Origin of the sequence: Chryseobacterium sp. 22458, assembly GCF_052044975.1 — a bacterium.
Classification (GTDB): Bacteria; Bacteroidota; Bacteroidia; order Flavobacteriales; family Weeksellaceae; genus Chryseobacterium.
Window position 1 is genome coordinate 57,672 of record NZ_JBQEOA010000009.1, and the last position, 57,671, is coordinate 115,342.

The window sequence follows — 57,671 nt, forward strand, 5'->3', positions numbered from 1 at the left end:
ACGAATATATGAGGAATTTCAATACGATATATTTAATTAATCACGTTTTATTTTATGTTAGATTTAACTTGTTTGTATTTAGAATGAAATATTTACATTGTTGATGTTGTTTTTCAATAAATATGCTATTGATTGGATTTTTTAATAAGAATATTTTTCCTAAAAATTTGAAATTATATGGAATTTATTATTTATTGAAAATAAATTGCTTAAAAAGATGATGATATAAAAAAATAAGTGCCGCAGATTTCTCTACAGCACTCATCTACAAAAATTAATGTATATGAAAAAAAACTATTTATTGTTCGGTAGGTCTGAATACCAGGCCTGTTTCTACAAAGTAATCCAGTGTGATTCTGTCTCCGTCATTCACTTTTCCTGCAAGGATTTCTTTAGAAAGCTTGTTCAGTACTTCCTGCTGGATCACTCTTTTTAGAGGTCTTGCCCCGAAAGCCGGATCATAACCTTTATCCATCAGATAATCTACTGCATCCTGAGTAAATGTCATAATGATATTTCGTTTTGCTAACATATCATTGAATCCTCTCAACTGATACTGAACGATTTTTCCGATTTCTTTTTTTCTTAAAGGCTGGAACAGTACGATCTCATCAATTCTGTTCAGGAATTCCGGACGTAAAGTCTGTTTCAGTAAATCAAAAACCTCATCTTTGGTTTTTTCCACAACTTCATTCTGGTTTTCCTCAGTAAGGTTTTCAAAATTCTCCTGAATCAGATGGGATCCTAAATTCGAAGTCATGATGATGATTGAATTTTTGAAATTCACCACACGCCCCTTGTTATCAGTCAGACGTCCGTCATCAAGAACCTGAAGCAAAGTGTTGAAAACATCCGGGTGTGCTTTTTCAATCTCATCCAGAAGTACTACAGAATAAGGTCTTCTTCTCACTGCTTCAGTAAGCTGCCCGCCTTCATCATATCCTACATATCCCGGAGGCGCACCTACCAGTCTGGAAACACTGTGACGTTCCTGATATTCACTCATATCAATCCTTGTCATATTATTTTCATCATCAAACAGGAATTCTGCCAACGCTTTGGCAAGCTCAGTTTTTCCGACCCCAGTTGTCCCAAGGAATAAGAAAGATCCGATAGGTTTTTTATCATCACTCAGTCCGGCTCTGTTTCTTCGGATAGCATCCGCTACGGCCTCAATGGCTTCATCCTGTCCTACCACTCTGTGATGGAGCTCAGACTCCAGATTCAACAGTTTATCTCTTTCTGATTGCAATAACTTGGTAACAGGAATGCCTGTCCATTTAGCAATAACTTCGGATATATTTTCTGCGGTTACTTCTTCCTTGATCAGCTCATTCTGGTGGTTCTGCATTTCCAGTTCCACTTTGGCAAGCTCGTCTTCTTTTTCACGGAGTTTTCCATATTGGATCTCGGCTACTTTTGCATAATCTCCGGCTCTGGAAGCTCTTTCTGCCTCTAATTTCAGAGATTCAATATCTTTTTTGATCTGGGTAAGATCTTCACTTTTTTGTTTTTCTTTCAGCCATTTGGCATTGATTTCATTTCTCTGTTCAGAAATTTTAGCAATATCTTCTTTTAAATGGTCGATTTTCGTTTGGTTGCCTTCTCTTGAGATGGCGGCCAGTTCAATTTCCAGCTGCATCAGTCTTCTGTCTAAAACATCCAGTTCTTCCGGTTTGGAGTTGATCTCCATTCTCAGTTTGGCAGAAGCTTCATCAATAAGGTCAATCGCTTTATCCGGTAAAAAACGGTCGGAAATATATCTCTGAGACATTTCCACGGCAGCAATGATCGCTTCATCTTTGATCCTTACCTTATGGTGAGCTTCATATTTGTCTTTAATTCCACGAAGAATGGAAATAGCGGATTCAGTATCCGGTTCTTCCACCATTACTTTCTGGAAACGTCTTTCTAATGCTTTATCCTTTTCAAAATACTTCTGATACTCGTTCAGTGTTGTTGCTCCTATGGCTCTCAGTTCTCCTCTTGCCAAAGCTGGTTTCAGGATATTGGCAGCGTCCATCGCACCTTCGCCACCGCCGGCACCTACCAGTGTATGGATCTCATCAATAAACAGGATGATCTGTCCGTCTGATTTAATCACTTCGTTCACTACAGATTTCAGACGCTCTTCAAACTCACCTTTATATTTGGCACCGGCGATCAGTGCTCCCATATCCAGTGAATATAAGGTCTTGTCCATCAGGTTTTCAGGAACGTCACCACTGATGATTCTGTGGGCAATTCCCTCAGCAATGGCTGTTTTACCTACACCTGGTTCTCCAATAAGAATCGGGTTGTTTTTTGTTCTTCGGGAAAGGATCTGCAGTACCCTTCTGATCTCTTCATCACGTCCGATCACAGGATCCAGTTTTCCCTCCGCTGCTAATTCATTGAAGTTTTTAGCATATTTATTCAGGGATTGGTAAGTTTCTTCCGAACTTGCAGAAGTAGCTTTGCTTCCTTTTCTTAGTTCTTTAATTGCTCCTTCCAGTAAGCTTTTGGTTACGCCCATATCTTTCAGCATTTTGGAAACTTCAGAACCTGTCTCCAAAAGGGATAGCCATAAATGTTCTATCGTTACGTATTCATCGCCCATTTTTTTAGCGATATTGGGAGCGTCCAGCAAAACTTTGTTGGCGGATTGTGAAAGATAAATGTTACCTCCCTGTACTTTAGGAAGTTTTTCCAGACTTTCACGGTTGCGCTCTCTTACCAGGTTGGCATCAGCTTCAGATTTTTTCAGTAAGAAAGGCGATATGTTTTCATCTACCTGAAAGATTCCTTCAAGTATATGTTGAGGTTCAATACTTTGGTTGCCGAGTTCCATAGCAACCTGTTGTGCTGCCTGGATGGCTTCCTGTGATTTTACAGTATATTGGTTTAAGTTCATATTTTTATATTTTTTGTAATGATATGTTCCGGTTTAATTTTCCTAAAAACATCAAGAAACTAAATTTTCAGGCTCAGTTTCTTAATGCCATCAATTATTTAATCATTTAATCGATTAGCTTATCGCAAAAACTGTTCAATTATTAAATTTACAAAAAAATAGGACAAAATTTCCGGATTTGCTATTTTTAACGTAAAATTAACTTGACAAAATTTCCGGTTCTGCAAATATTTATTTATATCTGCGAACAAATAGTCATATCGTTATGATTACTAATCTAAAGGGTAGCAAAAACAACGGAATTAAATTGGCCTGAAATGATTTATTCTTTTTATGATCAAAAAACAAGGAGTTTAATTCAGAATAATTATTTTTGCAATTTACCAGATGGAACTAAAAGAAAAACAGAGAAAAATATTAGACGTAGCAGTAGAACTTTTCAAAGAGAAAGGCTACATGGGAAGTTCTGTAAGAGACTTAGCTACGAAACTCAATATCAAGGCAGCATCATTATATGCACATATCCGTTCAAAGGAAGAAATTCTGGAATGGATCTGCTTTGGCATTGCCCAGGAATTTTTCGATGAGCTTCAGGAGGTAAAAAATACTGAAATTGAGCCCAAAGAAAAACTGAATCTGTTTCTGGATAAACATTTATCGGTTGTTCTTAAAAACAGGGATGTTACCCATATCTATTCCAACGAGTGGAGGCATCTTGAGGAAAGGCTTCCTGAATTTATAGAACTCAGGAAAAATTATCAGCAGGAAGTGGAAGCACTGATCTCTGAAATTTATCAGTCCGAAAATTGGGAACTGAAATCCCCGTCATTTACTACAAGATTCATTCTTCACACTCTAAACAACTCCTATTTCTGGTTTAAGAGAAACAGTGATTCTACCGATGAGATTACTGAAGAAATAAGGGATAAGATCCTTTATGGGCTTCTGGGAAATCAAAATAGATAATGTACTCTGTCATTCTTATGAAGGAAGAATCTTCATTAAGTTTCTGTGAATTTCTAATTTTAACAGCTCACAATTTCATGTTGATTATTTAGAATCAATCAAAATATGACGAAAATCATAAAAATTTTGTCAGCTTCCAAAATCTTTTTAAATTTACACCTAACAAATGTTAGTTAGTTTTATGGAATTTTCAATTGAATATCTGGAGCTGGGTCAGTTGAGACAGCTTCAATCCGACCGGTTGATCAGTCTGATCAATTATCTGGGAGAGAAGTCGGAATTTTATAAAAAGAAATTTGATGAATTGCAGATCTCTCCACAGGAAATAAGGTCGATAGAAGATATTACGAAACTTCCGATTACTTACAAGCAGGATTTAAGAGATAATTATCCTTTCGGGCTGTTTACGGTTCCTAAAAGTGAGCTTCAGAGAATTCACTGTTCAAGCGGAACAACCGGAAAACCTACCGTAGTGGGATATACAAAAGAAGATGTAGACCTTTTCAGCGAGGTGGTGGCCAGATCTTTATATGCTGCCGGAGCCAGACCAGGGATGCAGCTTCACAATGCTTATGGCTATGGAATTTTTACAGGCGGATTGGGGCTTCATTACGGTGCTGAAAAACTGGGGATGAGTGTTCTTCCTATTTCTGGAGGAATGACAGCCAGGCAGGTGGATCTGATTATGGATTTTAAACCTGAAGTGATCTGCTGTTCGCCGTCGTATGCATTGACCATTGCAGACGAGTTTGCCAGCAGAGGAATCTCGGCACAAGATATCAGCCTTAAATATGCGGTATTAGGATCAGAACCCTGGACGGAAATTATCAGGTGTCACATTGAGGAGAGATTAGGAGTTCATGCAACGAATATCTATGGTTTGAGTGAAATTATCGGGCCAGGAGTTTCCATGGAGGATTTTGAAGAGAAAGGCGGTGCTTACATCTGGGAAGACCATTTTTATCCTGAGATTTTAGATCCGGTAACGAAACAACCGGTACCTTTAGGGGAAGAAGGTGTTTTGGTGATCACTACCTTAACGAAAAAGGCGATGCCGCTTTTACGTTATTGGACGAATGATATCACAAGTCTTTATTACGACAAAAATGCTGGAAGAACCATGGTGAAAATGAAACCGATTATTGGCAGGGCAGATGATATGCTGATCGTAAGAGGGGTAAATGTTTATCCAAGCCAGATTGAAGATGCTTTTTCATATGTAAAAGGAGTGGTTCCCAATTACTATCTTACTCCCGTTGAAAAAGAACAAATGTGTGTAGCCTTAGATATTGACGTTGAAATTGATGATGAACTGGTAAAGGCCCAAAAAGTAGAAGCAGATACCGATGATTATTTTAATTTTGTCGGAAACTTCGGAAAAAATATAGAAAACGAAATCAAAAAAAGGGTGGGCATCACTACAAAAGTGAAAGTTCATGCCCAGGACAGCCTGCCGAAGTGCGAAGGTGGAAAAATTAATAGAATACTAAAAAAATAATGAATTCATTTTATAAACTTAAAACAGTCAGAGTTCAGAAAGATACTTCAGACGCTGTGAATGTAGCGGTGGAAATTCCTGAAGAGCTTAAAGACAAGTTCAGGTTCAAGCAAGGACAGTACCTTAATTTCCGCATGATGATCAACGGAAACGAGGAGAGACGTTCTTACTCCATCTGCAATGCGCCAAGCGAAAAGGGGAATACCCTGGAAGTATTGGTGAAGTTATTGGAAGGTGGAAAGGTTTCAGGGTACTTCAATGAGCATCTTCATATGGATGAAATGCTGGAAGTAATGCCTCCGATGGGTGGTTTTAATACATCTTATCATCCTACCAATGTAAAAACTTATATTGGTTTGGCGGCAGGAAGCGGAATTACTCCGGTATTGTCCAATATCAAAGAAAGCCTTTATCAGGAGCCTAAAAGCAATGCTTATCTGTTCTACAGCAACAGAAGTATGAACCATGTTTTGAGAAAAGCTGAAATTGATAAGCTGGTAGAGCAGTTCAACGGAAGGCTTAAAGTGATTTATCTGGTAAGCCGTGAGAAGCATGAAGATCCTGTTTTTGAGGGAAGAATTTCTGCTGAGAAATTAGACCAGCTGTTTGAAAGATATCCGGAGATTGATGTAAAAGAAGCAACTTATTTCATTTGTGGTCCTTCAGAAATGATCAAAGGAATTGCAGATTATTTAAAGAAAGATAAAAAAGTACCTGCTATCCAGGTTTTATTTGAATATTTCACAGCTCCTGACGAAGAAAATACGGAGGAGATGAGTGATGAGTTCAAGGCCATTGCCAATATTGAAAGTATGGTGACGGTAATCATTGATGATGATGAATATTCGTTCCATCTTAATTCCAAAAAAGAGAGTATCTTAGATAAAGCATTGAAAGACAATCTTCCTGTGCCTTTTGCATGTAAAGGAGGAGTATGTTGTACGTGTAAGGCGGAAGTTCTGGAAGGAGAAGTTTTTATGGAGAAAAACTACGCACTTACCGAAGACGAAGTAGCAAGAGGCTACGTTCTGACCTGCCAATGTCACCCTACAACCAATGTGGTGATGCTTAATTATGATGTTTAGGATAATTTGAAAACGAGTCAATGTGTAAATTTGAAAATATCATTATTGTATTTTAATTTTCAAATTGCCAGATTCTCAAATTTTCAAATTAATTAATTTTCAAATTCAAAAAAGATGGACTTAGAAAAATTTGTTCAATACGTTCACGAAGAAAATAAAGTAGAACCAAAAGATGTAATGCCGGATGATTACAGAAAATTATTGGTTCGTCAGATCTCACAGCATGCCCATTCTGAGATTGTAGGAATGCTGCCGGAAGCCAACTGGATTTCCAGAGCACCTTCATTGAGAAGAAAAATGGCACTTCTGGCTAAAGTTCAGGATGAGGCAGGACATGGTTTATACCTTTACTCAGCTACTGAAACCTTAGGAGACGGAAGCATCAGAGCAGACAGAGACGCTACTTATGATGATATGCTGGAAGGAAAAGCCAAGTATTCAAGTATCTTCAATTATCCAACATTAAGCTGGGCAGATATTGGTGCTATCGGCTGGCTGGTAGATGGAGCGGCTATTATGAATCAGGTAATGCTGATGGGGAACTCCTACGGCCCTTATTCAAGAGCGATGGTGAAGATCTGTAAAGAAGAATCTTTCCACCAAAGACAGGGATATGAGATTCTGATGGCATTGTGTCGTGGTACCAAACAACAGAAAGAAATGGCTCAGGCTTCGTTAAACCGTTTCTGGTGGCCGGCTCTGATGATGTTCGGTCCTAATGATGACAGCTCGCCAAACTCTAAAATCTCTATGAATTATAGGGTGAAAAGAGAAAGTAATGACAGTCTTCGTCAAAGGTTTATTGACGTTACCGTTTCTCAGGCTGAATTTCTAGGATTAACCATTCCGGATAAAGATCTGAAATGGAATGAGGAAAGGCAACATTACGATTTCGGAGAACTTCCCTGGGATGAGTTCATGGAAATCTTAAAAGGAAACGGACCTTGTAATAAAAAGCGTATCGAAACGAAGAGAAAAGCGCAAAGAGAAAATTCATGGGTGAAGGAAGCGGCAATAGCTTTTGCAGAAAAACAACAAAAAGAAGTAATATAATTTAATGCATTCATTTGGAAATGTGCTAATTTGAAAATGTAACTACTGCAGATTAATCTTCAAATTACCTAATTCTCCAATTTTCAAATTCTCAATTAAAATATGGCAAATTTAGATATGTGGGAAGTGTTTATTCAGACTAAACCGGGATTATCTCACAAACACGTTGGAATTGTACAGGCGCCAACAGCAGAAATGGCTTTACAAAACGCAAGAGACGTGTATACAAGAAGAAAAGAAGGAACTTCTGTATGGGTAGTACCAAGTAAATATATCGTCACTTCAGAAGGAGTAGACAAAGAAGCATTCTTCGATCCGGCTGATGACAAACTATACCGTCACCCGACTTTCTACGAGATTCCAAACGATGTAAAAAATATGTAATTAATAAAGACTTCAAGAGCTGAGATCTCAGATACTAGACTTTTCTGTCAATCTGAAATCCGAAATCTGAAACCTGAAATCTACAAAACAATGAACCCATTATATAATTATTTATTAAAACTAGCAGACGACAGTTTCATCATGGGACAGCGTTTGTCTGCATGGTGCGGTGAAGGACCTTATCTGGAGGAGGATATTGCATTGACGAATATTGCGTTGGATGAACTTGGTCAGGCTAATAACTTTTATGTATACGCTTCAAGAGTTATTGACAACGGCAAAAGTGAAGATGATATCGCATTCTTAAGATACGAACACGAATATGTAAATGCCCACTGGACAGAGCTTCCCAATGAAGACTATGCACAGACAATTCTTAAAGTATACGTGTTTTCCGTATATCAGAAACTGATATATGAAGCATTGTCAAACTCTTCTAATGAAGAACTTTCTGCCATTGCCCAGAAATCACTGAAAGAAGTAAGATATCACTATACCCACGCTTCTTCCTGGATGAAAATCTTTGCCCAGGGAACAGAAGAAAGCCGTCAGCGTGTAGAAAATGCCATCGAAAATATCTGGGAATATACTAAAGGTCTTTTTGCCAAATCAGAAGGTGAAGATGATCTTGTTGCTTTAAACATTGTTCCTAATGCTGATGAACTATACAAAGAGTTTATCGCCATTACAGAAAAAGATTTCCAAAGCTTCGGGTTGGAATATCCAACGAATCCGTTTATGCAGCCGAAATCAAGAACAGGTTATCATACGGAATACTTCGGATTTATACTTTGTGAGCTGCAGTATATGCAGAGGGCGTATCCTGGGTGTACGTGGTAAATTAAGTTCCTTTTATTCACACTAATAACCAAATGAATATGAAATACTTTTGCAGCCTATTACTTTTTTCTGTTACTTTGGGAGCACAGGTGCAGCCGGTTATCTATGATACTATAGCTCTAAATCTTGGGAACGATACTATTAAGGCAAATAATACTACAATACAAAATGTAATTACACTTAGTAAAACATTTAAGGGGCTTCCTAAGCTAATAAAGATTGATACTGCTAATAATTATCAACCGGTTTTTAGCAGTGAAACGTGGCCCCCGGGAGCTTGGTCAAGAGGTTATTTTAGTGGATATATAGGGAACTACAAAAAATTTTATGAATCTGATCCGAATGCAAAGCATTCTGGTTTCTGGAGTAGCCATCCCCAACCAAGAGATACAAGTAAGCAGATACGTGCTATGATTCACTATGATAATTATTATTCAAACTCCCAGAATTCTTCTACGATTATTCAAGGGTTGGAATACTTAATATGTCAACAGGTTAAAAATCAAAATAACAGTCTGTCAGATGGAGGGTATATTTACTGGTGGTCAAGAGAAGGTCAAGATATATTTGAACAAAATGATATTCCAGGAAATATATCTCAGAATAGTGTACATGTATTTGAAACAGGCAGTGCTATAGCAGGACTTTGTGAAGGGTATCTGTATTTGAAAAAAAATAATATTCAACTTCCGGCAGGTTTATATGACGCTATTGTTAATGCAGCAGATAATTTAAATGCGGTAGACCTAATTGGATATAATTCTGAAAACTACACAGCTTTTGGATTATGGGGGCTTACAAAGGCTTATAAAATAACACAGAACTGTAAGTATTTAGAAAAAATTATCTACCTGACTAATTGGTTACTAGAGCAACAATCAAATGAAACAGGAATATGTAATGGCACCTGGAAGAATGGTGTAGAAACACTTGTGAATGGTCAACAAGTATATCATGAATCAAAAATTAATTACCATGCAATTATTTTAAGGGGGCTAATTGAGTCGCTAGACGGAATTCCAAAGTCAAATGTTGTATTACGAGAGAAATTGATTGCAGGTATTAAAAAGGGTATTAATCATATTATTAAATACAGGGTGAGTTATGAAAATGACTCTTATCTTGGTACTTTAAACATTTTTTACAGTACTATAAACTGCGAAAAAATAACTGGCTTAAACCATGATTATTATTCTTTTCTTTATTATGATGATATTGTTGAGATGTTTGCGCTTTTGGCATACTATGCAAATTTTAATAAAAATGACTTTAGTCAAATAGAAAACGATAGATTAAAGAAACTTTTAAATATAATAAGTATTCATGCGCAAACACGAATAGATCCGGATAATAATGATGTGCCTCCAGAATTGACTCCTGATGAAAAAAAAGAAGACCAGAAAAGAAGAGCTGTCAGTCAGATGGCTTCATTAGCTTATTATTTAGACTATACAAAAGCCATTAAGAACAACACAAAAGTCTTTGAAGTAGACAATACCAATTTCTTTGATTCAGAAAAAACATCAAAACCTGTTTCTTTAGATTTTGACCATGACGGGATAAAAGATGAGGTTGCCTATTTCAGTACCAACGGGGACAGAACATTTTTAAAGGTGGCTAAAATGGCTGCTGATGGATCTATAATATCCGTGAAAAACGGTTGGGATTCAACAGGATATCCGCTTGAACTATTTTCAGACAGAATTGTTTCCGGAGATTTTAACAGGGATGGATATTTTGATGATATAGCTGTAATGTGTGATTATGGAGGGGGAGAAACAAGGATCCATGTGTTTGAAGGAACCGGATCTGGTTTTGTATATAGTAATGAAGCCCAGGGATGGTGGAAAGAGACAGGTTATTATGCTAATCTAGTTGGTGACAGAATTGTATCAGGAGATTTCGATGGCAATGGAAAGCACAATGATATTGCCGTTTTTTATAGATATGGTGATAATGAAACAAAAATACACGTATTCCAAGGGCAGGAAAATAAATCTTTTAAACACTTAACAGCAGATGGATGGTGGCAAAGTAATAACTATTCAACAGATAATATCATAAGTAATATTGTATCCGGGAATTTTGACAACAATGGTATACATGATGATATTGCAGTTTTCTATAAAAATAGTAATGACGCTACTGATGTACATGTGTTCGAAAGAGCGGGGTCAAGTTTTGTTTTCAAGAAATGGTGGGAGGATACCGGTTATCCTTTCAATCAATATGTTAAAAGGATTGTTTCCGGTAATTTTTATGATGGAAACAAGAAAGATGATATTGTAGTGCTTTATGAATCTGACCCAGGGCATACAAATCTGCATCTTTTCCAGGGAAAAGGCACCTATTTTAATTATTTAGGATCTACAGGCTATTGGGCATCCACAAACTACGATTCTAAAAAGATAAAAGGAAAAATTGTTGATTTCAATATTGAAAACGATGATAAATCTCAGATTTTTGCCATGTATAATGTTTCAGGTAAAGATTCAAAATTACAAGTGTTTAGAAATAATATGTATAGTACTCCTCCCAATTTTGCCCTCTATGAGGTAAAAGATTGGTGGAAGAATGCATGCTATGAAGATACCAATTTACAGAATCAGTATGTGCCGTCAAATGTAAGTAGAATGGCAAATAGACTTTTAGAAAAAGATACTTCAGATAAAATTGCTGACATCAAAATATACAAAGATTCAGGTTCTTATGAAGTGGTATCACAGGAGAAGATAAAAAGTATACAGATATTTAATTTCTCAGGTAAAATGATACAGGAGTATACCGGAATTTTTTCGAACCGATTCAGGTTCGGTATTTTAAAAGGAAATTACATTGTAAAAGTATCTGATATCAATAATAAAATTTCAACTAAGAAAATACTTGATTAAAGGTATTTTCAAATTTAAAATATGCAAAACAATATTTTAAGCTTATTAAAAACCATTCCCGATCCGGAAATTCCGGTCATTGATATTGTGGAATTAGGAATCGTAAGAGATGCACAAATCACAGGCGAGAATACTTGTGAAGTGACGATCACGCCTACCTATTCTGCATGCCCTGCAATGTTTACCATTGAAGAGGATATTATCAAAATGATGAAGGAAAACGGATGGGAAGCAAAAGTAGTCACCAAGATGTTCCCGATTTGGACAACAGACTGGTTAACGGATGAAGCGAGAGAAAAACTCCGTGTTTACGGAATTACACCGCCTGAAAAAGGAGCAGATGAACACCATATCGGGAAACCGAAAAAATGCCCACGCTGCGGTTCTGAACACACCAAACAGATCAGCCGCTTCGGGTCTACCTTGTGTAAAGCTTCTTATCAGTGCTTAGATTGCCTGGAGCCTTTCGATTATTTTAAATGTCATTAGAATAATTCGTACTCCCTATTTATGTTCTGTGAGATCTCAATTTATTTTTGCAATAAAAAATATAATACGACGAGTTTTGTCGTTAACGGCTATTAGTTTTGTTACAGTATCATTCTTTAATGATCAGATTAAAAAATAACTAACACAAACATTTAATTATGACAAATTGTAACAAACCTACATTTCCTTTAATTTGTAATGATGCAGATTTTAGCGAGCCATTTCACAATACGGGAGAGCAGATCTATTATCAGAAAATTGATCCTGTGCATGCCAGCTATGTGGACGGAGTAGTTCTTCTTGAAAGAAACGGAAACTATTATAAAGCGATTTATACAGAAAATACCATTAATATTGAATGGTACAGATGTCTTTATACAAACCCGTTGATTGATAATGATGAAGCTATGATCACTCAGGCGGTTAAAACAGCTGCGTATTTAGGTGCTACATTGAGATTTGATGCGAGAGAATATATTGTAAACAGACAATTGGAATTTCAAAATCTTTCCTGCTTCAAGCTTTTAGGAGATAGGCAGCATACTTTAATTAAATCAAATACAACTGAACGTTTTAGGTCATATTATCTGAAATTTTTTGATTGTAAAAACTTCATTATAGACGGACTTAGGATTGATCAGAATATGAGTAATATTTCTCAGGTTTATACTGAAGCTGATTATAACATTACAAGTAACGATGATACATTAAGAGATTTTAATGGAGGTATTTATATCAGAAAATCTACGAATATAGAAATTAAGAATTGTAGCTTTTTTAATCTTTATACCAGAGGACTACAATTTTACGAATGTATTGAAGGTGGTGAAATTAAAATTACAAATAATTATTTTGAGAGTGAGATACAGACCCAAATGTATAGAATGGAACACCTGACACTTTCTCAGTCCCATAATATAAACTTTACAATTGAAAATAATGTTTTCAAAAATAAAGTACTAAGAGAAGCAAACGGCACCCCAATACCTAATTCGGCTCAAATGCCTTGTGGTATCTCTGCTTCCGATTGTGGGTTGGCTGGTTCCTTGTTGGTAAATAATAATTATCTAGAACTTTGTGGGCGGGATAATACTGGCCATCATAGGCTATTTGCAATAGATTTTTATGATAATGTAGATAACTTTATCATTTCAAATAATATTTTCAAAAATACAACATGGGGGGCAATACGTTTTGATGGTACTAGAATGAATGCGGTTATTACGGATAATTATATTCATCAATTAATTACAAACGATAGTGGTATTATTAATTCGGCAACTAGAGAAATAGAGAGTGGTGTTGTCAAAAACTTCTCAATTTGTAATAATATTATAGAAGGAGCTATTGGTAATAGTTATGGAATCCTTTTACAATCACAGGTAAATAATACTATAGCAGAGAATGTTAATATATCGAATAATACTTTTGATCATTTAAAAACAGCTGTATTGATTGTGGGAAGTATGAATAATATAAATATTTCAAATAATATAGCTACTAATATGAGCGGAGTTGCTGTTGATTTTAAAGCTCATACTTCAATCCATACTTATGATTCCGATGGAAATATAATATCATCAGTACATCGTATTGCAGTACCTTTAGGAAAAGTGATGATAAATAATAATAATTTTAAATCAATAACAACAGGGGAAGGGTTTGTTGGAGTTCAAATAGATGGACTAAGTATATTTTCACAACAAAATTTAGATCATTATAAAAACTCTACAAAGCGTATTGTTATTTCAGATAACCTATTGTATAGTAATAATGAAGGGTATGGGGTAATAGTAAATTCTGTCCCTGAAATTTGGCCGGTCCCAACTTCAGGAGGGCAGAGCCTTCCAATTTTAGGAAGTTCATTAGATGGCAAAGTGACCGTTTCAGGGAATGAAATTAATGATGTTAAATATGGCCTATATTTAAGAACTCATAAAACGATAGCAAAAGAAAATATTCTCTTTAATTGCAGTGTACAACCACTTCTGGAAGATTATACAGATAATATTAAATTCAATAACTATTATAATAATATTCCAGTCTAAACTATAAACAAAAAATAAATAAAATATCACAAACGAATTTATAATTATTTAGTCATCAATAATCTATTTAACATTGTGAAAGTACAACAGCATCAATAATGTATAGCATTGAAATATTCAGTTTTTCATTTGTGAATTGTTCATGCATATGCTGTTAAATGATTATATTTAACTGATTTAAAAATGATTTTTTATGTATACACAACTCGATATTGAAACGCATTTTGACGGGAAGCTCAAAATTGCTTATCTTAATCAACCTGAAACTATGAACGCTCTTACAAAGCCGGCTTTGGCAGATCTGAAAGATTTCGTGAAAGAATGCAGCGAAGACGAAACTGTAAGATGTGTTGCCATTTCCGGGAGAGGTAGAGCATTCTGCTCCGGACAGAATCTGGATGAAGCGTTTGTGGTAGGAAAAGAGCATCATGATAATGATATTATCAGAAAAATTGTGGTAGACTACTACAATCCACTGGTAATGGAAGTTACCCGCTGCAAAAAACCGGTTATTGCTTTGGTAAACGGTCCTGCTGTAGGAGCTGGTGCCATGCTGGCATTGATCAGTGACTTTGTACTGGCGCATGAAAAAGCTTATTTTGCACAGGCATTTTCCAATATCGGTTTGATTCCGGATACAGGAGGAACCTATTTCTTACCGAAACTTTTAGGTAGACAGTTGGCCAATTATTTAGCATTTACAGGAAAGAAACTATCCGCTGAAGAATCTAAATCTTATGGCTTGGTTGCAGAAGTTTTCAGCGATGAAGAATTCGGACCAAAATCAATGGAAATCCTTGAGAGAATGGCAAATATGCCGACAGCAGCCCTTAAGCTGACCAAGAAAGCCTTTGCGTATTCTTATACGAACACCTTGAAAGAACAGCTGGAACTGGAAGGAGATCTTCAACAGGAAGCTGCAGAAACAGAGGACTTCATAGAAGGTGTAAATGCATTTTTACAGAAAAGAAAACCTAATTATAAAGGAAAATAATTAATTTGAAAATGAGTTAATCTCTGATTTAAAAGAAATTTTATTAATTCTGTATAAAATTATTTCAAGCTCGAAGCTAAAATAATTTTCAAATTAACTCATTTTCAAATTTTCAAATTTAAAATATGAATGTAGGAATTATCGGTGCCGGAACAATGGGAATCGGCATTGCACAGGTCGCCGCAACAAACGGATGTAAAGTTTGGGTATATGATGCCAATCCGAAACAGGTAGAAACGGCAACCGTAGGTCTGGAAAAAACATTATCAAAGCTTGTTGATAAACAGAAAATTTCATCAGAAAAAATGGCTGAAATTTTATCCAATATTTCCATTGCTACAGAACTGAAAGACTTCAAAGATTGTGAACTGATCATTGAAGCGATTATTGAAAACAAAGAAATTAAGACCAAAGTTTTTACAGAGCTTGAAACCCATGTCTCTGAAAACTGTATCATTGGTTCCAACACTTCATCTATTTCCATCACCTCACTTGGTGCTGAGCTCAGAAAACCGGAGCGTTTCATTGGAATTCATTTCTTCAATCCTGCTCCATTGATGCCTTTGGTAGAAGTTATTCCATCTTTATTAACGGAAAAAACCTTGGCTGAGAAAATCTACAACCTCATGAAAGACTGGGGAAAAGTGCCTGTGATTGCTAAAGATATTCCAGGGTTTATTGTCAATAGAATTGCAAGACCTTATTATGGAGAAGCGCTGAGAATTGTTGAAGAAAATATCGCAACTCCTGAACAGGTGGATGATGCGATGAGAACCCTTGGAAATTTCAAAATGGGCCCATTTGAACTGATGGACCTTATTGGTGTTGATGTCAACTTTGCTGTGACAACAACCGTTTACAAAGACTATTTCTACGATCCGAAATACAAGCCGTCTTTACTTCAGCAGAGAATGTCTGAAGCAAAACTGCATGGAAGAAAGACAGGAAAAGGTTTCTATGATTACAGTGAAGGAGCTGTAAAACCTGAAGCTAAAAAGGATGATGCTCTTTATCAGCAAATCTTTTTAAGAATTATTTCAATGCTGATCAATGAAGCTGTAGAAGCCAAAAGATTAGGCATTGCTAATGATGAGGATATTGAACTGGCCATGCAGAAAGGAGTAAACTATCCGAAAGGATTATTAAGCTGGGGAAAAGAAATCGGATATTCTAAAATTTCCGGTGCCCTTCAGAGCCTTTACGAAGAATATCAGGAAGAAAGGTACAGACAGAGCCCTTTACTTCGTAAACTATAAAAAGAATTTTACCAGTATGCCGAAATATTTCATTGATAAACTGATATATTGGTAAACCGTTACATTGAGAAAAATGAATATAGATGAATTCAGGGCTGAGCTCGAAACTAGGCTTTTGATAGAAAAACAGTATTTAGCTCAGGAAGCCTATTCTGTTGATGAGCAGGAAAGGCTTGAATTATTGGGGAAGTTTAACGAAAAATATAAAGAGACGATCAAAAGGTTAGCTCAGGAAAATGGAATTGATTTAGAGGCTTCCTACCCTACAGAAAATTCATCAGATTCAAAAGCTCTTTCATATGAGCAGATCATTCTGGGTAAAACAATGAGTGTTTACGACAGATTATCAGATGAGCTGTATGAAGAAATAACAAACCTATGACAGAAATGAACCCAAGACAGGTAGCAGATTATATGCTCAATCAGGACTATTTTTCCCAGTGGATGAATATCAGACTGATTGAAGTAAAAGAAAATTATTGCTTAATAGAAATGCCCATCAGGAAAGATATGATTAATGGGCTTAAAACGGTACATGGTGGTGTTACATTTGCCTTTGCCGATTCCGCACTGGCATTTTCGTCCAACAATACCGGAGATGCAGCAGTTGCGTTGAACTGTATCATCAATTTTACCAAAGCGGGAAAAGAAGGAGATATCTTCAGGGCAGAAAGTATTTTGGTGAATGATACCAGAAAAACAGCCGTTTATGACATTAAAATAACCAATCAGAATAATGAGTTGATTGCAAAATTTGTAGGGACAGTTTATAAAATAGGAAAAAAAGTAACAGAACTTTAGTCAGCCCCAGGATCAATATTGTAAAAAACTCATATTCCCATTAAAAACGATTATCATGAAAAAAATATTTTTACTTTTTTTAGGATTATCTTCATTTTTGATGAGTGCTCAGCAGGAGAAACTCAATGAAACACTGAAGAAAGAATTGAAGGATATTTATTATTGGGATCAGATTTATCGGGAATATTTTGATAACTCAATTTCAGCAAAAAGAAAATCTGAGATTAAAAATGAACTTTTCAAAAAAGGGGTTGATACCACCAAGATGACATGGGCATTAGCGGTAGAAAAAGACAGTGCCAACATGGCCAGAGTGGAAAAGATCATTGCAGAATATGGTTACCCGGGAAAAACAATGGTAGGAGAGCCTGAAAATAAGACGGTCTGGTTTGTTATACAGCATTCAAAGAAAATAGGGAAGTATCTTCCTTTGATTAAAGAAGCGGGTAAAAAGAATGAAATTCCGTTCAGACAGGTGGCAACAATGGAAGACAGATACTTTATGGATCAGGGAAAAGAGCAGATTTATGGTACCCAGGGCTATGGAAGCTTTTGGAATGAAAACGGAAAAGATTACAAAACAGAATACATCTGGCCGATTAAAGACCCGGAAAATGTGAATAAAATAAGGAAAGAAGCAGGCTTTACCAAGACAGTGGAAGAATATGCCAAAGATATTTACGGGAAAGATTTTGTGTATAAAGTATATACTTTGGATGATGTCAAAAACGGTAAAATAGAAATCAAAGAAGACAAGCGTCAGAGGCACTGATAAAATTAAACCCAGTAATGAAAAACAGAGTATTATCATTAAAAAATAAATAAGGTTAATAACAATTGAGCTAATGAAATAATTTCAAATTATCCCATTATCAAATTTTCAAATCAAAATTATGAACAACGTATACATCATAGATTACGTAAGAACTCCCGTTTCAAAACTACAGGGAGGATTATCAGAAGTAAGAGCAGATGATCTGGCTGCTATTGTGATCAAAGAAGTGGTTGCAAGAAACCCGGAAGTACCTGTTGAAGAAATTGAAGACGTTATTTTCGGTTGTGCCAATCAGGCTGGAGAAGACAACAGAAACGTTGCCAGGATGGGACTTTTATTGGCAGGTCTTCCTTATAAAATCGGAGGCGAAACAGTCAACAGACTTTGTGCTTCAGGAATGTCTGCCGTAGCGAATGCATTCCGTTCCATTGCTGCCGGGGAAGGTGAAATTTATATTGCAGGTGGCGTAGAGCATATGACCCGTTCACCCTATGTAATGTCAAAGCCCACTGCTGCTTTCGGAAGAGACAGCCAGCTATTTGATACTACCTTCGGATGGCGTTTTATCAATCCTAAGATGAAAGAAATGTATGGCGTTGACGGAATGGGTGAAACTGCCGAAAACCTTGCAGATATGCACCAGATCAGCAGAGAAGATCAGGACAGATTTGCACTATGGTCACAGCAGAAAGCTACAAAAGCTCAGGAAAGCGGAAGACTGGCGGAAGAAATTGTAAAAGTTGAAATTCCACAGAGAAAAGGAGATCCTGTTATTTTTGAAAAAGATGAATTTATCAAGCCAGGCTCTTCTATGGAAGGCTTAGGAAAGCTTCGTCCCGCTTTCAGAAAAGAAGGAACCGTAACGGCAGGGAATGCTTCAGGAATGAATGATGGTGCCGCAGCTCTTATTCTGGCAAGCGAAGAAGCTGTAAAAAAATACGATTTAAAACCGAAAGCTAAGATTTTAGGTTCATCTGTAGCAGGTGTGGAACCGAGAATTATGGGAATAGGACCGGTAGAAGCAACACAAAAACTGCTTAAAAGACTGGATCTTTCCTTAGAAGATATGGATATCATTGAGTTGAATGAAGCATTTGCAGCTCAGGCTTTAGCCGTAACAAGAACCTTAGGATTAAAAGATGACGATTCAAGAATAAATCCGAACGGAGGAGCCATTGCTATCGGCCATCCACTGGGAGTTTCCGGAGCCAGAATTATCGGTTCTGCTGCAATGGAACTTCAGAAACAGAATAAGAAATATGCCTTGTGTACACTTTGTATTGGGGTAGGGCAGGGATATGCAATGGTAATTGAAAAAGTATAATCAATTTGAAAATGAGGTAATTTGAAAATTCCGAACTAAAATTTTACCGGAATTACGGCAATCTTTTAAATTCACTTTCAAATTATCCTATTCTCAAATTTTCAAATAAAAAAATATGAACATCTATTCGTACCACGGAATCCGTCCCATCATAAAACCTTCTGCTTATATTCATCCGCAGGCAGTTATCATTGGGAATGTGGAAATTGGTGAAGAAGTATATATAGGCCCTAATGCAGTCATTCGTGGCGATTGGGGAAAAATTATTATTAAAGACGGAGCCAATGTCCAGGAAAACTGTACCCTGCATGTCTTCCCGAATATCGAAACCATATTGGAGGAATCTGCCCATATTGGCCACGGCGCTATTATCCATTCCGGACACATCGGGAAAAATTGCCTGATCGGAATGAATGCTGTAGTGATGGACAAAGCGTATATCGGTGATGAGAGTATCGTCGGTGCTTTAGCTTTTGTTCCTGCCAATTTCAGATGCGAACCCAGAAAACTGATCGTAGGAAGTCCTGCAAAAATAATCCGTGACGTTTCTGACGAAATGATCCACTGGAAAACAGAAGGAACAAAACTGTATCAGGAACTGGCAAGAGAAGGGAAAGAAGCTATTCTGCCTTGCGAACCTTTTACAGAATATGTTCAGCAGACCCCAACAAAAATTGTTGATTACAGCATCTGGGACGATGTGAAATAATGAGCACTCTAAACCTAACAGGTTTCAAAAACCTGTTAGGTTTTAACATAAAACATCAATTTAAAATAGAATGATTAATACAGAAAATTTTGAATTTGAAGGCACTTACCACATTTTTTCTCATGGCAACGGGAAAGAAATGATTTTTCGTGAAACTTCAAATTATCAATATTTTCTGGAAAAATTAGAAAAATATATTCTTCCTGTCGCTGATATTTATGCTTATTGTCTAATGCCCAATCATTTTCATCTCTTGGTAAGATTTAAAAGCTTTAAAGAGATAGAAACAGAGGGTGAACATCAGTTTCTAATGAAACACTTTAGTAACTGCCTTAATGCTTATTCCAAAGCGTTCAATAAGGTATATAACAGAAAAGGCGCCCTTTTTCTGAATACTGTAAAAAGGAAAAAAGTTCAGGACGAAAAATACTTAATCAAAGTACTGCATTATATTCATAACAATCCCATTAATCATGGTTTTGTAGATCAGATTGTAGATTGGAAACATTCATCATATAACTCATATATGAATCAGGATAGGCCAAGTAAACTTTATAGATCGGAAATTATGCAATATTTTGATATATTAGAGAACTTTATTGCTTATCACAGATCTAATGTGGAATATGATTTTCTAAGCTTAGAATAATACTTAAAAATAGCTAAACCTGACAGGTTTTTAAAACCTGTCAGGTTTCTGTAAACAATAAAAAGAAAATGGAAAAACTGAAAAACTATATCTACGGCCAATGGGTAGAAGGAACAGGAAACGGAGTTCCTTTGTACAATGCTGTTACCGGAGAACAGGTAGCTGTTTCCGATACGGAAGGGCTGAACTTTGAACAGGCTCTTGACTACGGAAGAACAGTAGGATACAAAAATCTTTCTTCAATGACTTTCTACGACCGTGGGGAAATGTTGAAAAAAGTAGCCCTTTACCTGTTGGAAAGAAAGAAAAAATATTACGAATTATCATATAAAACAGGGGCTACACATGTAGATTCGTGGGTAGATATCGAAGGAGGTTTCGGTACATTCTTTACCTATTCGGGATTGGCGAAGAGAATGCTTCCCAATACACCGTTCTGGGTAGATGGAGATACACAGAAAATTTCTGCCAATGGAACTCACCTCGGGACTCATATCCTAACGCCTAGTGAAGGGGTTTCTGTACAGATCAATGCCTATAACTTCCCGGTTTGGGGAATGCTGGAAAAATTATCCACATCATTGTTGGCAGGTGTTCCGTCTATTGTTAAACCGTCACCTTTTGGGTCTTATCTTACCAATGCCGTATTTCAGGATATGATCGAAAGCGGGGTATTGCCGGAAGGTGCTGTTCAGTTAGTATGCGGAGAGCCTGGAAGTATTCTGGATTATGTTCAGGATGGAGATTCCGTATTGTTTACAGGTTCAGCCCATACAGGTAGAAAATTAAAATCCCTTCCGTCTGTTGCAGGCAATGCTGTTCGTTTCAATATGGAAGCAGACTCGTTGAACTGTTCTATTTTAGGATTGGAAGCAAAGCCGGGAACTCCTGAATTTGACTTATTCATCAAAGAAGTTCGTAACGAAATGACGACAAAAGCGGGACAGAAATGTACTGCCATCAGAAGAATTATAGTGCCTGAGCATTTAATTGGGGATGTTCAGAATGCTTTATCTAAAGCTTTAGACCAGACGAAAATCGGAAATCCGCTAAGCAGAGAAACAAGAATGGGATCTTTAGTAGGAAGGCAGCAGTATGAAGAAGTACTGAGAAAAGTCAATATTTTAAAGTCCGAAACAGAGCTTGTGTATGACGGAAAACACGAACTGGTAGATGCAGATTACGAAAACGGTGCATTTATGAGTCCGAAGTTGTTCCTGAATGATAAACCTTTTGAAAAAAATATCTCCCATGATGTAGAAGCTTTTGGGCCGGTATCAACCCTTATGCCGTATAAAGATGCTGAAGAAGCTGCTGCATTGGCAAAAAGAGGAAAAGGAAGTTTGGTAGGATCTATCATCTCTCATGATGAAGATTTTATTGCAGAAACTTCATGGAAAATGGCTTCTCAACATGGAAGAATTTTTGTTCTGAACAGAGATAATGCGAAAGAAAGTACAGGCCATGGTTCACCACTTCCGACATTGATGCATGGGGGGCCTGGAAGAGCAGGAGGCGGAGAAGAAATGGGCGGATTAAGCGGTCTGCATTTCTTTTTACAGAAAACAGCCATTCAGGGATCTCCGGATGTATTGAAAGCGATTACTAAAATTTATCAGCAGGGAGCAGAGAAGAAGTTCTCAGATAAACATCCTTTCCAGAAATATTTTGAGGAAGTAGAAGTAGGAGATTCTTTAGAAACAGCAGGAAGAACCGTTACTGATGCAGACATCGTAAACTTTTCCAATGTTTCATGGGATCATTTCTACGCCCATACCGATGCTACAAGCTTAACGGGGACAATCTTTGATAAAACAGTAGCTCACGGATACTTCATCCTTTCAGCAGCTGCAGGATTATTTGTTTCCGGTAAAAAAGGACCTGTAATTGCTAATTACGGACTTGAAGAGTGCAGTTTCTTTAAACCTGTATATGCAGGCGATACCATTACGGTTTATCTTACGGCAAAAGAAAAAATCAACAGAGGTGTAAAAGGAAGAAATATTCCTTCAGGTGTCGTAAAATGGCTGGTTGAGGTCGTTAACCAAAGAGATGAGGTAGTTTGTGTAGCAACCATCTTAACTTTAGTGGCAAAACAATCTCCGTTCATTGATCTGACTGTAAAAAATGTTCAGAAAATACTCAATGGATTAACAGACAGTACTCCTGCTCTTTGGGGCAAAATGTCTCCGCAGCAAATGATAGAGCATCTTGATCAGGCTGTATTGGTGAGTTTGGGAGAGCCGGAAGCAGATCAGTGTTTTACACCTGAAGGACAATTGGAAAAATGGCAGGATTCTCTTTACAATCATAGAAAAATGCCAAAAGAATTTACAGCACCGTTTTTACCGGCAGATGGTAGCCTACCTGAGCTGGTACATAAGAATTTTGAGGTGGCAAAGCAATCATTCATTGACAACCTGAAGAGATTTGTGGTTTACTACAAAGAAAATCCACAGGCAGAACATATGAATTTTGTCTTCGGAAAACTGAATAAAGAAATGTGGGAACTGATGCATAAAAAGCACTTTACTCATCATTTCCAGCAGTTCGGATTGATTTAATTAAAACTTAATATAAAACAAAAGCAGCAGTTTAGATAAACTGCTGCTTTTTCATGTAAATCATATAAATATCCAAACGGAATTACTGTTCAACTATTGTGAGTGAGTTATAGGCTCCGCTTCCTGAAGTATCAAACTGGCTGACTGTGCCATCAAATGCTACTGTGATCCAGGTAAAAGGCCTTAATTTATCACCCTTATTTAAATATACACTTACTGTACAGGCAGACCCTACTGGTACGGCATTGGGGCTTGCACCTGTATCAGAAGAATACCCATTATTTGTTTTTATCCTTTGAGTGATGGTCCCACTCGGATTTCTCACTTCCCAAATTGCTTCAGTTTGATTGTTAGATCCCGTATTGACCTGGCTGGATTGTAATGCAAAAGTAAAAGTTGCAAAATATACACCATCACGTGGTGCTATAAATTCACCTGTAGCCGGATCGAAATTTGAGGTAGGTACCCCTGAGTCTGAGTCTAATTTCTCAGTCCAGTTGGTTAAATAAGAAGACCTTCTTTGAACGATACCGGATTTAATTCCTATTTCTGAAGGCGTCGCACTTTCAAATACATAGGTATCCTGAGTTGTTTTGCTTGCCATTACGATGATACGTGGTTTCCCTTTAGGAAAAAAGCTCACCCAGTTTGAACCGTCGGAAAACTCTAAATAGCCCTTTACACCAATCGCAGGGCTTGCTACATATCGCAATGCGCCTGCACCCGCTTGCGCAGCTGTTTTGTTAGTATTTCCTATAGCTACGGAACCATTTACATTGTTGCGCAGATCCAGCGCTACTTTTGGGTTAGCAGCTAATGTGCCTATTTTTCCGGAATTATCAATGATAATATTACCTGCATCCGTCTTAATCTCAACAGGATTGGTTGGATTGGGTAATCCTATTCCTATTTGAGCGTTTATGTTGTTTATTGTGAATGATAAAGCAATAAAAATACTAATCAATCTTTTTATTTTATTCTTTGATTCCATCATTATATAGTATTACAATTCACTGATACTTAAATTATTCAATTTGCTGTCATTTATAGTGTTTCGCACACTTCCTATATTATGTTTCACCGTGAATTTTATTGTATCATCTTTCTTAAGATTGAAAATAGCATTACAGTTACCGCTTATAAAATTACTTACTGCACCGGCCTGAAAAGCAGGATAAGAATTTACTGTTTTAAATACAGGAATGTTATTTGTGCTTTGGCTGCTTTCAATTGCGGTTTCTATAAATGTATTTTTAGGTATATTTCCATTAGCCAGAGTAATGTTGAAAGAAACAAGATAAAAGCCATCACGTGGCGCTTTAAAAATTCCGGCGATTGGATCAAAATCTCCACCGGCACCGGTACCTAAATCAACTGTTTCTGTCCAGCCGGTAATAGTTGTTGTCGTTGCACTGGGAATATTTTGTGCAGAATTATTACTGGCATTTACCAGCGCTTTAGTAGGAGGGGTGAGTGGCAAAGCGATCCATTGCTCACCATCAGAATATTCTAAATATCCACCGGTATTATAACGTATTGCACCTCCACCTGCTGCAGAAGGGCTTTGTGTATTGCTGCCCAAACCAATGATTCCTTGATCGTTCGAAGATCTGAGATCAACCTTGGTAACAGGATTTAGAATACCAACCCCTACTTGACCTTGTGATGTAATAACAACATCGTTAGATATTTTTGTAGCATCAGGATTAGAACCGTTATCTTTTCCGGCATCTATATGCAGAGGCTGTGTAGGATTAGGGGTGAAAAAGCCTACCTGGGCTGTTGCCTTAATAGCCAGAAAAAATAAAATAGAAGAACATAGCTTATAAGTTATATTGATTTTCTTTTTCATGATCTATATCTTAATGTTCTATTATAGTTAGATTATTAAATCCATCATCCGGATTGGCGGGATCTGAAGAATTACTGGTAACTCTGAGAGGAATAGCACCGGAAGTAAGGTTTTGGTACAATCTGGCACTAACCTTGGTACCTGCAGCTAAAGTAAGAGTAACGGTACTTGATCCTCCAGCCTGTGTTGAACGTGTAGAATTGGCATCATCAGCTGTACCTGTCATAGACTGCCCGAAAGTTTTATATACACTGGCAAGAACAATACCTGTAGTAGGATTATAAAACTGGGATTCAACTCTGGAACCATCATTAATAACAGCACCTGTGAAATTGAATGTTAACAGAAAGGTATAAGTTCCGTTTCGGGGAGCTGTAAATTCACCGGTGCTTGGATCAAAGCTATTGTTCATATCACGTACCTCACTCCAGTTAATAATAGTTGTAGGAGTTGCTGGTGGTATTGATTGACTTATTATTTTACGAACCACAACAACAGATTTTTGAGGGGCAAGATAAACCTTGTTCCATACTGCACCGTCCGATACCTGAATTTTGGCTCCTACCGGAATATTGTTTACATCATATCGGGTAGCGCCTGCACCTGCCACCGCTGCCAGCATGCTGGTTGTTCCCAAACCGAGTGAATTTTCACTTCCTGCAGATCTCATATCTAACTGAACCAGAGGATTAAGAACTCCTGCTCCAATAAAACCTGTTGTTTTATTTACAATAAAATCATTAGAAAGTTGTGCCGGTGTTGGTGTACCCGAAGCTGGATTGTCTTTAGCACCATCTACGTGTAAACTTCCTAATGGGATAGACGTTCCGGTACCTACTTGTGCATAAAATGTGTTGGTAAGGAAACAAAAAGGAAGTATTAATAATTTGTGTTTTTTTTTAATCATATTTTAATAGGTCATTATCTTATTTTAAATATTAATGACATTCTAACAATCAGGATTTAAAAAGTAAACAATGTCTTAGGGAAATTGATTATTGATGTCATGATGAGTTGAAATCTGTTTGTGACTTAAATTTTTGCTTTTGAGGGAATTTAACAAAAAATTGGAGTTGCTCAATTTCCAATCAGTAACTGACAACAGATCATGCTTGAAAAGAATCATAACTCGTATAACAACAATTTAATTTCTTATCATTAATGTGTTTTTAGAATCTTCGATTATAATAATATATGTGCCACAACCAGAGTGTTTTAAATTTTTTCAAAAGTGAAATTTTTTTGAAGACTTACAAAAAATAGCATTAAGATATACTTCGATAAACCGATAGATTTTTGTCTATTATTTATACAGATGTGAAATCTAATTTTTAGAAATTAAGTAAATGTCTTTTAATCAATTTATTATGAAGATTTTCAAATGAAAATTATTAACTTTAATAGGCGAAATCCGAAAAGCATATAGAGTAGGAAAAACATCAAAACTGATTATTATGAAAAACTTAAAAAAACTTTCAAGACATGAGTTGACATCATTTAAAGGAGCCGGGCCAAACTGGTCATGCTCCCTTAATCCTTGTCCTCCCGGAACCTGTTGCCTTCCCGGAAGATGGCCGGATATTGCCAGAGCATGTTACATTTGTGCAGATTCTTAGATTTTGTAATTTTAAAAAATACAAAAAGCTGCAATTCCTTGAGTTTTGCAGCTTTGTTTTTATAATTTTTTTGATACCCCGGGATTTATTTTTTTAGTTTAAAATAACCATATATCAAAAGAGGTAAAGCAACGATCTGAAACAAAAACACAAGCAATGAAGGAATACCTTCAAGGTGACTTTCATTAGCTTTCATAAAAAGCTGTTTACCAAGCGGGCCGTTCGAGAATATGACAATATTAAACAAATTCCAGCCCAGATGAAGTCCTATGGGCAGATACAGTGATTTTGTCTTAGCGAAAGACTCTGCAAGCATCCATCCAAAGATAGCAGTCATTACAAAAATGATCCCCATCTGAAAAGGATTTCCGAATGCATTATAAGAAAACCAATGATAGATTCCAAAGCAGGCCGCAGAAAAAATACAGGCTTTAGTGTTTCCCCATTTTTCTATAGCAAGATAAAGCAATGCACCTCTGAAAAGTAATTCTTCAAACAATACAGATTTTAGAACCCACCATAAGCCCGTCAATGCTGCTGATAATGTGAACTGTTTATTCAGTATCCAGCTGTTGCTGATAAAGGCAGTTGTCATGATGTGGTAAAGACTGCAAACCGCTGCAGCTAAAATAAGGCCAGCGCTCCAATGAATCAGTCTTGTAGAGTCAGGTTTCAATCCTAAAACAGAGAGATCCTTTTTTGCAATGAACCGAAGCAGGAGCCATGAAATGATAAGTTCAATTATAATTCCAATCATAGGTCAAAAGTTTTTAGTTGATGAGGTCTTATTTCATTGAAAACGAAGTTAATAAAAAAATGGATGCAGTGATTATGATCCGCTGCATTATATCAAATATCAAATTTTTGCGATTTTATCAGATGCATATAAATTCCTTCTTCTGGTCTTCTTTTCCTTTCCTGAAAAATATTATCTTTAAAATTCATATCATGAACGAAAGCCGGATATATTGTCAATGAATAAAACTTTTGCAGATCAGGTCATCTATTTCAACCGGGATCTTACTTATACAGGAGAGCTTCCTGAAGATTTTGCTGTTTTAAACCCGTATCTGGATAATCCTGAAACGATGGAAGTGATGCAAAAGTTTTATCATAAATATTATGATGATTCCGATCAAAGAAAATTTATAGTGGGAATCAATCCCAGCCGTCACGGAGCAGGAATTACAGGAGTTCCGTTCACAGATACCAAAAGACTGGAAAGTGTTTGCGGAATACCGATGAAGTCTGCCTATACCCATGAAGTTTCTTCAGTTTTTATCTACGATATGATTGCAGAATATGGTGGTGCAGAATTATTTTACAAGGATGTATATATCAATTCTCCATTTCCTCTGGCTATTGTCAGGAAAACAAAAAACGGATGGCTTAATGCCAATTATTATGATGATAAACAACTGTTTGAAGCAGTCAAAGACTTTATGATTGAATCCCTGAAGAAGCATATCAGCCTGAACCTGGACACTTCGGAAGTTTTTATTCTGGGAAAAAAGAATGCTGATTTTATTACAAAATTAAATAAGGAAGCAAAACTGTTCGATACCATGACCGTTCTGGAACATCCGAGATACATTCAGCAATATAAATCAAAAGAAAAACAGCTGTATATAGACAAATACATTCTGGCCCTGAAAAAATAACCGTTCTTTTTATTTTTCATCATGGAACGACCATTTTTTATTAAATTACACTTATGAATGTTTTCCCTAAAGATGCAGGTTTCAAATACAGCTGGCGAACTTTTAAAAGCCCTTCATAAATGGACCAGATAAAATAAAAAATCCCTTATCGCTAAGGGATTGCCATTCATGAATTAGAATCTTTATGAGAACAAATACGAATGTGAACTGTCATTGTATTAATCTTTAATAACCTTGGTTAATTCATTTCCTGTCCTGATAAAATAAACCCCTTTCGGAAGCTCAGAAATATCAGTTTCGGTTGTACCTTTTTGAGTAGATACCTTTTTAATCAATTTTCCTTCCATGTTATAAATACCGGTTTCTGATGCCTTATCGGTTTGAATGGTAAGAGGCCCTTTCGTAGGATTTGGATAGATAGCTACATCTTTTTTAGAAACTTTTGTTTCCGTAGTACCCAGTACAAGATTGCTGTCTTTTACCCAGGTGAAAGCGTCAAAACCAACATATCTGAATCCTCCATCTGCGGTGATGCGAAGTTCATCAATGACAATATTGGAATAATTCTGGCCATTCAGGTTGGTGAGGTCAATCAGTGTATATCCGTTATTGGGAATAAGGCCCGTTGCAAAACCTGTTGTTTTTGTTTGGGTAAATTTTGTTACCCCGCTCAGCTTCCCGGTTATGGTAAGTGTGCCTGTTACATTCAGATCCAGATTCAAAGCAGAAAGATACATCCAGAACCTATTGACTTTAAATAAATTGGATGTTGTCCTGATACTGAAAGATGGAGGCGAGTCCTGATTGTTGGAATTATCAATGTACCTGTTATCATTTGATGTTCCATTCCAGCCGGTTCCGGGGAAGTTACCTTGAATATCAAAAACACTTACATGCGAGATAATATTGAATATTACACCGTTATCAGTAAAGCTTGTACTTCCGTGAGATTCCGTTTCAAATTGCTCTGTACTGGTCTGCCCGAGTGAAAAAATTGAAATGAGCAGACTACAAATAGTTAAAAAGGTAGTGCTTTTCATGATTTCTGTTTTAAATGTTAGGTTGCTTATGAATTATTTAACTGCGTGGAGGATAAATACCTTCAACACAGATGATATAATTGAGCCCAAGATAAGGTGGCATATTATTCACAGGTAAATTCTGACCTACAAATGAAATGCTCTGACCATTAATAACGGTATCAGGATTAGCATTATTAACAAAGCTTGGGACAACATTGAAATCCCTTCCAACCTGTGTTCCTGTGATAGCAATAGAGACAGCAGGGCTGGGAGTAGATGTATTGGCATTTTTATTCGCAACTTTGAGTTGGAAACCTCCTCCGATACTCGGAAGGTTTGATGCTAAAAGTGTATTTTGGGTAGTTCCTGAAACTACTCCCAAAGGATAAAATTCGTTTGCATTTACATTTCCGGCACCTAATGCCATACGTCCTTTTAGATTAGGCAGAGCAAACGTAGTTTTTCCGTCTCCACCGTAGGTAGTTCCTAAAATTGAGAATAGAGCACTGTTCTGTGCAATACTAAGTAGACTTCCGTCACAGAACATCCATCCTCTTGGTGCGAAATTTCCGGCAAATAATTTGACAATTCCAATGTATTCTTCCATGGTAAATAGTTTTCAGTTTAGTTTTTCCTACTCTTTTCAACGGCTTTTCGGATACCACCTTGTTGATTAATTTTATTAAGTCAAAGGAACGATTAATAGAAAATTGATGCTAGCGTAGAAAACACCAAATTAAATATTACGTATTTCTACCTACTGATAAATGAAGGATATGATGATTAGAATGTAACTATAATCTAAAAAAATGAAAACAAAACGCTCCTGATACACCTTTTTCTGCCAGTACTGCATCCTCCTGCTTTCATCTTTTCTGCCTCTTAAAAAATTCCTCTTAAATTTCCCCGAAAGCACTGTATTTAGTATTTTTGTAAGAATCCAATAAAAATAAAATGAGCGAATTTGTAGCATCAGAAATTAAAAATAATATTGCCGAAATTACTTTCGGAACTCCAAAAAGTAACTCACTTCCTGGAGCAATTTTAGAAAAACTGGCTCAGACCATCCTGGAAGAAGGAGCAAAAGATGAAGTAAAAGCCATCTTAGTAAAAAGCGAAGGCGAAAAAGCATTCTGTGCAGGAGCGAGCTTCGATGAGCTTTTAGCGATTGAAGAGCTGGAAGCTTCCACTCAATTCTTTGGTGGTTTTGCCAAAGTTCTGAATGCAATGAGAAACTGCGGTAAAATTGTAGTGGTAAGAGTACAAGGGAAAACAACCGGTGGGGGAGTAGGAATTGCCTGCGGAGCAGATTACTGTTTTGCAACAAAAGACTCAGCATTGGCACTTACAGAGATCAATCTGGGAATAGGTCCTTTTGTGATTGGCCCTTATGTAGAAAGGAAAATTGGTAAATCACAGTTTTCAGCAATGGCTATTGATGCAGATTTCAGATCTGCAGAATGGGCGGAACAGCACAATATTTACCATTCCGTGTCGGAAAATATCCGGGAAATGGATGAAAAGCTGGAGAAATTTATGCAGACACTGGCATCAAGGAGTAGTGATGCTCTGGCATTGATCAAAAAAGTGTCATGGGAAGGAACAGATCATTTTAATGAACTGATGCCGGCAAGAATTCACATGAGTGCAAGCCTTATCCTGGAAGATTCAGCAAAGAAGAATATTGAAGCGATTAAAGAAAGACTGAGAGCTAAATAATTTTCATCTTATAAAAATAAATGGCCGTTGATTCCTTCAGCGGCTTTTTTGTTCCATAATACTCACACATAATATATTTTCAAAAAATATTTTGTAGGTTCATAAAAAATTATAACTTTGTAATTCAAAGTTCTTTCTATGGAAACAAAAAACTATCACGAAGACTTATCCCATATCCGTTCCATGATGGAGCGGTCTTCCAGATTTATTTCTTTGAGCGGATTATCCGGAGTTGTAGCAGGGCTGGCAGCAATTATTGGGGCAGCGTATGTCTATTTTGTTTTTAAAAGAGAAGGCATTGATTATTTTGATGGCGACAGAAATATTTTTAAGCCTGCCTTAGTCAGAGAACTTGTATGGATTGGAATTACTATTTTAATTGCAGCCCTTCTCAGCGGATATATTTTTACAGCCAATAAAAGTAGAAAGAAAGGGCTTAAAATCTGGGATGCAACCACCAAACGGCTTTTGGCTGCTTTTGCTGTGCCTCTGCTAGCGGGAGGTTTTTTCTGCCTGGCACTCCTTTATCATCATCTTTTTGTATTTATTGCACCGGCTACACTGATCTTTTATGGATTAGCTTTAGTGAGTGCTGAAAGATATACCCTGACGGATATAAAGTATTTAGGATATTTTGAAATTGTTTTGGGATTGCTATCTCTTTTCTTTTTAGGTTGGGGATTGGTTTTCTGGGCAATTGGCTTCGGTGTCCTGCATATTGTGTATGGATTGATCATGCATAGGAAATATAAATAATGGGAATGACCATACTTGATCCTGTTTTTAATCCTTATTTTTGCACCGTTTTTTGAAACGAAGAAAAGCTGCAAAGACGGAGCTTGTGTAGGATAAAGAAAATATAAATAGTCAGTGGATGACGATTTCAGAATAAATAAGACAATAGTAAAATGATTAAAATAAGTCAACTCAATAAAGAATTCGAAAGCCGTGTAAGATTGGGCATTATGTCTGTTCTTATGGTTAACGACTGGGTTGATTTCTCTGAAATGAAAGGACTGCTTGAAATTACTGACGGTAACCTTGCCAGCCACAGCAATGCACTGGAGAAATCCGGATATATTGAAGTGAAAAAAGAATTTGTTGGTAAAAAGCCTAAGACCTCTTATCGTGTAACACAGAATGGAAGACAGGCCTTTACCGAGCATCTGGATGCCCTTGAAAAACTATTGGGACGGTAGTCGTATATTTTTTTTGAAAATTTACTTTGAATTACAAAGTACTTTATAGTATAAAATTAAATACAATGATAACACAAAAACAAAAAACAATCGCCATTTATGCACTTCCCTTGGCCTTATTGACTATTCCAATGCTGGGAAACATTTTCTCCAAAGAAGTTAACTGGACTGCTGCAGACTTTCTGATAGCAGGAATTCTACTCTTTACAACAGCTTTTCTGATCAATCTGGTCAGAAATAAAATCAAAAAACAAAGCCGGAAAATAATGCTCTCCATTTTTATTTTGCTGGCTCTGGTACTGATCTGGCTTGAACTGGCCGTAGGAATTTTTGGAAGTCCCTTTGCGGGAAGTTAAATGCCGGATTTATTAACTTATTAATATGACCAGAAAAGAATTTTTAAAAAGAATGATGTGGCTTTCGGCAGCAGGAGCGTTTCCGGCATTATACTCATGGCAGGTAGAACCTTTCTGGGTAGAATTTGTTGAAAAAAAACTGCCTGTAAAAAATTTGCCTTCATCACTGGCAGGAAAAGTAATGATGCAGATTTCCGATCTGCATGTGGGAGAGCGTTTCGACTGGAATTTTCTGATCAAAACATTTCAGGAAGCCAAACGGTTTAATCCTGACTTTGTAGTGTACACCGGAGATTATGTGAATTATGGAACTGCAGAGGAACACAATGCCCTTATAAAAGTTATGGAAAATTGCGTAATGGGAACAACCGCAACTTTCGGAATTCTGGGAAATCATGATTATGGAGTAAGCTGGAAAGATATGGAATGTGCAGACCGGATCTGTGAAATTTTAGAAGACAGAGGAATCGTTATGCTCAGAAATGCTCAACAGGAAATAGCAGGCTTAAATTTTATAGGATTTGATGATCTATGGTCTCCGGAGTTTCGTCCGGCAGAAGTCATGAAAGAATATGATCCCGGAAAAGCCAATATCATACTCTGTCACAACCCCGATGCCTGTGACCTGGATATCTGGAACGGTTACCGGGGCTGGATTCTGAGCGGGCACACCCATGGCGGACAATGCAGGATTCCGGGAATTATCACTCCGGTCCTCCCGGTGAAAAACAAAAAATACACATCAGGTGAAATTGATCTGGAAGACGGGAGAATACTGTATATCAACCGTGCCATAGGACATTCTTTTCAGGTCCGGTTTATGGTACGCCCGGAAATTACTGTTTTTACTTTAACACAAGCTTAATTATGAAAGATCAACACATTTTAAACATCGGAAAAGCAGTATTTGCTTTGCTTTTTCTGGCCGGAAACATTTGCCTTTTCGGATATATAATAACAAAAGATGAGTGGTTTGCGGGTTCAGGCTATATGGTGATGATCTTTGGATCGATGTCAAGTCTGGCTGTTATACTGGGATTGCTGGTATATGGTTTTATCAGCCGGGACCGGTTTGACATTTGCCTCAAAGCAATCGGTATCATGCTGCTCAATATCCCTATTGCTGTTCTTTATGCTTTAATAGGGATCAATATTCTTTAAATACAATAATACTATGAAAAAAATACGGGTTCAGTTTCTGCTTTTTGTGTATGATAAAACTCAAAAATTATACAGAAAATACTTTAAAAAGAGAAAAAGACAGTGGCAGTTCAATGAAAAACAACTGCTGGAATTTCAGGAAGACTCCCTGGGCAGGAAGCTTGGCGAATTTTACAGGAAACATGGCTTTTCAATGATCCCCAAAATGGAAAATCATGATGTACATCATCTGATCACAGGCTGTGGAACCAACTTTGAAGATGAGATTGCCATGCAGTACCTTCTTCTGGGAAATGGTAAGCTCAATGCCCATCTTCTGGCAGCTATCGTATTGGGAACATTTATTCTGCCTGAATATGTGAAAATTTATATCAAAGCGTACAGGAAAGGACAGAATATGAGAACATTTCATCACTGGGATTTCGAAGAGCTCCTGTGGCAGAATTTCGACCATGTGAAAGACTTCATTCAGCAGAAAGAAACCATTGTACTTCACTAAAAAACGGCAGTATGAATAAAATAAAATTCAGCCTGCTAGGGAAAAGAACATTTTTGATTTCTTTTCTGGCAGGAACATTACTGTGGGTTCTGTTTCTGATTACCCACTCGGATTTTCTGGTGATGATCGGTTTTTACTACGTACTCACAGCAATAGTTGCCAATGTGATCATACTTTTGCATGAGCTGATCGTCTTTATAACTAATGTCAGCGAAGAAAAAGCTTCCGGAAATTCAGTCCTTCTTCTGCTTGCCAATATTCCTATTGCACTGATCTATCTTTTTATTTTGGCGAATTAATATTCAGTTATTAACCTTAAAAATTTTTAATCTTATGAAAACACATCACTATATATTCATCACAACCCTTCTGTTTGTTATCGTATTCTACGATCAGGATGTAGGGCTGAATCTTGGAATCCTTGGAGTTGTTTATTCCGTATTGACATGGTTTAAAACTCCGGGAAGAAATAAAACGGGAACCCTGCACATTCTTTTAGGTACCAGTATCCTGTCGGGTGTCGCATTTGCATGGTATGGCGATTTTGCATCGTTTCTTGCGCTAGTAAGTTCTTTGCTTTTGTTGGGATACCGGGCCAGAAACAGAAAAATGAAGATCCTCTTTCTCATTCCTGTTTTTATTTCCAATGGATGTACCTCAATCTGCAGGATCTTCAGCTTTGATCAGTGGCTGCCCAAAAGGAATGTTTCAGGGTTGTGGCAAAAGACATTCGCTTTTATCCTGATTCCGTTGATTCTGGTATCCGTTTTCTTCGGGATCTATTCTGCGGGAAGTGACCATTTTGCAGCCCTTTTTACAGACTATGAACTTGATCTTAACCTGTGGCAGGTGTTCTGTCTTTCCGTTCTTGGATTTTTTATTGCCTTTAATTACTGGAACTTTGCCGTTGAAAGACTGATCTACAAAACCCACTATGTTTTAGACAATGATTTCCAGAATGATTCCCGGATACCGAAGCCTACCTATTCCTTTCTTGATCTGGACGCAGAAAGAATGAGTGGTGTCATCTCCTTCCTTTCATTAAATATTCTGCTGATCTTTTTCATTATCACTTACAACTACGAGCAGTTTTATGAAGTATCCAAAACTCCCGTTCAGCTTTCCGAAGAAACCCATGAAAGAGTGAATGCCGTTATCTTATCAATAATCATGGCGATTCTGGTCATCATGTTTTACTTTAAATCAGACTTTAATTTTGATCCGAAAGCCGGCATGATGAAAATTTCAGCAAAAATCTGGATTCTGCTGAATGCAGTTCTTGTGCTTTCGGCAGCTGCGAAAAACTTTGAATATATTGTAAATTACGGCTTTACCTATAAGAGGCTCGGTGTTTTTTTATTTCTTCTTCTAGCCCTTACAGGACTTGCTCTGACCTTTATTAAAATTCAGAAGAAAAAAAGGAATGCTTATCTCTTCAATACGATGGTATGGTATATTTACGGAACCATTTTACTATGCAGTTTTATCAACTGGGGAGGCTTTGTAACGTCACAGAATATGAACCGGAGAAACTTTAATGTAGGTTATCATCTGACAGATGTCAATTTCAGTGAAAAAGCTCTGCTGAAATATGCTGCTGAAAAAAATGACGGGAAACTTAAAAAGAATATCCTTAATAAAATAAAAGAAGAAAAATCCAAAACTTTCCTTTCTAAGATTCTTTATTATGAAACCATTTAGTAAGTTTTTTTTAAGGCAGAATTCAACCCTAAATGCAGGCCCCGGAATGAACTTGGAACAATTTTAGCATATAAAAAGAACTGATGAACCAGGATGGTGTGAAAATAAAAAGGAGAACTTCCATCTCCAAATCTCCGGCTTCCATCTTTTCCACCTCCTTAAAATTAATTATTATGAAAAAAAGCTTATTGTTAATTCCATTGATTATCGTTGCCTGTAAAAAAGAACCTGCTGTGACTGCAACGCAGGATAAAGACTCTACAGCAGCCACAGAAATGCCGGACTCCGTTTATAAAACAGATTCTGCAGCATTAAGAACCAAAGATTCAATTATTAACAATGCTCCGGCTACGAAAGAAGTCCTGCGCAAAGGAGTGATGAGAAGTGAAAAAGAAGGCCAGATCGTAAGAACGGCTGATGCATCACAGCTTCCCTTTACATTAGGGGAAGAGTTTACAAAAGATGATCAGGAGCTGGTATTGAAGCTGACTCATTATGACCAGGCAAAAATCAAAGCTAAAATTTCAACCAAGGAAAAAGATTTTAATATCCGTTTTAATCAGATAAAACTTCCTAACGGAGACTATGACGGACCTTTCGGAAGAGAGATAACCTATGAAACCCCGGGAAAAGGAGAGGTGTGGCTTATCATCGGTAAAAGTAATATGGCTTCAGGAAATACCAAAGGAAGCTTTACCGTAAGTGTTGAATAAATTTCAGCTATTTTGGTACAGTTTCTGCAAAGTATACTGTGAAGTTTAAAATTTAATATTATGAAAAATATAGTTCTAACAGCAATGGCTGCCTCAGCTGTACTTGTAAGTTGCGGAACCGTACAGTCGCTGGTTCAGAATACCTTTCCTTATACAACGAATGTTCTGGTGTCTACCGGAGTACCTGCTGATAAAGAAGTATCTTCAACGGCAACTGCTACCAATGTTCAGACCTGGTTCGGAGGAAATAACAATGCACAGATCAAGGATGTAAGAATTTCAGATGCTAAAATTTCAGTGGCATCACCTTCAGGAGGAAACCTGAGTGCATTCAAAACCGTTAAAATTTATGTTTCTTCAGCCGGAACCGGTGAAAGACTGATTGCTTCACGTTCAAATATATCCACCAGTTCTTCCAGCCTGAATCTGGATCTTAATGATACCGGTTTTCTGGATGAGATTGTAAAAAGTTCAGGTTTGACTATAAGAACCGTTTATGAGCTGAAGAACCAGACTTCTTCAGATATGAACATTAAAGTTGCGCTGAATTTTAGCAGCGTTCCCGCAAAATAAATTTTGTTAAGACCATAAAGAAAACCCACCTTTCAGAATTTCTGAAAGGTGGGTTTATTATACAGCTGTTACTTTCCTTCGGAGGATTGTTATTTATAATTTCGTGAATTTCTCAACCACTCTTCTCGAACCTTCATTGATATTGATGAGGTACTGACCTGCCGGAAGTTGTGAAACATCGATCTTTTCATCAGGTGCAACCGTATTTTTCATAACCGTTCTTCCCTGAATATTGATGATTTCAACATCCAGCTTTTTATCTTCACTACTTTGAACAGCGATATGCCCGGTAGAAGGATTGGGATAAATTTTTACCGTTAAAGAAGGAAGAACTTGGGCTTTACCTGTAAATCCGCTTTCCAGTTTTAAAATAGCGTTCTTTACGTTAGGCAGCGGACCTATCTTTTGGCCTGTTACCGTACCTCCTTGTGGGATTCCTGTAGAGATCAGAAGATTCTTCATTGCAGCCGGAGTCAGATATTGTCCTGTATTCTGATAATAGAAAGACTGTATCAATACCGCAGCAGACGCTACAACAGGTGTTGCAGAGCTGGTTCCGCTAAAGTAATTGTAAGTCCTGTTGTTATCATTATCATACTTGGCATAAGAACCGTAGCCAGCCGCAAGAACACTGCTTCCCCAACCTTGTACATCCACTCTGTTCCCAAACGTACTGAAGCTGAGTTTGGAATGCGTCGTATTAGGAGATCCTGCTCCTACAATGATGGCTCCGCTGTTACCTCTTGACAGGTATGATGCATAGAAAGGATCATCCAGATTCTGGTTTCCGTTCCCTGCTGCTGCTATAATGATAATTCCTGAGTCTGTAGCTGCTTTGGTCAGGTCCCAGATTACTTTGTCATATTCTGCAGGACAATACTGCCCATCTTTTCCGCCGGTCTGCATTTCATATAAGATAATGTCTCCGGCCTGAGAAGCATTGATAGAGCGGCTTACGGCTGCAGCCCTGTTATAGCCTACGGTCGTCCATTCCATATATCCTTTGATATCAGATGCACTGTAAACAGAACCTGTGAGCCCGATATTGTCTTTTATTGATCCCAGAATACTGACTACAGCAGTGCCATGATCCCTGTAATTATTGCCTGATAATCCTGAGTTGGGACTGTATCCGGGTTCCAGCTGAATAGAATTTTGATTGGCCAGCATTTCATGGGTTTTATAGAAGCCATATTCCACATCACGGATGCGTATATTCTGACCTGTAACCCCTCTTGACCATGCATATTTTGCATTGATTCCCGGGTTGTCATTCAGATAAGTCTGTACGCTTTCCAGATCAGGAGTGGCTACAAACATATTGACCAAAGGAGGTTCTATCGGTACATTGCTCATTACCGATACATATTCCACTTCAGGGAATCTTTCAAGGGCACGGACCAGTTTCTGGGTAGTATCTTCATTCTGCAGCGGAATATCTGCTTTGAAAATTCTTTTCAGTTTTTCCACAGACTCTGCTGAATTTCCGATTTCCTTGCTGGTTCTTGTCATTTCGTCCAGTTTACGGTCTGAAAATCCCAGGTCATAAGTAAATGAAATTTTATTTTCCTGTACAAATTTTTCCAGGCCAGCATTTCTGCTGAAAGCCGCCTTGTCTGAATGGATGCCTTTTGAAAAGCATACATACACAATAGCATTCTGGTTTGTGTTATGGATGGATTTACCGGTTTGGTCCTGTCCAAAGGATAAAGAAGTGCAGAAGGTGAATAATGCAAAAAGTTTAATTTTTGTTTTCATATTATTTTTGTTAAATGGTTGTGAATCAGATTTGGTTTAATCAAAAATAATAATAAAATGAAAACAAATCACGTTTTTGTGAATTTATTTGAAAAATAATTTTACTTAAAAATCTATGAATATGCTCAGCCTTTTGCAGCAAGGGGAATGGGTATTTCTGTAAAAAGATAACGACCAAAAAAACGTCTTTCAACAATTTTGAAAGACATTTTTAATTTTAATCAATATATTTCAGCTGAAGCAATATTCTTCTGATGTGGCCGGTAATAAATGTATTGTTATTGGTAAGCCAAATAATAGATATTTCTTTTTCGGGGATCATTATTAAATGGGATTTAAAGCCTCCCTGATCTCCGGCATGCTCTATCACCCGTACTTTTTCTTCTGTTTTTATATCGGAATAAAAACCGTTATGAACAAACCAGATACCTGTATGGTCTGCAGGTTTATCACTCTTCCAGTTTGCCGGCTTACGTACTGTCTGGGATTCTTTAATGCTCATACAGTCTATAAACTTACAGGTTTGAATGGCGGAGATATATTTTTTAAGATCATCAATGGAACTCCAGACTCCGCCATTACCGGCAGCTGCAAATGTAGGAGATTCACCGTAATCATATTCCTGATACACACTCTCTCTCAGGATATAACCATGAGCTACATTTTTGTCAGGAAAACTTCCATCAGTTATTGTACTGTTTTTCATTCCTGAGGGTTTGAATATATTTTCAGAAATAAATCGTTGCCATTTCATATGACTTGCCTTTTCAATAATCAATGCCAGCCCGTTATAAGCAGGATTGGAATATTCATATTGAGTACCCGGCTCAAATTTTAATGAGTCGGCAAATTTTAAAGGCTTAAAATTTTCTTCATCTTTTGCTGTAAGATAAAAAATACTATCTCTTTCAACATGTCTGAGATCCGGAAGTCCGGAAGTATGGGTGAGAAGATGCTGAAGCTTAATGGAAGATGCTATTTTCTTGTTTTTAAAATCCGGAAAAAAAATGAGAAGGCTGTCATCAGTGGAGAGCTTTTTTCTATTCTGGAGTATTGAAATTCCGTAAGAAACAAATGTCTTGGAAATAGAGCCTAAATTTGAAACGGTCTTACTGGTGAATTTTTCTTTTGTCTTAAGGTCAGCCAGTCCAAATGAATTTTCATACAGGGTTTTGTTTCCCTGCTGGATCAGAATACTGCCTCCTGGATTATTGGCCTGAAAAACTGTTGAAAATGCGGAGTCTAGTTTTATTTTTAAAAGTTCCTCCCGGTTTTGACCAGAGCACAAAAGTCCTGTACTGAATAAGACCAAAGCCAGGGATTTTAACTGAAGATTTTTGAGCATATAAATCATTGATTCGTTGATGAGATGGTTCTTGTCTTTCTCTGATCAGCTTTTTGTGACTGAATCCATTACAATGGTCACGGGCCCGTCATTGATCAGGAATACTTTCATATCAGCCCCGAAAATTCCGCTTTCGGTTTTTAACCCGGATTTAGCTATTTCTTCTTTAAAATAATCAAACAGCGGAACGGCTTTATCAGGTTTTGCAGCCTTAATGAATGAGGGGCGGTTCCCTTTTTTATAGTCAGCAATTAACGTAAACTGGCTGATGCACAGAATCTCTCCGGAAATGTCCTTTACAGAAAGATTAAGCTTATCATCTTCATCACCAAAAATTCTGAGGTTCAGTACTTTTTGTACCAGCCAGTCTGCATCCGTTTTTTCATCATTTTCATCAATCCCTACCAGCAGCATCAATCCTTTTCCGATTTCACCCACAATTTTTCCGTCTACTTTTACACTGGCTTCTGAGACTCTTTGTATAACGATCTTCATTTTATTCTAAATAGTTAATAGTAAATACTTAACGTTTTCGCTACCGGATCATAATTGTATGAATTATAGGTTTTTGGAGGAAGAGATGTTTTAGAGCCTGACTCCGGTTGTCCGGTTCTTAAAATCCATCGTGAATTGTCTTTTGGACATACGATAACAATATTATCTTTTACCTCAAGTGTTGTATCATTGTCCGGGCATATATGAGGCGCATTCCGGTCATATATTTTAAACGCATTGCCGGTTCGTACAGCAATCAGACCTCTGGTTCCCGACTGCTGTTCATTGATGTAAATCCATCCTCCGTCGTAATTTAAATTATTATAGGCAGGAAGGTTTAAATTTAAAGTTACATTGATCGGGTTATTGGGAAAGCAGTTCACAGTATCTTCTCTGTTACTGCACGAGTTTATGGTTAAATCACTGAAAATCAGTATAGTGAAAATAGCTAAGATTGAAAAAGTTTTTTTCATTTCAATTTAAATTTTTATATATTTGTAAAAATTAAACGATTACAACACGAAAACATTGTCCGGCAAATGTCGGATTATTTTTTTATACTAAAACTAAATTTTGAAAATTATGGCAAGCTATGTAACAAAGGAGGGCCTTGATAAGATGAAAGCTGAGCTGGAACAGTTGGAAACTGTAGAGAGACCAAAAATTACTCAGCAGATCGCAGAAGCAAGAGACAAAGGTGATTTGTCTGAAAATGCAGAATATGATGCGGCTAAAGAGGCTCAGGGAATGCTTGAAATGCGTATTTCCAAGCTGAAAGATGTTATCTCTACTTCAAAAATTATAGATGAAAGCCAATTAGATACTTCAAAAGTTTCTATCCTGACAACGGTGAAACTTAAAAACAATGCGACAAAACAAGAGCAGGTATTTAAATTGGTGCCGGATAACGAAAGTGACCTTAAAACAGGAAAAATTTCTGTAAATACCCCGATTGCAAAAGGACTGTTAGGAAAAGCGATCGGCGAAACTGCTGAAATTACTTTACCAAACGGAAACAAACTTTCTTTTGAAGTATTAGACATCTCTCTATAGTCTGATACCCTTTCTATTTCTAAACTTCTGATACCTAATCTCTAACTTCTAAAAAAATGAGCACTATATTCACAAAAATCATCAACGGAGAAATTCCCTCATACAAAATTGCAGAAAATGAAGACTTTATAGCATTCTTAGATGCAATGCCTTTGGTGAAAGGACATACCCTGGTAGTTCCGAAAAAAGAAGTGGATTTGATTTTTGATCTTGAAAGTGAAGAATACAAAAACCTTTGGGGATTTGCCCAAGAGGTAGCCAAGAAGATCAAAACTGCAATTCCATGTGTAAGAGTAGGAGTAGCGGTAGTAGGACTGGAGGTTCCTCATGCCCATATCCATCTGATCCCTTTGAATAAGATGGAAGACATGAATTTCAGAAATGAAAGATTAAAATTAACGAACGAAGAATACACAGAGATCCAAAACTCAATTATTAATTCTTAAAAAAACAGAAAATCGTAAAAAAGAAATTTTTTACGATTTTCTTTAACATATACCTATTATATAATATGAACTCAAACCAATGTTCTTTCTGCGGCAGAAAAAGAAATGAAGTACAAATGCTGATTTCCGGGCAGAATGGTTTTATTTGCGAAAATTGTATAGAGCAGGCACATACTATCGTAAAAGACAGTGCCTCCAAAACAGGATACGCTCCGGCAGACAGTATGGAAGAACTTAAAAAGCCGAAAGAGATCAAAGTATTTCTTGACCAGTACGTGATTGGTCAGGATCAGGCAAAGAAGCAGCTGTCGATTGCCGTATACAATCATTATAAAAGATTACTTCACGCTCAGGACGAAAACAGAGAAGTGGAGCTTGAAAAATCAAACATCATCATGATAGGGGAGACGGGAACCGGTAAGACACTCCTGGCCAAAACAATCGCCAGAGAACTTAATGTTCCTTTCTGTATTGTGGATGCTACTATTCTTACAGAAGCAGGATATGTAGGGGAAGATGTTGAAAGTATTCTTTCCAGACTTCTGATGGTGGCAGATTATGATGTGGAAAAAGCTGAAAAAGGAATCGTATTCATTGACGAGATTGATAAGATCGCAAGAAAGTCTGATAACCCAAGTATTACGAGAGATGTTTCAGGAGAAGGAGTACAGCAGGGACTGCTGAAGCTATTGGAAGGAAGTATTGTGAATGTACCGCCTCAGGGAGGAAGAAAGCACCCTGATCAGAAATACATCCAGGTGAATACTCAGAATATCCTGTTTATTGCCGGAGGAGCTTTTGACGGGATCAAGGAAATCATTGAAAGAAGAATGAATAAGCAGGCAATTGGTTTCAGCTCTGAAAAACTCAATAAAACAGATGAAGATGAATATGTATTAACAAATATTAATGCGATTGACCTTCGTTCTTTCGGATTAATTCCAGAACTTTTAGGAAGATTTCCAATCATCACTTACCTTGATAAACTCACGAAAGAAACGTTGGTCAGAATTATGAAAGAGCCTAAAAATTCAATTGTGAACCAATTTGTGGAGCTTTTCAAGATGGATGGCACAGATTTGGTAATTACAGACGGTGCAATTGAAAAAATAGTTGAGGAAACAATTGAAAAAGGATTGGGAGCCAGAGGTCTTAGAGGAACTACAGAAAAAGTTTTGGAAGACTATATGTTTTCAATCGGAGAAGAGAAAGAAATTATCTTAACTGAAGATAATATTTTGATTAATAGATAAAAAGTTTTTTTTTTAAAGAAAAAAATAATACCTTTGCGGGTGAAGATTGTATTAACACACAAATAATTTATACAATGAGAAAAAGTTTATTTGCTATAGGTCTTTTAGCCGTTAGCTATTCTGTTCAGGCGCAGAATGTTTTATGTCACGTAGATGCTAACGCTACTATGTATGTGAGCGACGGCACCCTAGTTTATAGTGGTGGCGGTGTACAAACAAGAGACAATGGTCTAATGGAAGTACACGGGAACGTAATGGTTGTAGGAACAGGTACGGATGTTCTTAAAACAATTGATGCCGGCGGTGCGGATAAAACTACCGGAGGTAATATTGTTTTAAAAATGAATAATCCGTCAGGGTATGCTACTTCTACTTACGGGCAACTGTACGTCGATGGATTATCCCAATCCAACGTTACAGGTATTGTAACTAAAGAATACCGAAATGCCAAGCATGGTAACGGTGATTTCTACCAGCAGATGGCTTTACCTTTCAATGAAAAAGTAATATCATCTCTTTCTACAGAGCTTAACAAAACCTTTACTGATTCAAGATATTCCGGTAATGCTATTTTTATGTGGAATAACGCTACTGTTGTATCAGATACCAAACCTGTTGCATCAAGTACTGGTATACCTACTGCCTATGGATACTATATGCTGGGATCTAAAGCGAATAACCTGGATCTAAGTAATCCTCCATCTGCCAGTGGTGTTTACTCTATTAACGGGAAACCTTTTTCTACTTTAGCAACTGCTAATCTTGTAGATGCAGGTGCCAACATTAATTTTGGAGCGAACGGTACTAATAAGAACTCGTACAATGAGAGATACAACTCTTATCTTTGGGATCAGTTTGAAGAAACGAACAGTTTGTGGATAGGAACCTTTGGTAAAAATATCTACGAATTCGGAAATCCGTTCCTGACGAATTTAGATCTGTCAAGAATCGGATATAATGAAGGTGGGGTAAGTGATGGCAACGCAATTTCTAATATCTGGGGAGTTCAGTATTCACCGGGAGAAGTTCAATATGTGAATGGAGTAGGTTCTACATTTACGAATCCACTTACAATGACATTTGATGTCAATACACATATTCCTGTGGGGGATGTTAATAATTTGATTATCAAACCGATGGGGACTTTCATTATGAAATTAAGAGATAACACTCCTCAAACATTAAATTTTAACACTCTCAGAAGATTTAGCGGTACGGCTAGAGCGGCTGGTACAGATTATAGTGTAACTGCCAACAAGTCTGCATACAAAACGTACAGCGGAAGTGTGAAACAATTAGGAGTGATTGGTTTAGATGCCAATGGTAATGAAGTAGCAAGAGCATACTATGTAGTTACTCCAAACGCTACAACAGGTCATCAGATTTCTAATGCAACCACATTACAGGTAGCTACAGATAACAGTAATAGTATTGTTACCTATGAAGAAGCCTTAACCGGAGGTCAGGATCCTAATTATTCAGGACAATATAAGTTATACATTAACGAAGCTAATGAAAATAACTTCTTAGGAAAAAATATTGTAATGGATAACTTTGATTTCGGTACTGCAAGTCAGAGAATTACATCTTATAAATTTGAGATCAGAGAAAATGCTGAATTGATTCCTGCGGGAGTTCATCAGTTATCCTCAGGAACCGGGTTTTACTATAAATCTGCTAACGGAACTGCGGAAGAAGCTAAACAAGGAGCTGTAATTCCTGTCAATTCCAAGACTTATAATTTGTATTACGGTGCGCCTGATAAAGGTACACTGATCGCTAAAGAAACTAGTAAAGTGTCTAAAACAGTGGTTGTATATAACCCAGCTGTTAGCAACTATGTAGTTAGATTTGATCCAAGTTGGAAAAAAGCTGATATTGAAGTTTATGATATGAGTGGTAAGCTTATTATCTCCAAGAAATCGGTAGAAACATCTAGAGATTTCCTAATTGAACTTGACGGTTCAGTGAAGAGTTCTTACGTTGTAAAAGCGGTTTCTGATAAAGGAGTAATTGTTAACACTAAAATCTTAAAATAATAATATGAAAACTATAAATAAACTAGTATCGGCTCTTTTGCTTTTTGTGATATCATTTGCATATGCAGAAGAAATACCACCAGCACCTGCTTCTGCTGCTAGAGGAACAGGAGGTGGAGGACCTGGAGCGCCCGCTTCACCGATCGATATGTATGTATATCTATTAGGTATTGTAGCAATTGCATTCATTATCTACTATACTAAAAAATACAAAAGCGTAAAAGCATAAAATTTTATTAAAATAATATTAAACTCTCTGATTAGTCAGAGAGTTTTTTTATTTTTACTCTATGAAAAAGATTTATACGCTATCTGCGATTTTAGCAGCATTTGCTTTGCAGGCTCAATTTACGGTCACAGTTCAGACTCCTGCAGACTTTAAAGATCAAGATGCAATTTTATATACATTGAATGGTTCAAAAGATATTATTGTTACAAAAGAAAAGATTAAGAATAATACTTTGACATTTAAATATCCCGGTCACTATATGGGAATGATGAAAATCTATTTCCCGGATTCCAATAATACAGTAAGCTTTATTTCTGAAAATAAAAACGTAAACTTTAAACTGAATACCCAGAATAATAAAGTTAAAGACGTTATTTATCTGGATGAAGCTAATGATTTGATGAGCAAACAACAGGAAGGCTCCCAAAAGAAAGAGCTTATCCTGCCTGCACTCACTCAGATCAAAGAATATTATAAGGATAATACGGACTTCGGGAAAGCATTGAAAACAGAGATTGACAGACTTTCCGGTACCTCTGGCTCTATTGATGCTGCACAACATCCGTTTATAGCGTATTACAACACCAATTACAGCAAGTTTTTAGGAAATCAGTCTGATCCATCCAAAAAAGTAAATCAGGATGAAATCATCAACTTTCTGGACAAATCCGGTGATATGCTGGAAAGCTCCTCTTTATTGAGACCTGTATTGGTTGCTTATCTGAACTCCGGAGGAAATACTAATGTTGCAGGTTCTGTAGACAAACTTTTAGACCGTCTTAAAGTAGAAACTCCAAGAGGGCAAACTGTTTTATCAGAATTGATCGATATTTTTGATGTATATCAGATGGATGAATTTAAGAATAAATACCTGACCCAGGCGAAGAATCTTAAATGTACCATTAATGACAGACTTGCTTCTACATTAAAATCTAATGCTAATGTTGAAATGGGCGCTGTTTTTCCTAATATTAAGTTCCAATCAGCCACAAATACCACTGCAAAGTCATTACACGATATTAAAGCAGATAAGAAGGTGATTGTTTTCTGGTCATCTACCTGCTCACACTGCGAAAGTGAGCTTCCAAAGCTTTTAGAGAAATATAATGAACTGAAAGCAAAAAATATTCAGGTTGTTGGTCTGTCTTTAGATGTAGACAAAAATTCTTATACCCAAAAAATTGCTGCATTTCCTTGGGTGAATGATTCTGAACTGAGAGGATGGAACAGTTCTTATGTAGATATGTACAATGTTCATGCAACTCCGACGTATTTTATTTTGGATGCTAACAATAAGATAATCAACAAACCAGATCATGTTGGAGATGTTTTGGAATATTTTAAGGTAAAATAATTTTGGAGGTAAAGAATATTTTTCTATATTTGCACCACCAAAACGGCGAGGTAGCTCAGTTGGTTAGAGCGCAGGATTCATAACCCTGAGGTCACGGGTTCAATTCCCGTCTTCGCTACAATAAAAGGAAAAGCAATGTCGGCTTTTCCTTTTTTCTTTTATATACTTTTTTGAAAACACATTCTTCAAATTTATTTAGCTTGCTTTCATTTTATGGAGTTTCTAGGATCAACCGCAAAAGTTGGGGCGGCTTACAATATTTGGCTCTATTTAATTTTAAAATTGAACACAAAGGATTTTTATGATCCGGTGTTTATCTTAGGAAGCAAAGACTGAATCAATTGTATTGATTCTTTCTAAGCGTACGTATTTTACATAGCTTCATCAGCGACCTTTGTCGATTTCTTAGCTCCCTTATCAATAATGAATTGCATTTTGTCTTTGCGTTAAATAAAATTCAGTATAAAGCTTGAGGAGCAAAAAGATAATTCATTTTTTCTTCAGATTAACTAATTTTTTCTCTAGTCCCTAAATTTTGCACCTGATCCGTTTTCTAAACTGAATACTTTAACTTTTTGTAATTTTTCACATTAAAGGGAAAAATACGTATTTATACGTAACAGATTCCGGCAGATAATTTCTAGTTTTGAAGTAGTAATCATCACTTATATGATTATGTTGAAAATTACCCGAAAATTTTCAGCAGATAAGTGATCCATTCAGATTTCTGAATTTTGAGTTAATCATAATATTCTTTCTACGGGACCAGTATTGATTAAAATATTAATTTCAACTATAACTCCAAAACTAAAAATTGAAACCATGAAAAAATTTAACACACCCGCCTATCAGGCCGAAAAGGATTTTAAACAACATCCGCATTTAGAGGAACAGCTTGAAAATGCCTGGAGCAATTATGTAAAATACTGCACTATCAATTCAATCATGGGAAATCCCTGGTCAAGTACGTATGATCATCCCAGAAGCTGGTATTATGATCCTTTAGTGGATAATGTTATCCCTACAGAGCAGAATACGGTTCCGATTCAATGGAATGCCTTTCCCAACAGGATCAATCATTACTTTACTGAGCTTTTTACAAAAGAATTTGGAGGCACGGATTATGAAGATAAATTGCATGAACTGGCAGATATAGGGCCTGCAGCTTTTGGGAAGAAATATAATATGGATCTTACAGTTCCTAAAAACCCATGTGATTCTTCTGATACCGGTACAAAACCATTTGGCCCATCAGGACCTCGCGGATGGCAGGATGAATACTGTGAGTGGGCCGTTACAAGGGATGAAAACGGAGATATCATAGCAGTTGATTTTACCCATGAGAATCCGGAGTATTGGTTTCATATGTGGAAAGTTTCTCCGGATATCGTTGTATCACTCTATCAGGAAATCCTCAATAATAAAAACGTTAAAAAAGAAGACCTGTATCTGTTGGATAGTAATGGAAACCCAGTTATCGTAAGGGAAACAGGAGAACCTGCTTATAATCCGATTAATAAATGGAATAATGGTCCGCATGCAACTCCGGAAGGTGGAGGAGCCGTACATCTTACAAGTCCTCCAAACTCATTAGGAGCTGAGATATACCTTGGAGCGGCCGCCACCATCTTAAGGGTAAAAAACAATCAGGTGATCACAGATGCCAATACTTTGATCTGCGCTGCCCAGTATGGGCAGATTTATAGAAATAGTGATCCCCGCATAGGACAAAATGTTAATTCATTGGTGTATAACCATCAGCAACAAATAACTTTAACCAATCCTATTGCACTCTATGGGCAGGTTCCGGATTTCGATCAATTTGAAATGCCTGCTACAGCCGGGAGTTACAAAATTGAAGACTGCTATACTGTTGTAAGAGGAGAAGAACGGAATAAAGGAATTACTTTTTATCCTTTTAATATGCTGCTGCATACAAGATTTTCTGTTCCTAAAGGGGCCAGCTTTAAGCTGAGTGAAATAAAAGTAAAAGGAAAGCTCTTAAAATGGGGTTCACAGATTGCTGATACCTTTTTTGTACAGCTCGCAGGTACCGGAAAAAAACCTGCACAAGGAGAACAGCCTGAAAAATTTCCTCCGGTAGGAGATCCCACAACAATTCTTCCTAATGTACAATATCTTTTGGATAACAATTTGTTGCAGGCAAGTCTTTACAATAAACTGAATACATTTTCGAATCTGACATCCTGTATTACACAGATTGAAGCAGGAACGAGTACTGAAGGTATTGCTGTTCTGACGAATGCAGCCACGAAGGAAACACAGTTTGATTTCGGTCCCGGAATCAGTGTTGCGGTAACCGATTTCCAGAATATAGATGAGGATACACAACTTTTTCTGATTACAATTACAACGGCCACTGATACAAGCTTGGGAGAAAAGCCGTTAAGCCTGTACAATAATGCTTCAGATCCTAAGTATACATTATCCGGAGTATTGGAGGTAGTACCCCATGGTTCTTTACCTAAAATAAATACGACTCCTAATCTTGCATTGCTTTCGGGGCAGCAAGTTGAACAAGTTAAAAAAATATTGAAATGAAAACTTTAATATTTTCGATTTTCATATTGAGCTTCATCTCATGTGAATCCGGCAAAAAGGATAAACAAGCGAACTCAGCAATCGGTTTTTCAAAAGAAGCAGCCAATGAATCGATCTATTGCGGTGCATTTTGCGATCCTCCTTCTATTACTTATAAACTTGCCGGAGATTCCACCTGTGCCCACAGTTCCCAGGATGTACTGAATTGTTTTGCATGGAAGAATTTTATTGCATTAAACTGGGCTGCCTCCGCTCAGAGAGGTGTTCCGGATACAACAGCAACAGCTGCCAATTATGGTATGCCCGGGGATTACAGCCCTACAGTCTGGGAGAGCTTTGCAAGCAATGACGAAGTTTTTGCCCCTAAAAATCCTTTAACATGGAATCTGAAGAGTAAGAATGGTTACGTAAAACAAATTAATGAGATTAATAAGTTTACAGATATTAATATCGGTATTTCCAAAGCTACTCTCAGAGCCGCAGTAGGAAATAGTAATGTGGATGAAATATTACAGGCTGAAGGTTCCTGGCTTACTGATCAGAGCGGAAATATTGTTTGGTATGAAATTAAAATCAACAATATTGAAAGTGATTTTATCCGCCGGAATAAACTGTATGACTATAATAGTCTGAAGGAATACGGTACAGCCAATAACGGAGTGTGGCTTCCCATGGAGTCTATAGAACTTAAAGCAGCATGGCGCATCATTCCTGAAGATAAGCTTGACTCCTTGAAAAATTATTATAAAATTTCAAAAGCCATGGTTCCGGAAATTAAAGGTTTTAAAGATAAAAAGCCTGTTTTTGGAAAATCTACACAGAAATATTTGGGACTGGTAGGCCTCCATATCATCCGTAAAACGCCACAGTCACCTCAGTTTAACTGGATGACATTTGAGCATATTCATAATGCACCTAATGAAGGACAGGCTGATCCTTCTGTAAGGTATTGTTTCTACAATCCTAAAAGTACTCAAACTCCCAATATAGCTCCTGTAATAGGACAGGACAGCCTGAATACCCCTGTTCAGGTAGTACGGGTGAATAAAATCAAAACAAAGCTTCAAAAGCTGAACACGGAGATGCAGCAGCTGATCAGAGCGAGTAACCCTAAATCAGTGTGGCAATATTATCAGCTTGTGAATATCCAATGGCCGGAAAATCCGATTCAGGATAATGGAAATAATAAGTCAGCTCCACTTATGGAAGGAGGGATTACCCCTTCGGATATCTCGAATACAACTATGGAGACCTATGCTCAGCAAAAACAGTGTATGGACTGCCATAAGTATGCTTCTGTAGTGGGAAGCGGTATGCCGCCTACCGATTATAGTTTTATATTTTTAAAAGTAAAACCGGAAAAGCAGATTCCCAAAAGAAAAGCTTCAGTAAAATGAAAAAAATAAACCCGCAAGATTGTGGGTTTATTTTTATGATATTGTGATTTTAGCTTTGGTAGCCGAGTAATTTTCTGATCTGATAGAAAAATCTTTCAATAAGTCTCAGGTCTTCGGTTACAATTTCTGCACTTCCTCTAAGTTCCTTATCAAAGGTAAGTGTTTTGTTGTAGCTTGTTTTTAATCCTTTTGGCAATACAACGTCTACATAGTAATTTCCTTTTTCGTCAGGGATCAGGGATATATTCTGAACTTTTCCTTCTATGATACCATATTCCTGGAAACGATAATTGTCAAGTTTGATGAGTACCTTTTCTCCCGGAATAATCTTTCCGGAGTTGGTGGTAGGTACAGACATTCTGCCGACCAATTTCTCTTTATTTTCAGGAAGGATAGATAAGATAGGTTCGCCGCTTTTTACAAACTGGTTTTCTCCAAAAAACTGCTGGAAGCTGGCAACACCATCTGTAGAAGATATGACAAGATAATTCTGTTCCCATTGCTTTAGAGATTTTCGCAGCTGTTCAAACAGTTGTAAAGTCTGTGATGAGTAAGTGATTTTGTCTTTTTCCGTATTAATGGCAGTTCCGCTTCTGGTTTTATTCAGGTTTGAAATTCCTTCTTCAGCCTGGGAAATGGAGATATTGATATTTTCAAGGTTTTGCTGAGCCTGAAGATATTTGATCTTTTCATTTTCAAGTTCCATGGCAGAGATAACTCCCTGGTTGAAAAGTTCCTGGGATCTGTTGAAATTTTTCTTTGTCAGATCGTATTTTAAAGATTCAAGATTTTTTTGCTGCTTTAAAGTAGTCATTCTGACTTTATATTCCGAAAGGCTCTGGTTGGTTGCAAGGTTTTCCGGAGCATAAGGCTGTAGTCTGGTAAATAGTTCTTCATCCTGAAATGCCTTTGCAAAGTTGTTATATTCACCCTGAAGTTCACCAAGTTTAAATCCTGCGGTTCTGTAAATAGGGAAGGAGTACAACTGATTGGGAGCTGTAGAGTCTACTATTTTCTTCAGCTCTAAAATATCTTTGTAATTGGCTGCAGACTGCATCACCATCAATACTTCATTTTTCTTAACAGGCTGATGGTCTTTGATGAATATTTTCTCGATTTTGGAACTGATCCTGGCTTCTATTTTCTCCGGTGGATTCTGAGAGGTTACAATAATAGGAGCAGGTACAAATTCCGGGTATTTTATAATGTAGCTCATCACAAGGATAAGCAGCAGGATAATAAATATAACGGTATTTCCCCAGCGGATCATCCAATGTGGTGGCTGGGTAAGAATATCCTGTACGCTTTCTGAGCGGAGTTCAATATTGTCTAAAACGTCTTCTTTCATTTTTCTGAGGTAAAATTTCCCCCGATATTTCAGGGGAATATAATTTAAATACTTGGGCAGGTCCCGTCATACCATGATGGCGGTGAAGTGTCTGCATCCGGCGGGCATGCAATATGCTCCATATGGCAAGACATCCAGCTGCCAAGGCACCATGATCCACAGCATCCCTGATCCGGATATATTACGCCTCCGCTGACGATTGCTAAATCTTTTCGGGTAAGTTTTTTCAGATTTTTCATAATTAACAGATGTTTTTTATTTCCTACTCTATAAGCTTTTCGGAATCCGCTATCTGGTGATTTTGGTTTTGATTAGCTTCCTAATTCAAGCTGGTTTCTTACCAGTCTGTAATATTCTCCCCGTAGATCTACCAGCTCTGCATGGCTGCCTTCTTCCACTACCTTTCCTTTATCCAGCACAATGATTTTATCAGCATGTCTTACCGTTGAAAGCCTGTGGGCAATAACTACTGCTGTTTTGCCTTTAAAGAACTGCTCAAGGTTTTCCATAATAACTTTTTCATTATTGGCGTCCAATGCTGATGTTGCTTCATCGAACAGGATATATTCCGGTGATTTGTATACGGCTCTTGCAATGAAGAGTCTCTGTTTCTGCCCGCCGCTTACGCCTACACCTTCATTTCCGATCTTTGTATTATAGCTTAACGGAAGACTCTCGATAAATTCTTTGATATTGGCAATTTCTACCGCCCGTCTTAATTTCTGCTTGTCAATATGATCTTCACCCACAGCAATATTATTGGCAATTGTATCATTAAATACATAGCCTTCCTGCATTACCACTCCGCAATGATCTCTCCAGAATCTGGGGGAAACATTTTTAAGGTTGGTATTTCCGATTTTGATCTCTCCCTGATCAGGGTCATAAAATTTCATCAGAAGTTTCAGCAGGGTTGTTTTTCCACTTCCACTGGCTCCTACAATAGCTGTAGTCTGGCGGTAAGGGATGGTAAGGTTCAGATTTTCAAAAACAGGAACATCAGAACCGATGTACCTGAATGACATATCAGTGATCTCAATGTCTTTTTGCGGAACATCCATTGCATAATGTTCGTTTTTATCTTCTTCATCTTCTTTATCATGAATCTCACCTAATCTTTCAAGGGAAATTTTGGCATCCTGAGTTTGTTTGATAAAGTCGATAAGCTGTAGAAGTGGGCTGTTCAGCTGTCCGATAATATATTGTACGGAAAGCATCATCCCCAGGGTAAGGTTACCGCTTAACACAAGCTTGGCAGAAAGGAAGCTTACAATGATATCCTTCATCTGGTTGATGAAGTTTCCTCCTACAGACTGCCATTGCTCTAATGAAAGCGATTTTATTCTGATTTTAAATAATTTTACCTGTAAAAATTCCCAGTCCCAACGTTTCTGTTTTTCGGCATTATGCATTTTGATTTCCTGCATTCCGTTGATCAGCTCTATCACTTTACTTTGTTCCTGAGAAACCTGGGAGAATCTTTTGTAGTCGAGTTCTTTTCTTTTTTTCAGGAAGAATGTGATCCAGCCGATGTAAGATATAGCACCTACGAGATATACAATGAAAAGTCTGTAATCATAAAATAACAGGACAATACTGAAAATAATAAGATTGACAAGCGAGAATAAAGTATTCAGTGAAGAACTTGTTAAAAGCTGTTCGATTCTGTGGTGGTCATTGATCCTCTGCATGATATCACCGGTCATCCTTGTATCAAAGAAGCTTATAGGAAGCTTCATCAGCTTGATAAAGAAATCGGAGATAATCGAAATATTGATTCTTGCGGAAAGGTGAAGGAGGATCCAGCTTCTAATGGTTTCTATCCCCATTCTTCCAAGGAACAGCATGACCTGGGCAAGCAATACCAGATAGATAAAATTAATATCCTGATTCTGTATCCCGACGTCTACAATACTTTGGGTAAGAAACGGAAAGATCAGGGAAAGTAAACTCCCTGCCAGTAATCCTACGGCAAGCTGTATGACAAGGGTCTTGTATTTGAAGAGATATTTGGAAAGAAAAGTAAAGCTGGCTTTGCTTTCTTCGCTGTCAAACTCTGTCTGGAAGAATGAAGGGGTTGTTTCAAGAATCAAAACAATACCTTCTTCCGTATTTTCATTGGCATTTTCGCCAATCCAGAATTTGATGAACTCGTCACGGGTATAGGTGATCAGCCCATAGCTGGGATCTGATATATAGACTTTATTATTTTTATCAATTTTATAAACGACAACGAAATGATTTTTGTTCCAATGTGCAATACAAGGGAAAGGAACCTCTTCTGCGAGGGTATTGAAATCTATCTGGACTCCCATTGAACGGAATCCCAGGTTTTCTGCAGCATCACTCAAACCAAGGAGACTGCTGCCCTCACGTGTCGTTTCAGAGAGGTTACGGATCTGCTGCAGCGATATGCTTTTGCCATAATGCTTGCTTACGATTCTCAGGCAGGTAGGCCCGCAGTCTTTAGTGTCCGGTTGCTTATAAAAAGGAAATTTTTTCAAAACTAATGTTCATTATAAAATGCCGTCAATAGGTGACGACATTTTTAATTGTATTCAATATTCTAACTCAGTGAAATGGCTGTCTAGTAATAGCACCATTTGTTGCAGGCATTTATTGCCCCTTCTTTAGGCGGATTGATTTTAGATTCGCAATAGCTTGCTTCACTCTGGATTCTTGCACATTCCTCAGTAATTCCTCCTTTTAACATGCTTAAATTAGCTCTTGTAAGTTTTTTTAGATTTTTCATAATAATAGTTTTTGTTTGTTGAATTTCAGTTCTTTTCGTATATCGATTTGTTTTTCCTAAGATAGTGAAATTTTTAAACGGACGGATTTATTTGTTATATCTCCTCATCATCAATTAATTCATCAATGAAAAACAGAAGATCTTCACGATCATATTTATCCGGAAACTGGTATCCGTTGATGATAAAAATCGGTGTAAAGCTTAACCCGGCGTTACTGTTTTCTACAGACATTTCTACCAGTGGGTTCAGGTTTTCTGTAGTAGGTACTCCTCCGGACAGGGCATTGATCTTACTTTCATCTTTGGTCTCAAACCATGTTTCTACAGCATGAAGGAAGTCTTTTTCAGGCTTATTATGGTAAATATGGGTAAGATCGGAAATAAGCTGAGTGTATTTGTCATGGGTCCTGTCTGAGAAATAATTGAATCGCATTTGTAGAGAGATCTCGTTAGGATATTTTTCCAACAGACCTTCCGCAAGTTTGTGTGCATCTTTACAGAAGCCACAGTATGGGTTTGAAACAATAGAAATACGAAGTTTCGAATCCTTCTGACCTACTGAAAATGTCTCGGTATCCTGGAATTCTATTTTGTCATTCTGCTGAAGCTGACTTTTGAAAAGCTCGTAATTTCTTTTAAATCTAAGGTTCTTTGCATTGGCTTTCTGCAGAGTTTCCTTCTCTTCAAGTAGCGTGTTGAAATATTTTACGGCAGAGAAAATAAGTCCCCATAGAATAACTGTAAGTAGAAGTGCCCCGATTCCGAATGTCAGATTCTGGAAAAATAATAAGCTGATGATCAGCTGAGCAGCAAGGATTGAGATGATCAAAAGACATACCCTGCAAAATGTTTTTTCTACAAAAGCCTGAACATAAACTGAATATCCTATTGCAATCACGGAAACCAATGTAAAGCCTTTAACGATATATGCTGTTGCCGGTAAAAATAACCCCAGTACGGCAAGTCCCACAAAGTAAATCAGCGAGAAATCTGAAAACTTTAAACCCAAAATACTGGTTTTATCCTGTTTGATAATCTTATCGCATGAATTGACCGTCTGGGCAGCTGTAGCTCCGCCGCCACATATACTTCCGATTACTGTAGAGGTATTTCCGAACTTCTGATTGAAAATTTCAAGAGAAATATACACTCCTGCCAGCGAAAGGATATTAAAAATAGCTTCAAATATGGTTTGGCTTATGAAAGAATAGGCAATGATAACTGCGAAAATGCCATAAAGTACCGGTTTGAAATTGAAGACTGATTTATTCTCTGCCTTCTCTGTCTTTTCAAATAAGAGAACAAAGTCTGTAGACTTTTTATAAAGTTCATCTTTTTCAAATGTCTTTGCCTTTTCTGAGTAAACGGCATAACTGCTTCCCGATTTTTTTACCAGAGAGAAAGAGTTTTCAACAATCGCTATAAATTCTTCCGGAAGTTCGTCCCAATATTCTTTGTCAAGTTCATAAGCATCATTTTTTACCCCCATGAAATTTAATGTATCACTAAATGCTAATGCAGAGGGATAATTAGGGTGGGAGTTAAACTGGAAAATAAACTCCTGTTTATCTAGTTTGAGGTAGTTAATTAGTTTGTCAAAAATCATATTAATATTTTTATCTAAAATACACAGATGTTTTAAATATACAAAAATATTTTTCTTTTATTAGTGAGATATAGGCGGTAGTTGGTAGATTTGTTTTGAGTTTCAATATTTTATTTTTCAGAATTTGGCTTGGAAATATTGTATAAAGCCACCGTATCAATGTTGATAAAGGTAGGAAATCAACGATTTTTTGCAGGCCGTTTCAATTCAATTTTCTACTGATGGCTATTTTTAAAGTTTTCTGGCATCAAAGGACAGTTTTTATACTACCGTTGATATCAATTCCTATTTTTTATGTAGACAGGAATTATGGTTGAGTACTTCCAGTGCTCCTTTATCAAAATTCTTCCAAAGTATATTTCATATGCATATCAACCGGATGTTTATTTCTGATCAACGGCTTTTCGAAATGGTCATTTATGATTATCTGTTCCGGTATTATAAAACACAGGCTTTTAAAAATAATATACCTGTACAATAGTACCATATCTCAGATTATTATTTCTGTTGGTACATTCCGGTTATCAGTCTGAAGACAAAACCAAATATGAATTTCTTATATGAAATTTTTTAGAATCATATTCTTTAAATAACACAATATTTTTTAATCATAAAATGACTTCATTTGGGGATAATTTATGGAATCCAAATTTTAGAAATTTATCATAATAAAAATACAAATAACTCCAATTTTTATCCATTGAAAATTCAGGAAAATAACGATATTTTATTTTTAAATAAAT

At 37.0% G+C, this 57,671-nt stretch carries 56 protein-coding genes and 1 tRNA gene; 41 read left to right on the forward strand and 16 right to left on the reverse strand.

What is annotated here, in order from left to right; all coding sequences use genetic code 11:
- Positions 1-298 precede the first annotated feature (298 nt).
- Entirely contained in the window at positions 299-2,893 is a 2,595-nt protein-coding gene (gene clpB / locus ACTJJF_RS21440) for an ATP-dependent chaperone ClpB (protein WP_312304725.1), read from the reverse strand.
- Positions 2,894-3,280: 387 nt separating this feature from the next.
- Between clpB and ACTJJF_RS21445 the strand changes: the two genes are divergently transcribed.
- The 18 genes from ACTJJF_RS21445 to paaZ all read left to right on the forward strand — a co-directional run bounded on the left by ACTJJF_RS21445 (position 3,281) and on the right by paaZ (position 23,219).
- Positions 3,281-3,859: a TetR/AcrR family transcriptional regulator gene (locus ACTJJF_RS21445; protein WP_312304723.1), complete on the forward strand. Its 579-nt coding sequence runs from the start codon at positions 3,281-3,283 to the stop codon at positions 3,857-3,859.
- A 181-nt stretch (positions 3,860-4,040) separates the two neighbouring features.
- Positions 4,041-5,357, forward strand: a complete 1,317-nt coding sequence (locus ACTJJF_RS21450; protein ID WP_440700972.1) for a phenylacetate--CoA ligase family protein — start codon at positions 4,041-4,043, stop codon at positions 5,355-5,357.
- Complete coding sequence (locus ACTJJF_RS21455; protein WP_312304718.1) at positions 5,357-6,442, forward strand: 2Fe-2S iron-sulfur cluster-binding protein; 1,086 nt, start codon at positions 5,357-5,359, stop codon at positions 6,440-6,442. The genes ACTJJF_RS21450 and ACTJJF_RS21455 overlap by 1 nt, the downstream gene beginning before the upstream one ends.
- Positions 6,443-6,556: 114 nt before the next feature.
- On the forward strand, positions 6,557-7,495 hold the full coding sequence (gene paaA / locus ACTJJF_RS21460; RefSeq protein WP_065393409.1) for a 1,2-phenylacetyl-CoA epoxidase subunit PaaA: 939 nt from the start codon (positions 6,557-6,559) through the stop codon (positions 7,493-7,495).
- Positions 7,496-7,597: 102 nt separating this feature from the next.
- Positions 7,598-7,879, forward strand: a complete 282-nt coding sequence (gene paaB, locus ACTJJF_RS21465; protein ID WP_002981782.1) for a 1,2-phenylacetyl-CoA epoxidase subunit PaaB — start codon at positions 7,598-7,600, stop codon at positions 7,877-7,879.
- Between the two features lie 90 nt (positions 7,880-7,969).
- Positions 7,970-8,719: a 1,2-phenylacetyl-CoA epoxidase subunit PaaC gene (gene paaC / locus ACTJJF_RS21470; RefSeq protein ID WP_440700973.1), complete on the forward strand. Its 750-nt coding sequence runs from the start codon at positions 7,970-7,972 to the stop codon at positions 8,717-8,719.
- A 38-nt stretch (positions 8,720-8,757) separates the two neighbouring features.
- Positions 8,758-11,610, forward strand: a complete 2,853-nt coding sequence (locus ACTJJF_RS21475; protein ID WP_440700974.1) for a T9SS type A sorting domain-containing protein — start codon at positions 8,758-8,760, stop codon at positions 11,608-11,610.
- 21 nt (positions 11,611-11,631) lie between these two features.
- The gene (gene paaD / locus ACTJJF_RS21480) at positions 11,632-12,099 is read left to right on the forward strand and encodes a 1,2-phenylacetyl-CoA epoxidase subunit PaaD (protein WP_440700975.1); all 468 of its coding nucleotides are present in this window, start codon (positions 11,632-11,634) and stop codon (positions 12,097-12,099) included.
- Between the two features lie 158 nt (positions 12,100-12,257).
- Positions 12,258-14,147 (forward strand): hypothetical protein, encoded by a 1,890-nt coding sequence (locus tag ACTJJF_RS21485; RefSeq protein WP_440700976.1) that lies wholly within the window; start codon positions 12,258-12,260, stop codon positions 14,145-14,147.
- Between the two features lie 193 nt (positions 14,148-14,340).
- On the forward strand, positions 14,341-15,141 hold the full coding sequence (locus ACTJJF_RS21490; RefSeq protein WP_440700977.1) for an enoyl-CoA hydratase/isomerase family protein: 801 nt from the start codon (positions 14,341-14,343) through the stop codon (positions 15,139-15,141).
- Positions 15,142-15,266: 125 nt separating this feature from the next.
- Entirely contained in the window at positions 15,267-16,397 is a 1,131-nt protein-coding gene (locus tag ACTJJF_RS21495) for a 3-hydroxyacyl-CoA dehydrogenase NAD-binding domain-containing protein (RefSeq protein ID WP_440700978.1), read from the forward strand.
- Positions 16,398-16,470: 73 nt separating this feature from the next.
- Positions 16,471-16,779, forward strand: coding sequence for a hypothetical protein (locus ACTJJF_RS21500; RefSeq protein WP_312304690.1), 309 nt, complete (start codon positions 16,471-16,473; stop codon positions 16,777-16,779).
- A 5-nt stretch (positions 16,780-16,784) separates the two neighbouring features.
- A complete protein-coding gene (locus tag ACTJJF_RS21505; RefSeq protein WP_312304854.1) occupies positions 16,785-17,198 on the forward strand; it encodes a PaaI family thioesterase in 414 nt (137 codons plus the stop codon).
- 55 nt (positions 17,199-17,253) lie between these two features.
- Positions 17,254-17,970 (forward strand): DUF6624 domain-containing protein, encoded by a 717-nt coding sequence (locus ACTJJF_RS21510; protein ID WP_440700979.1) that lies wholly within the window; start codon positions 17,254-17,256, stop codon positions 17,968-17,970.
- 121 nt (positions 17,971-18,091) lie between these two features.
- Complete coding sequence (pcaF, locus tag ACTJJF_RS21515; protein WP_440700980.1) at positions 18,092-19,297, forward strand: 3-oxoadipyl-CoA thiolase; 1,206 nt, start codon at positions 18,092-18,094, stop codon at positions 19,295-19,297.
- Positions 19,298-19,412: 115 nt separating this feature from the next.
- A complete protein-coding gene (locus tag ACTJJF_RS21520) occupies positions 19,413-20,006 on the forward strand; it encodes an acyltransferase (protein ID WP_123841155.1) in 594 nt (197 codons plus the stop codon).
- Between the two features lie 70 nt (positions 20,007-20,076).
- Positions 20,077-20,655: a transposase gene (locus ACTJJF_RS21525; RefSeq protein ID WP_440700981.1), complete on the forward strand. Its 579-nt coding sequence runs from the start codon at positions 20,077-20,079 to the stop codon at positions 20,653-20,655.
- Between the two features lie 68 nt (positions 20,656-20,723).
- Entirely contained in the window at positions 20,724-23,219 is a 2,496-nt protein-coding gene (paaZ, locus tag ACTJJF_RS21530) for a phenylacetic acid degradation bifunctional protein PaaZ (RefSeq protein WP_440700982.1), read from the forward strand.
- Positions 23,220-23,301: 82 nt separating this feature from the next.
- On the opposite strand, the gene ACTJJF_RS21535 is transcribed toward paaZ, so the two are convergent.
- Genes ACTJJF_RS21535 through ACTJJF_RS21545 form a run of 3 tightly spaced genes read right to left on the reverse strand, consistent with a single transcriptional unit; the run spans position 23,302 to position 25,978 of the window.
- Positions 23,302-24,213: a hypothetical protein gene (locus tag ACTJJF_RS21535; protein ID WP_440700983.1), complete on the reverse strand. Its 912-nt coding sequence runs from the start codon at positions 24,211-24,213 to the stop codon at positions 23,302-23,304.
- Between the two features lie 9 nt (positions 24,214-24,222).
- A complete protein-coding gene (locus ACTJJF_RS21540; RefSeq protein ID WP_440700984.1) occupies positions 24,223-25,071 on the reverse strand; it encodes a hypothetical protein in 849 nt (282 codons plus the stop codon).
- 10 nt (positions 25,072-25,081) lie between these two features.
- Entirely contained in the window at positions 25,082-25,978 is an 897-nt protein-coding gene (locus tag ACTJJF_RS21545) for a hypothetical protein (protein WP_440700985.1), read from the reverse strand.
- Positions 25,979-26,525: 547 nt separating this feature from the next.
- Here ACTJJF_RS21545 and ACTJJF_RS21550 point away from each other — a divergent pair.
- A complete protein-coding gene (locus ACTJJF_RS21550; RefSeq protein WP_440700986.1) occupies positions 26,526-26,687 on the forward strand; it encodes a bacteriocin-like protein in 162 nt (53 codons plus the stop codon).
- Between the two features lie 85 nt (positions 26,688-26,772).
- On the opposite strand, the gene ACTJJF_RS21555 is transcribed toward ACTJJF_RS21550, so the two are convergent.
- Positions 26,773-27,444, reverse strand: coding sequence for a lysostaphin resistance A-like protein (locus ACTJJF_RS21555; protein WP_440700987.1), 672 nt, complete (start codon positions 27,442-27,444; stop codon positions 26,773-26,775).
- Positions 27,445-27,661: 217 nt separating this feature from the next.
- Between ACTJJF_RS21555 and ACTJJF_RS21560 the strand changes: the two genes are divergently transcribed.
- Positions 27,662-28,348 carry an SMUG2 DNA glycosylase family protein gene (locus ACTJJF_RS21560; protein ID WP_440700988.1) on the forward strand — a complete coding sequence of 229 codons (687 nt, stop codon included), beginning with the start codon at positions 27,662-27,664 and terminating at the stop codon, positions 28,346-28,348.
- Positions 28,349-28,566: 218 nt separating this feature from the next.
- Here the strand turns inward: ACTJJF_RS21560 and ACTJJF_RS21565 are convergent, their stop codons facing one another.
- Complete coding sequence (locus ACTJJF_RS21565) at positions 28,567-29,388, reverse strand: T9SS type A sorting domain-containing protein (RefSeq protein ID WP_440700989.1); 822 nt, start codon at positions 29,386-29,388, stop codon at positions 28,567-28,569.
- Positions 29,389-29,425: 37 nt separating this feature from the next.
- Positions 29,426-29,977, reverse strand: a complete 552-nt coding sequence (locus ACTJJF_RS21570) for a phage tail protein (RefSeq protein WP_312304652.1) — start codon at positions 29,975-29,977, stop codon at positions 29,426-29,428.
- 347 nt (positions 29,978-30,324) lie between these two features.
- Here ACTJJF_RS21570 and ACTJJF_RS21575 point away from each other — a divergent pair, with 347 nt between their 5' ends.
- The 11 genes from ACTJJF_RS21575 to ACTJJF_RS21625 all read left to right on the forward strand — a co-directional run bounded on the left by ACTJJF_RS21575 (position 30,325) and on the right by ACTJJF_RS21625 (position 37,291).
- The gene (locus ACTJJF_RS21575; protein ID WP_312304649.1) at positions 30,325-31,089 is read left to right on the forward strand and encodes an enoyl-CoA hydratase/isomerase family protein; all 765 of its coding nucleotides are present in this window, start codon (positions 30,325-30,327) and stop codon (positions 31,087-31,089) included.
- A 138-nt stretch (positions 31,090-31,227) separates the two neighbouring features.
- The gene (locus ACTJJF_RS21580) at positions 31,228-31,845 is read left to right on the forward strand and encodes a hypothetical protein (protein WP_440700990.1); all 618 of its coding nucleotides are present in this window, start codon (positions 31,228-31,230) and stop codon (positions 31,843-31,845) included.
- Between the two features lie 152 nt (positions 31,846-31,997).
- On the forward strand, positions 31,998-32,288 hold the full coding sequence (locus ACTJJF_RS21585) for a winged helix-turn-helix domain-containing protein (protein ID WP_312304644.1): 291 nt from the start codon (positions 31,998-32,000) through the stop codon (positions 32,286-32,288).
- A gap of 65 nt (positions 32,289-32,353) precedes the next feature.
- A complete protein-coding gene (locus ACTJJF_RS21590; protein WP_440700991.1) occupies positions 32,354-32,644 on the forward strand; it encodes a hypothetical protein in 291 nt (96 codons plus the stop codon).
- A 25-nt stretch (positions 32,645-32,669) separates the two neighbouring features.
- Entirely contained in the window at positions 32,670-33,509 is an 840-nt protein-coding gene (locus ACTJJF_RS21595; RefSeq protein WP_440700992.1) for a metallophosphoesterase, read from the forward strand.
- Between the two features lie 2 nt (positions 33,510-33,511).
- Positions 33,512-33,805 carry a hypothetical protein gene (locus tag ACTJJF_RS21600; RefSeq protein WP_440700993.1) on the forward strand — a complete coding sequence of 98 codons (294 nt, stop codon included), beginning with the start codon at positions 33,512-33,514 and terminating at the stop codon, positions 33,803-33,805.
- 13 nt (positions 33,806-33,818) lie between these two features.
- On the forward strand, positions 33,819-34,304 hold the full coding sequence (locus ACTJJF_RS21605) for a Coq4 family protein (RefSeq protein WP_312304634.1): 486 nt from the start codon (positions 33,819-33,821) through the stop codon (positions 34,302-34,304).
- Positions 34,305-34,315: 11 nt separating this feature from the next.
- The gene (locus ACTJJF_RS21610) at positions 34,316-34,603 is read left to right on the forward strand and encodes a hypothetical protein (RefSeq protein ID WP_312304631.1); all 288 of its coding nucleotides are present in this window, start codon (positions 34,316-34,318) and stop codon (positions 34,601-34,603) included.
- A 34-nt stretch (positions 34,604-34,637) separates the two neighbouring features.
- Entirely contained in the window at positions 34,638-36,005 is a 1,368-nt protein-coding gene (locus ACTJJF_RS21615; RefSeq protein ID WP_312304628.1) for a DUF4153 domain-containing protein, read from the forward strand.
- Positions 36,006-36,178: 173 nt separating this feature from the next.
- Positions 36,179-36,718, forward strand: coding sequence for a hypothetical protein (locus ACTJJF_RS21620; protein WP_312304625.1), 540 nt, complete (start codon positions 36,179-36,181; stop codon positions 36,716-36,718).
- A 60-nt stretch (positions 36,719-36,778) separates the two neighbouring features.
- A complete protein-coding gene (locus ACTJJF_RS21625) occupies positions 36,779-37,291 on the forward strand; it encodes a hypothetical protein (RefSeq protein WP_312304622.1) in 513 nt (170 codons plus the stop codon).
- Between the two features lie 93 nt (positions 37,292-37,384).
- Here ACTJJF_RS21625 and ACTJJF_RS21630 read toward each other — a convergent pair whose 3' ends face one another.
- The 4 genes from ACTJJF_RS21630 to ACTJJF_RS21645 all read right to left on the reverse strand — a co-directional run bounded on the left by ACTJJF_RS21630 (position 37,385) and on the right by ACTJJF_RS21645 (position 41,362).
- Positions 37,385-39,049, reverse strand: a complete 1,665-nt coding sequence (locus ACTJJF_RS21630) for a S8/S53 family peptidase (RefSeq protein ID WP_440700994.1) — start codon at positions 39,047-39,049, stop codon at positions 37,385-37,387.
- Between the two features lie 217 nt (positions 39,050-39,266).
- Complete coding sequence (locus ACTJJF_RS21635; RefSeq protein WP_440700995.1) at positions 39,267-40,394, reverse strand: serine hydrolase domain-containing protein; 1,128 nt, start codon at positions 40,392-40,394, stop codon at positions 39,267-39,269.
- A gap of 45 nt (positions 40,395-40,439) precedes the next feature.
- Entirely contained in the window at positions 40,440-40,889 is a 450-nt protein-coding gene (gene dtd, locus ACTJJF_RS21640) for a D-aminoacyl-tRNA deacylase (protein WP_440700996.1), read from the reverse strand.
- Positions 40,890-40,903: 14 nt separating this feature from the next.
- Positions 40,904-41,362, reverse strand: a complete 459-nt coding sequence (locus ACTJJF_RS21645; RefSeq protein WP_440700997.1) for a hypothetical protein — start codon at positions 41,360-41,362, stop codon at positions 40,904-40,906.
- A 109-nt stretch (positions 41,363-41,471) separates the two neighbouring features.
- Between ACTJJF_RS21645 and greA the strand changes: the two genes are divergently transcribed.
- From greA to ACTJJF_RS21690, 9 genes are all read left to right on the forward strand, one after another.
- A complete protein-coding gene (gene greA / locus ACTJJF_RS21650; RefSeq protein ID WP_047098138.1) occupies positions 41,472-41,942 on the forward strand; it encodes a transcription elongation factor GreA in 471 nt (156 codons plus the stop codon).
- A gap of 56 nt (positions 41,943-41,998) precedes the next feature.
- On the forward strand, positions 41,999-42,388 hold the full coding sequence (locus ACTJJF_RS21655) for an HIT family protein (protein WP_047098137.1): 390 nt from the start codon (positions 41,999-42,001) through the stop codon (positions 42,386-42,388).
- Between the two features lie 65 nt (positions 42,389-42,453).
- Positions 42,454-43,641 (forward strand): ATP-dependent Clp protease ATP-binding subunit ClpX, encoded by a 1,188-nt coding sequence (gene clpX / locus ACTJJF_RS21660; protein WP_312304605.1) that lies wholly within the window; start codon positions 42,454-42,456, stop codon positions 43,639-43,641.
- A gap of 74 nt (positions 43,642-43,715) precedes the next feature.
- The gene (locus ACTJJF_RS21665; RefSeq protein ID WP_312304602.1) at positions 43,716-45,680 is read left to right on the forward strand and encodes a T9SS type A sorting domain-containing protein; all 1,965 of its coding nucleotides are present in this window, start codon (positions 43,716-43,718) and stop codon (positions 45,678-45,680) included.
- 4 nt (positions 45,681-45,684) lie between these two features.
- Positions 45,685-45,909, forward strand: coding sequence for a signal peptidase (locus ACTJJF_RS21670; protein WP_312304599.1), 225 nt, complete (start codon positions 45,685-45,687; stop codon positions 45,907-45,909).
- A gap of 61 nt (positions 45,910-45,970) precedes the next feature.
- The gene (locus ACTJJF_RS21675) at positions 45,971-47,263 is read left to right on the forward strand and encodes a TlpA family protein disulfide reductase (RefSeq protein ID WP_312304597.1); all 1,293 of its coding nucleotides are present in this window, start codon (positions 45,971-45,973) and stop codon (positions 47,261-47,263) included.
- A 44-nt stretch (positions 47,264-47,307) separates the two neighbouring features.
- Positions 47,308-47,381: transfer RNA gene (locus tag ACTJJF_RS21680), tRNA-Met, on the forward strand.
- A gap of 704 nt (positions 47,382-48,085) precedes the next feature.
- Positions 48,086-49,825, forward strand: coding sequence for a hypothetical protein (locus ACTJJF_RS21685; RefSeq protein WP_312304595.1), 1,740 nt, complete (start codon positions 48,086-48,088; stop codon positions 49,823-49,825).
- Positions 49,822-51,222, forward strand: coding sequence for a hypothetical protein (locus tag ACTJJF_RS21690; RefSeq protein WP_312304592.1), 1,401 nt, complete (start codon positions 49,822-49,824; stop codon positions 51,220-51,222). The genes ACTJJF_RS21685 and ACTJJF_RS21690 overlap by 4 nt, the downstream gene beginning before the upstream one ends.
- A gap of 49 nt (positions 51,223-51,271) precedes the next feature.
- On the opposite strand, the gene ACTJJF_RS21695 is transcribed toward ACTJJF_RS21690, so the two are convergent.
- From ACTJJF_RS21695 to ACTJJF_RS21715, 5 genes are all read right to left on the reverse strand, one after another.
- Complete coding sequence (locus ACTJJF_RS21695; RefSeq protein ID WP_065401051.1) at positions 51,272-52,570, reverse strand: HlyD family secretion protein; 1,299 nt, start codon at positions 52,568-52,570, stop codon at positions 51,272-51,274.
- Positions 52,571-52,614: 44 nt separating this feature from the next.
- On the reverse strand, positions 52,615-52,809 hold the full coding sequence (locus ACTJJF_RS21700; RefSeq protein WP_440700998.1) for a bacteriocin-like protein: 195 nt from the start codon (positions 52,807-52,809) through the stop codon (positions 52,615-52,617).
- Between the two features lie 72 nt (positions 52,810-52,881).
- Positions 52,882-55,074: a peptidase domain-containing ABC transporter gene (locus ACTJJF_RS21705; protein ID WP_312304588.1), complete on the reverse strand. Its 2,193-nt coding sequence runs from the start codon at positions 55,072-55,074 to the stop codon at positions 52,882-52,884.
- An 83-nt stretch (positions 55,075-55,157) separates the two neighbouring features.
- Positions 55,158-55,322 carry a hypothetical protein gene (locus ACTJJF_RS21710; protein ID WP_312304585.1) on the reverse strand — a complete coding sequence of 55 codons (165 nt, stop codon included), beginning with the start codon at positions 55,320-55,322 and terminating at the stop codon, positions 55,158-55,160.
- A gap of 94 nt (positions 55,323-55,416) precedes the next feature.
- On the reverse strand, positions 55,417-56,928 hold the full coding sequence (locus ACTJJF_RS21715) for a vitamin K epoxide reductase family protein (RefSeq protein ID WP_312304583.1): 1,512 nt from the start codon (positions 56,926-56,928) through the stop codon (positions 55,417-55,419).
- A 313-nt stretch (positions 56,929-57,241) separates the two neighbouring features.
- On the opposite strand from ACTJJF_RS21715, the gene ACTJJF_RS21720 reads away from it, so the two are divergent.
- A complete protein-coding gene (locus tag ACTJJF_RS21720) occupies positions 57,242-57,409 on the forward strand; it encodes a lantibiotic dehydratase C-terminal domain-containing protein (RefSeq protein WP_440700999.1) in 168 nt (55 codons plus the stop codon).
- Positions 57,410-57,671: the final 262 nt, after the last annotated feature.

Coding starts and splice junctions, on each gene's coding strand:
- clpB (WP_312304725.1), bottom strand. CDS start 2,893: ATGAACTTAAACCAATATACTGTAAAATCACAGGAAGCCATCCAGGCA.
- ACTJJF_RS21445 (WP_312304723.1), top strand. CDS start 3,281: ATGGAACTAAAAGAAAAACAGAGAAAAATATTAGACGTAGCAGTAGAA.
- ACTJJF_RS21450 (WP_440700972.1), top strand. CDS start 4,041: ATGGAATTTTCAATTGAATATCTGGAGCTGGGTCAGTTGAGACAGCTT.
- ACTJJF_RS21455 (WP_312304718.1), top strand. CDS start 5,357: ATGAATTCATTTTATAAACTTAAAACAGTCAGAGTTCAGAAAGATACT.
- paaA (WP_065393409.1), top strand. CDS start 6,557: ATGGACTTAGAAAAATTTGTTCAATACGTTCACGAAGAAAATAAAGTA.
- paaB (WP_002981782.1), top strand. CDS start 7,598: ATGGCAAATTTAGATATGTGGGAAGTGTTTATTCAGACTAAACCGGGA.
- paaC (WP_440700973.1), top strand. CDS start 7,970: ATGAACCCATTATATAATTATTTATTAAAACTAGCAGACGACAGTTTC.
- ACTJJF_RS21475 (WP_440700974.1), top strand. CDS start 8,758: ATGAAATACTTTTGCAGCCTATTACTTTTTTCTGTTACTTTGGGAGCA.
- paaD (WP_440700975.1), top strand. CDS start 11,632: ATGCAAAACAATATTTTAAGCTTATTAAAAACCATTCCCGATCCGGAA.
- ACTJJF_RS21485 (WP_440700976.1), top strand. CDS start 12,258: ATGACAAATTGTAACAAACCTACATTTCCTTTAATTTGTAATGATGCA.
- ACTJJF_RS21490 (WP_440700977.1), top strand. CDS start 14,341: ATGTATACACAACTCGATATTGAAACGCATTTTGACGGGAAGCTCAAA.
- ACTJJF_RS21495 (WP_440700978.1), top strand. CDS start 15,267: ATGAATGTAGGAATTATCGGTGCCGGAACAATGGGAATCGGCATTGCA.
- ACTJJF_RS21500 (WP_312304690.1), top strand. CDS start 16,471: ATGAATATAGATGAATTCAGGGCTGAGCTCGAAACTAGGCTTTTGATA.
- ACTJJF_RS21505 (WP_312304854.1), top strand. CDS start 16,785: ATGAACCCAAGACAGGTAGCAGATTATATGCTCAATCAGGACTATTTT.
- ACTJJF_RS21510 (WP_440700979.1), top strand. CDS start 17,254: ATGAAAAAAATATTTTTACTTTTTTTAGGATTATCTTCATTTTTGATG.
- pcaF (WP_440700980.1), top strand. CDS start 18,092: ATGAACAACGTATACATCATAGATTACGTAAGAACTCCCGTTTCAAAA.
- ACTJJF_RS21520 (WP_123841155.1), top strand. CDS start 19,413: ATGAACATCTATTCGTACCACGGAATCCGTCCCATCATAAAACCTTCT.
- ACTJJF_RS21525 (WP_440700981.1), top strand. CDS start 20,077: ATGATTAATACAGAAAATTTTGAATTTGAAGGCACTTACCACATTTTT.
- paaZ (WP_440700982.1), top strand. CDS start 20,724: ATGGAAAAACTGAAAAACTATATCTACGGCCAATGGGTAGAAGGAACA.
- ACTJJF_RS21535 (WP_440700983.1), bottom strand. CDS start 24,213: ATGATGGAATCAAAGAATAAAATAAAAAGATTGATTAGTATTTTTATT.
- ACTJJF_RS21540 (WP_440700984.1), bottom strand. CDS start 25,071: ATGAAAAAGAAAATCAATATAACTTATAAGCTATGTTCTTCTATTTTA.
- ACTJJF_RS21545 (WP_440700985.1), bottom strand. CDS start 25,978: ATGATTAAAAAAAAACACAAATTATTAATACTTCCTTTTTGTTTCCTT.
- ACTJJF_RS21550 (WP_440700986.1), top strand. CDS start 26,526: ATGAAAAACTTAAAAAAACTTTCAAGACATGAGTTGACATCATTTAAA.
- ACTJJF_RS21555 (WP_440700987.1), bottom strand. CDS start 27,444: ATGATTGGAATTATAATTGAACTTATCATTTCATGGCTCCTGCTTCGG.
- ACTJJF_RS21560 (WP_440700988.1), top strand. CDS start 27,662: ATGAATAAAACTTTTGCAGATCAGGTCATCTATTTCAACCGGGATCTT.
- ACTJJF_RS21565 (WP_440700989.1), bottom strand. CDS start 29,388: ATGAAAAGCACTACCTTTTTAACTATTTGTAGTCTGCTCATTTCAATT.
- ACTJJF_RS21570 (WP_312304652.1), bottom strand. CDS start 29,977: ATGGAAGAATACATTGGAATTGTCAAATTATTTGCCGGAAATTTCGCA.
- ACTJJF_RS21575 (WP_312304649.1), top strand. CDS start 30,325: ATGAGCGAATTTGTAGCATCAGAAATTAAAAATAATATTGCCGAAATT.
- ACTJJF_RS21580 (WP_440700990.1), top strand. CDS start 31,228: ATGGAAACAAAAAACTATCACGAAGACTTATCCCATATCCGTTCCATG.
- ACTJJF_RS21585 (WP_312304644.1), top strand. CDS start 31,998: ATGATTAAAATAAGTCAACTCAATAAAGAATTCGAAAGCCGTGTAAGA.
- ACTJJF_RS21590 (WP_440700991.1), top strand. CDS start 32,354: ATGATAACACAAAAACAAAAAACAATCGCCATTTATGCACTTCCCTTG.
- ACTJJF_RS21595 (WP_440700992.1), top strand. CDS start 32,670: ATGACCAGAAAAGAATTTTTAAAAAGAATGATGTGGCTTTCGGCAGCA.
- ACTJJF_RS21600 (WP_440700993.1), top strand. CDS start 33,512: ATGAAAGATCAACACATTTTAAACATCGGAAAAGCAGTATTTGCTTTG.
- ACTJJF_RS21605 (WP_312304634.1), top strand. CDS start 33,819: ATGAAAAAAATACGGGTTCAGTTTCTGCTTTTTGTGTATGATAAAACT.
- ACTJJF_RS21610 (WP_312304631.1), top strand. CDS start 34,316: ATGAATAAAATAAAATTCAGCCTGCTAGGGAAAAGAACATTTTTGATT.
- ACTJJF_RS21615 (WP_312304628.1), top strand. CDS start 34,638: ATGAAAACACATCACTATATATTCATCACAACCCTTCTGTTTGTTATC.
- ACTJJF_RS21620 (WP_312304625.1), top strand. CDS start 36,179: ATGAAAAAAAGCTTATTGTTAATTCCATTGATTATCGTTGCCTGTAAA.
- ACTJJF_RS21625 (WP_312304622.1), top strand. CDS start 36,779: ATGAAAAATATAGTTCTAACAGCAATGGCTGCCTCAGCTGTACTTGTA.
- ACTJJF_RS21630 (WP_440700994.1), bottom strand. CDS start 39,049: ATGAAAACAAAAATTAAACTTTTTGCATTATTCACCTTCTGCACTTCT.
- ACTJJF_RS21635 (WP_440700995.1), bottom strand. CDS start 40,394: ATGCTCAAAAATCTTCAGTTAAAATCCCTGGCTTTGGTCTTATTCAGT.
- dtd (WP_440700996.1), bottom strand. CDS start 40,889: ATGAAGATCGTTATACAAAGAGTCTCAGAAGCCAGTGTAAAAGTAGAC.
- ACTJJF_RS21645 (WP_440700997.1), bottom strand. CDS start 41,362: ATGAAAAAAACTTTTTCAATCTTAGCTATTTTCACTATACTGATTTTC.
- greA (WP_047098138.1), top strand. CDS start 41,472: ATGGCAAGCTATGTAACAAAGGAGGGCCTTGATAAGATGAAAGCTGAG.
- ACTJJF_RS21655 (WP_047098137.1), top strand. CDS start 41,999: ATGAGCACTATATTCACAAAAATCATCAACGGAGAAATTCCCTCATAC.
- clpX (WP_312304605.1), top strand. CDS start 42,454: ATGAACTCAAACCAATGTTCTTTCTGCGGCAGAAAAAGAAATGAAGTA.
- ACTJJF_RS21665 (WP_312304602.1), top strand. CDS start 43,716: ATGAGAAAAAGTTTATTTGCTATAGGTCTTTTAGCCGTTAGCTATTCT.
- ACTJJF_RS21670 (WP_312304599.1), top strand. CDS start 45,685: ATGAAAACTATAAATAAACTAGTATCGGCTCTTTTGCTTTTTGTGATA.
- ACTJJF_RS21675 (WP_312304597.1), top strand. CDS start 45,971: ATGAAAAAGATTTATACGCTATCTGCGATTTTAGCAGCATTTGCTTTG.
- ACTJJF_RS21685 (WP_312304595.1), top strand. CDS start 48,086: ATGAAAAAATTTAACACACCCGCCTATCAGGCCGAAAAGGATTTTAAA.
- ACTJJF_RS21690 (WP_312304592.1), top strand. CDS start 49,822: ATGAAAACTTTAATATTTTCGATTTTCATATTGAGCTTCATCTCATGT.
- ACTJJF_RS21695 (WP_065401051.1), bottom strand. CDS start 52,570: ATGAAAGAAGACGTTTTAGACAATATTGAACTCCGCTCAGAAAGCGTA.
- ACTJJF_RS21700 (WP_440700998.1), bottom strand. CDS start 52,809: ATGAAAAATCTGAAAAAACTTACCCGAAAAGATTTAGCAATCGTCAGC.
- ACTJJF_RS21710 (WP_312304585.1), bottom strand. CDS start 55,322: ATGAAAAATCTAAAAAAACTTACAAGAGCTAATTTAAGCATGTTAAAA.
- ACTJJF_RS21715 (WP_312304583.1), bottom strand. CDS start 56,928: ATGATTTTTGACAAACTAATTAACTACCTCAAACTAGATAAACAGGAG.